At 72.0% G+C, this 56575-nt stretch carries 50 protein-coding genes (2 of these 50 only partly in view); 15 read left to right on the top strand and 35 right to left on the bottom strand.

The annotated features are described in order from the left end of the window. The 11 genes in view from mscL to ACFWWU_RS10250 are tightly spaced (at most 48 nt apart) and all read right to left on the bottom strand, a layout consistent with a single transcriptional unit that may run on beyond the window. A protein-coding gene (mscL, locus tag ACFWWU_RS10300; protein WP_384141824.1) for a large conductance mechanosensitive channel protein MscL crosses the window boundary here: on the bottom strand, positions 1-186 show its start. It extends 270 nt beyond the left edge of the window; 186 of the gene's 456 nt are visible here — the first part of the coding sequence; its start codon is at positions 184-186; the stop codon falls past the left edge of the window. Positions 187-234: 48 nt separating this feature from the next. Beyond that, on the bottom strand, positions 235-1761 hold the full coding sequence (locus ACFWWU_RS10295) for an NADH-quinone oxidoreductase subunit N (RefSeq protein WP_384141821.1): 1527 nt from the start codon (positions 1759-1761) through the stop codon (positions 235-237). Further along, entirely contained in the window at positions 1758-3311 is a 1554-nt protein-coding gene (locus ACFWWU_RS10290; protein WP_384141907.1) for a NuoM family protein, read from the bottom strand. The genes ACFWWU_RS10295 and ACFWWU_RS10290 overlap by 4 nt, the downstream gene beginning before the upstream one ends. Before the next feature lie 27 nt (positions 3312-3338). Further along, complete coding sequence (locus tag ACFWWU_RS10285; protein ID WP_384141818.1) at positions 3339-5345, bottom strand: NADH-quinone oxidoreductase subunit L; 2007 nt, start codon at positions 5343-5345, stop codon at positions 3339-3341. Next, positions 5342-5731 carry an NADH-quinone oxidoreductase subunit NuoK gene (gene nuoK / locus ACFWWU_RS10280; protein ID WP_384141816.1) on the bottom strand — a complete coding sequence of 130 codons (390 nt, stop codon included), beginning with the start codon at positions 5729-5731 and terminating at the stop codon, positions 5342-5344. Before nuoK (ACFWWU_RS10280) ends, ACFWWU_RS10285 begins: the two co-directional genes overlap by 4 nt. After that, positions 5731-6288 (bottom strand): NADH-quinone oxidoreductase subunit J, encoded by a 558-nt coding sequence (locus tag ACFWWU_RS10275; protein WP_384141813.1) that lies wholly within the window; start codon positions 6286-6288, stop codon positions 5731-5733. Before ACFWWU_RS10275 ends, nuoK (ACFWWU_RS10280) begins: the two co-directional genes overlap by 1 nt. Continuing rightward, on the bottom strand, positions 6285-6866 hold the full coding sequence (locus tag ACFWWU_RS10270; RefSeq protein WP_384141810.1) for a NuoI/complex I 23 kDa subunit family protein: 582 nt from the start codon (positions 6864-6866) through the stop codon (positions 6285-6287). The genes ACFWWU_RS10275 and ACFWWU_RS10270 overlap by 4 nt, the downstream gene beginning before the upstream one ends. After that, entirely contained in the window at positions 6866-7834 is a 969-nt protein-coding gene (locus ACFWWU_RS10265; protein WP_384141807.1) for an NADH-quinone oxidoreductase subunit H, read from the bottom strand. Before ACFWWU_RS10265 ends, ACFWWU_RS10270 begins: the two co-directional genes overlap by 1 nt. Next, the gene (locus tag ACFWWU_RS10260; RefSeq protein ID WP_384141804.1) at positions 7831-9441 is read right to left on the bottom strand and encodes an NADH-quinone oxidoreductase subunit C; all 1611 of its coding nucleotides are present in this window, start codon (positions 9439-9441) and stop codon (positions 7831-7833) included. Before ACFWWU_RS10260 ends, ACFWWU_RS10265 begins: the two co-directional genes overlap by 4 nt. Beyond that, positions 9438-10001 (bottom strand): NADH-quinone oxidoreductase subunit B, encoded by a 564-nt coding sequence (locus tag ACFWWU_RS10255; protein ID WP_384141801.1) that lies wholly within the window; start codon positions 9999-10001, stop codon positions 9438-9440. Before ACFWWU_RS10255 ends, ACFWWU_RS10260 begins: the two co-directional genes overlap by 4 nt. Beyond that, positions 9992-10420, bottom strand: a complete 429-nt coding sequence (locus ACFWWU_RS10250) for an NADH-quinone oxidoreductase subunit A (protein WP_189800433.1) — start codon at positions 10418-10420, stop codon at positions 9992-9994. Before ACFWWU_RS10250 ends, ACFWWU_RS10255 begins: the two co-directional genes overlap by 10 nt. Positions 10421-10624: 204 nt before the next feature. Here ACFWWU_RS10250 and ACFWWU_RS10245 point away from each other — a divergent pair, with 204 nt between their 5' ends. From ACFWWU_RS10245 to ACFWWU_RS10225, 5 genes are all read left to right on the top strand, one after another. Next, positions 10625-11809 (top strand): sensor histidine kinase, encoded by a 1185-nt coding sequence (locus ACFWWU_RS10245; RefSeq protein ID WP_384141796.1) that lies wholly within the window; start codon positions 10625-10627, stop codon positions 11807-11809. Positions 11810-11930: 121 nt separating this feature from the next. Beyond that, complete coding sequence (locus ACFWWU_RS10240) at positions 11931-13217, top strand: sensor histidine kinase (protein WP_384141793.1); 1287 nt, start codon at positions 11931-11933, stop codon at positions 13215-13217. 120 nt (positions 13218-13337) lie between these two features. After that, positions 13338-14009, top strand: a complete 672-nt coding sequence (locus ACFWWU_RS10235) for a response regulator transcription factor (RefSeq protein ID WP_057950495.1) — start codon at positions 13338-13340, stop codon at positions 14007-14009. A 358-nt stretch (positions 14010-14367) separates the two neighbouring features. Continuing rightward, the gene (locus ACFWWU_RS10230) at positions 14368-16305 is read left to right on the top strand and encodes a 2-oxoacid:acceptor oxidoreductase subunit alpha (RefSeq protein ID WP_384141790.1); all 1938 of its coding nucleotides are present in this window, start codon (positions 14368-14370) and stop codon (positions 16303-16305) included. Beyond that, on the top strand, positions 16298-17359 hold the full coding sequence (locus ACFWWU_RS10225; protein ID WP_384141787.1) for a 2-oxoacid:ferredoxin oxidoreductase subunit beta: 1062 nt from the start codon (positions 16298-16300) through the stop codon (positions 17357-17359). Before ACFWWU_RS10230 ends, ACFWWU_RS10225 begins: the two co-directional genes overlap by 8 nt. A 133-nt stretch (positions 17360-17492) precedes the next feature. On the opposite strand, the gene ACFWWU_RS10220 is transcribed toward ACFWWU_RS10225, so the two are convergent. From ACFWWU_RS10220 to ACFWWU_RS10205, 4 genes are all read right to left on the bottom strand, one after another. Beyond that, positions 17493-19721 carry a bifunctional serine/threonine-protein kinase/ABC transporter substrate-binding protein gene (locus tag ACFWWU_RS10220; RefSeq protein ID WP_384141785.1) on the bottom strand — a complete coding sequence of 743 codons (2229 nt, stop codon included), beginning with the start codon at positions 19719-19721 and terminating at the stop codon, positions 17493-17495. Between the two features lie 6 nt (positions 19722-19727). Further along, on the bottom strand, positions 19728-22013 hold the full coding sequence (locus ACFWWU_RS10215) for a bifunctional serine/threonine-protein kinase/ABC transporter substrate-binding protein (RefSeq protein ID WP_384141782.1): 2286 nt from the start codon (positions 22011-22013) through the stop codon (positions 19728-19730). Continuing rightward, positions 22010-22891 carry a hypothetical protein gene (locus tag ACFWWU_RS10210; RefSeq protein ID WP_384141779.1) on the bottom strand — a complete coding sequence of 294 codons (882 nt, stop codon included), beginning with the start codon at positions 22889-22891 and terminating at the stop codon, positions 22010-22012. Before ACFWWU_RS10210 ends, ACFWWU_RS10215 begins: the two co-directional genes overlap by 4 nt. Positions 22892-22954: 63 nt before the next feature. After that, a complete protein-coding gene (locus ACFWWU_RS10205) occupies positions 22955-23377 on the bottom strand; it encodes a winged helix-turn-helix transcriptional regulator (protein ID WP_384141776.1) in 423 nt (140 codons plus the stop codon). A gap of 97 nt (positions 23378-23474) precedes the next feature. On the opposite strand from ACFWWU_RS10205, the gene ACFWWU_RS10200 reads away from it, so the two are divergent. Beyond that, positions 23475-24341: an NmrA family NAD(P)-binding protein gene (locus ACFWWU_RS10200; protein ID WP_384141774.1), complete on the top strand. Its 867-nt coding sequence runs from the start codon at positions 23475-23477 to the stop codon at positions 24339-24341. A 167-nt stretch (positions 24342-24508) separates the two neighbouring features. Next, positions 24509-25432, top strand: a complete 924-nt coding sequence (rarD, locus tag ACFWWU_RS10195; RefSeq protein WP_384141903.1) for an EamA family transporter RarD — start codon at positions 24509-24511, stop codon at positions 25430-25432. 4 nt (positions 25433-25436) lie between these two features. Here rarD and ACFWWU_RS10190 read toward each other — a convergent pair whose 3' ends face one another. Next, positions 25437-25754, bottom strand: a complete 318-nt coding sequence (locus ACFWWU_RS10190) for a DUF6401 family natural product biosynthesis protein (protein WP_384141772.1) — start codon at positions 25752-25754, stop codon at positions 25437-25439. Positions 25755-25855: 101 nt separating this feature from the next. Between ACFWWU_RS10190 and ACFWWU_RS10185 the strand changes: the two genes are divergently transcribed. Continuing rightward, on the top strand, positions 25856-26293 hold the full coding sequence (locus ACFWWU_RS10185; RefSeq protein WP_384141769.1) for a winged helix-turn-helix transcriptional regulator: 438 nt from the start codon (positions 25856-25858) through the stop codon (positions 26291-26293). 143 nt (positions 26294-26436) lie between these two features. Next, complete coding sequence (locus ACFWWU_RS10180; protein WP_384141766.1) at positions 26437-27120, top strand: DUF4291 domain-containing protein; 684 nt, start codon at positions 26437-26439, stop codon at positions 27118-27120. Positions 27121-27168: 48 nt separating this feature from the next. On the opposite strand, the gene ACFWWU_RS10175 is transcribed toward ACFWWU_RS10180, so the two are convergent. Together ACFWWU_RS10175 and ACFWWU_RS10170 are read right to left on the bottom strand one after the other, a co-directional pair. Further along, on the bottom strand, positions 27169-27528 hold the full coding sequence (locus tag ACFWWU_RS10175) for an SRPBCC domain-containing protein (protein ID WP_384141763.1): 360 nt from the start codon (positions 27526-27528) through the stop codon (positions 27169-27171). Further along, a complete protein-coding gene (locus ACFWWU_RS10170) occupies positions 27528-28136 on the bottom strand; it encodes a CGNR zinc finger domain-containing protein (RefSeq protein ID WP_384141760.1) in 609 nt (202 codons plus the stop codon). The genes ACFWWU_RS10175 and ACFWWU_RS10170 overlap by 1 nt, the downstream gene beginning before the upstream one ends. A gap of 21 nt (positions 28137-28157) precedes the next feature. On the opposite strand from ACFWWU_RS10170, the gene ACFWWU_RS10165 reads away from it, so the two are divergent. After that, on the top strand, positions 28158-28625 hold the full coding sequence (locus ACFWWU_RS10165) for a VOC family protein (protein ID WP_384141757.1): 468 nt from the start codon (positions 28158-28160) through the stop codon (positions 28623-28625). A gap of 28 nt (positions 28626-28653) precedes the next feature. Here the strand turns inward: ACFWWU_RS10165 and ACFWWU_RS10160 are convergent, their stop codons facing one another. Then, entirely contained in the window at positions 28654-29151 is a 498-nt protein-coding gene (locus ACFWWU_RS10160; protein ID WP_384141754.1) for a DUF1203 domain-containing protein, read from the bottom strand. 1349 nt (positions 29152-30500) lie between these two features. Here ACFWWU_RS10160 and ACFWWU_RS10155 point away from each other — a divergent pair. Then, positions 30501-31802, top strand: a complete 1302-nt coding sequence (locus ACFWWU_RS10155) for a M28 family metallopeptidase (RefSeq protein ID WP_384141751.1) — start codon at positions 30501-30503, stop codon at positions 31800-31802. A gap of 73 nt (positions 31803-31875) precedes the next feature. On the opposite strand, the gene ACFWWU_RS10150 is transcribed toward ACFWWU_RS10155, so the two are convergent. Next, entirely contained in the window at positions 31876-33078 is a 1203-nt protein-coding gene (locus ACFWWU_RS10150) for an outer membrane lipoprotein carrier protein LolA (RefSeq protein ID WP_384141748.1), read from the bottom strand. 167 nt (positions 33079-33245) lie between these two features. Beyond that, positions 33246-34256, bottom strand: coding sequence for a polyprenyl synthetase family protein (locus ACFWWU_RS10145; RefSeq protein ID WP_384141745.1), 1011 nt, complete (start codon positions 34254-34256; stop codon positions 33246-33248). A gap of 166 nt (positions 34257-34422) precedes the next feature. Here ACFWWU_RS10145 and ACFWWU_RS10140 point away from each other — a divergent pair, with 166 nt between their 5' ends. After that, positions 34423-35928 (top strand): peptide MFS transporter, encoded by a 1506-nt coding sequence (locus tag ACFWWU_RS10140; protein ID WP_384141742.1) that lies wholly within the window; start codon positions 34423-34425, stop codon positions 35926-35928. Between the two features lie 20 nt (positions 35929-35948). After that, entirely contained in the window at positions 35949-37955 is a 2007-nt protein-coding gene (locus ACFWWU_RS10135) for a CocE/NonD family hydrolase (RefSeq protein WP_384141739.1), read from the top strand. 91 nt (positions 37956-38046) lie between these two features. Here ACFWWU_RS10135 and ACFWWU_RS10130 read toward each other — a convergent pair whose 3' ends face one another. After that, positions 38047-39426 carry an LPXTG cell wall anchor domain-containing protein gene (locus ACFWWU_RS10130; RefSeq protein WP_384141736.1) on the bottom strand — a complete coding sequence of 460 codons (1380 nt, stop codon included), beginning with the start codon at positions 39424-39426 and terminating at the stop codon, positions 38047-38049. Between the two features lie 290 nt (positions 39427-39716). Here ACFWWU_RS10130 and fahA point away from each other — a divergent pair, with 290 nt between their 5' ends. Then, positions 39717-40943, top strand: a complete 1227-nt coding sequence (gene fahA / locus ACFWWU_RS10125; protein WP_384141733.1) for a fumarylacetoacetase — start codon at positions 39717-39719, stop codon at positions 40941-40943. A 15-nt stretch (positions 40944-40958) separates the two neighbouring features. On the opposite strand, the gene ACFWWU_RS10120 is transcribed toward fahA, so the two are convergent. Both ACFWWU_RS10120 and ACFWWU_RS10115 read right to left on the bottom strand, forming a co-directional pair. Beyond that, complete coding sequence (locus ACFWWU_RS10120) at positions 40959-41780, bottom strand: carbohydrate-binding protein (RefSeq protein WP_384141730.1); 822 nt, start codon at positions 41778-41780, stop codon at positions 40959-40961. 46 nt (positions 41781-41826) lie between these two features. Further along, the gene (locus ACFWWU_RS10115) at positions 41827-42765 is read right to left on the bottom strand and encodes a helix-turn-helix domain-containing protein (RefSeq protein ID WP_384141727.1); all 939 of its coding nucleotides are present in this window, start codon (positions 42763-42765) and stop codon (positions 41827-41829) included. 198 nt (positions 42766-42963) lie between these two features. On the opposite strand from ACFWWU_RS10115, the gene ACFWWU_RS10110 reads away from it, so the two are divergent. Continuing rightward, on the top strand, positions 42964-43545 hold the full coding sequence (locus tag ACFWWU_RS10110; protein ID WP_384141724.1) for a hypothetical protein: 582 nt from the start codon (positions 42964-42966) through the stop codon (positions 43543-43545). Positions 43546-43614: 69 nt separating this feature from the next. Here the strand turns inward: ACFWWU_RS10110 and nuoN are convergent, their stop codons facing one another. The 11 genes in view from nuoN to ACFWWU_RS10055 are tightly spaced (at most 11 nt apart) and all read right to left on the bottom strand, a layout consistent with a single transcriptional unit that may run on beyond the window. Beyond that, positions 43615-45267 carry an NADH-quinone oxidoreductase subunit NuoN gene (gene nuoN, locus ACFWWU_RS10105; RefSeq protein WP_384141721.1) on the bottom strand — a complete coding sequence of 551 codons (1653 nt, stop codon included), beginning with the start codon at positions 45265-45267 and terminating at the stop codon, positions 43615-43617. Beyond that, the gene (locus tag ACFWWU_RS10100; RefSeq protein WP_384141718.1) at positions 45264-46859 is read right to left on the bottom strand and encodes an NADH-quinone oxidoreductase subunit M; all 1596 of its coding nucleotides are present in this window, start codon (positions 46857-46859) and stop codon (positions 45264-45266) included. Before ACFWWU_RS10100 ends, nuoN begins: the two co-directional genes overlap by 4 nt. Positions 46860-46864: 5 nt before the next feature. Next, positions 46865-48760, bottom strand: a complete 1896-nt coding sequence (nuoL, locus tag ACFWWU_RS10095) for an NADH-quinone oxidoreductase subunit L (protein ID WP_384141715.1) — start codon at positions 48758-48760, stop codon at positions 46865-46867. Between the two features lie 11 nt (positions 48761-48771). Next, positions 48772-49071, bottom strand: coding sequence for an NADH-quinone oxidoreductase subunit NuoK (gene nuoK / locus ACFWWU_RS10090; RefSeq protein ID WP_030214504.1), 300 nt, complete (start codon positions 49069-49071; stop codon positions 48772-48774). Further along, positions 49068-49895 (bottom strand): NADH-quinone oxidoreductase subunit J, encoded by an 828-nt coding sequence (locus ACFWWU_RS10085; protein ID WP_384141711.1) that lies wholly within the window; start codon positions 49893-49895, stop codon positions 49068-49070. The genes nuoK (ACFWWU_RS10090) and ACFWWU_RS10085 overlap by 4 nt, the downstream gene beginning before the upstream one ends. Continuing rightward, a complete protein-coding gene (gene nuoI, locus ACFWWU_RS10080) occupies positions 49892-50470 on the bottom strand; it encodes an NADH-quinone oxidoreductase subunit NuoI (protein ID WP_384141709.1) in 579 nt (192 codons plus the stop codon). The genes ACFWWU_RS10085 and nuoI overlap by 4 nt, the downstream gene beginning before the upstream one ends. Beyond that, positions 50463-51824: an NADH-quinone oxidoreductase subunit NuoH gene (gene nuoH, locus ACFWWU_RS10075; RefSeq protein WP_384141706.1), complete on the bottom strand. Its 1362-nt coding sequence runs from the start codon at positions 51822-51824 to the stop codon at positions 50463-50465. Before nuoH ends, nuoI begins: the two co-directional genes overlap by 8 nt. Beyond that, entirely contained in the window at positions 51821-54304 is a 2484-nt protein-coding gene (locus ACFWWU_RS10070) for an NADH-quinone oxidoreductase subunit G (RefSeq protein WP_384141704.1), read from the bottom strand. Before ACFWWU_RS10070 ends, nuoH begins: the two co-directional genes overlap by 4 nt. Continuing rightward, entirely contained in the window at positions 54301-55662 is a 1362-nt protein-coding gene (gene nuoF / locus ACFWWU_RS10065) for an NADH-quinone oxidoreductase subunit NuoF (protein ID WP_384141701.1), read from the bottom strand. The genes ACFWWU_RS10070 and nuoF overlap by 4 nt, the downstream gene beginning before the upstream one ends. Then, on the bottom strand, positions 55662-56402 hold the full coding sequence (gene nuoE / locus ACFWWU_RS10060; protein WP_384141698.1) for an NADH-quinone oxidoreductase subunit NuoE: 741 nt from the start codon (positions 56400-56402) through the stop codon (positions 55662-55664). The genes nuoF and nuoE overlap by 1 nt, the downstream gene beginning before the upstream one ends. Continuing rightward, positions 56399-56575: the 3' portion of an NADH-quinone oxidoreductase subunit D gene (locus ACFWWU_RS10055; RefSeq protein WP_384141695.1), read on the bottom strand. It continues 1146 nt past the right edge of the window; 177 of the gene's 1323 nt are visible here — the last part of the coding sequence; the start codon falls outside the window, past its right edge; it ends in the stop codon at positions 56399-56401. The genes nuoE and ACFWWU_RS10055 overlap by 4 nt, the downstream gene beginning before the upstream one ends.

The following is a 56575-nucleotide window of genomic DNA, read 5'->3' as shown; positions in this document are numbered from 1 at the left end:
CTTGCCGACGTGGAACTGCGCGTCGTTGAAGTTGCCGACGGAGCCGGTCGCGAGACCGATGAGCGGGGTGATGAAGGCCTTGCTGAAGCCGGTGACGACGGCCGTGAACGCCGTTCCGACTGCCAGGCCGATGGCCATCGAGATGACGTTCCCGCGAAGGATGAAGTCCTTGAATCCGTTCAGCACGGGGTGTTGCTCCTCGGTGTTTCTTTGTGGGGGGGGGCTCTATGGGGGTCAGAACAGCGCCGTCGCCGCGAAGCGGAGCGCGAACTGCGGGTAGCCCGACAGCACGACTCCGGCGGCGGCGGTCAGCGCGATCGCCAGGGTGACCGGCGCGGAGGCCTTGTGGGGGACGGGGGCCCCCGCCGGCGCGCGGAAGAGCAGTGCCGTCCAGCGCAGGTAGTAGTACAGCGCGATCACGACATTGAGACCCATCACCACGGCAAGCCAGCCGAGACCCGCGTCGACGGCCGACGAGAAGACGGTCACCTTGGCGAAGAGCCCGATGATACCCGGGGGCAAACCGGCCAGATTCAGGAGGAAGAACCCGAGCGTGAGGGCGGCGGCGGGGCTGGCCGCGTACAGGCCCCGGTAGTCCGCGATCCGGTTCCCGGGATGCGTACGGGCGACGAGGGCGACGACCGCGAAGGCGCCGAGGTTCACGACGGCGTACATCAGGGCGTACGCGACGGTGGCGCCGATCTGGTCGTCGCTGGAGTACGCGGCGGCGGCGATCGGCACGAGGAGGTAGCCGGCCTGAGCGACGGAGGACCAGGCGAGCAGCCGGACCGCGCTCCACGCGCGCGTCGGGACCTGGCGGAGGGCGGCGACGTTGCCGGCGGTCATGGTGAGCGCGGCGAGGACGGCGAGGGCGGGGCCCCAGACGTCCGCGTACGAGGGGAAGGCGACGACCGTCACCAGGATGAGCCCGGTGAAGCCGACGGCCTTGCCGACCACGGAGAGGTAGGCGGCGACGGGCAGCGGGGCGCCGACGTAGGTGTCGGGGACCCAGAAGTGGAAGGGGACGGCGGCCGTCTTGAAGGCGAAGCCGACGAGGGTGAGGGCCACGCCCGCCTCGGCGAGCGTCTGGAGCTGACCGGGCACGTCGTCGAGGCGCTGGGCGATCTCCGTGAGGTGGAGGGTGCCGGTCGCCGCGTACACGAAGCTGACGCCGAGGAGGGTGACGGCGGTCGCGGTGACGGAGGAGAGGAAGAACTTGAGCGCGGCCTCGCCGGACATGCGGTCGCCGCGCTTGAGGCCGACGAGCGCGAAGGCGGGCAGCGAGGCCACTTCGAGGGCGACGACGAGGGTCGCGAGGTCGCGGGAGGCGGGCAGCAGGGCCGCGCCGGCGGCCGAGGAGAGCAGCAGGAACCAGAACTCGCCGGCCGGGAGCTTCTCGCGGGTCGCGTCCAGGGAGAGGAGCGCGGTGAGGAGCGCGCCGCCGAGGACGAGCAGCTGGATGACGAGGGTGAAGTGGTCGGCGGTGTAGCTGCACGCGGCCGCGTGCCCCTGGGCCTGGGCCTCTGCGGTGAGGCAGAACGTGGAGCGGTCGCCGGCCCGCAGGGGGACGAGGAGGGCGAGGGCGGCTGTGAGGCCGCCGATCGCGGTCCAGCCGAGGAGCCGCTTGTGCTCCGGGGGGACGAAGAGGTCGGCGACGAGGACGACGAGGGCGACCACGGCCGCGAGGGTGGGGGGCGCGATCGTGAGCCAGTCGACGGACTGGACGAGCGACTCGCTGGCGAACGTCGCCACTGGGGTCATCGGGTGCCTCCGGCGAGGAGCTTCTGGACGGCCGGGTCGGTGAGGCCGAGGAGGACGGCGGGCCAGAGTCCGGCGAGGACGGTGAGGGCGACGAGCGGGGTCCAGGCGGCGAACTCATACCCCTGGACGTCGGCGATCGCCGTCTCCCCGGCGGGCCGGGGCCCGCCCATGCAGACGCGGCGGACGACGAGGAGGAGATAGGCGGCGGTGAGGAGGGTGCCGAAGGCGCCGATCGCCATGAAGGTGAGGAAGGCGGGGCGGCTGAGGCCCGGGGCCGGGTCGAAGGCGCCGAAGAGGGCCAGCATCTCGCCCCAGAAGCCGGCGAGGCCGGGGAGTCCGAGCGAGGCGACGGCGGCGAAGGCGAGGAGGGCGCCGAGGCGCGGGGCGCGGCCGTAGAGGGCGGCTCCGGTCGCGCCGGCGAGGGTGTCGAGGTCGGCGGTGCCGTACCGGTCCTTGAGGGCACCGACCAGGAAGAAGAGGAGGCCGGTGACGAGGCCGTGGGCGATGTTGGCGAAGAGGGCGCCGTTGACCCCGGTGGGGGTCATGGTGGCGATGCCGAGGAGGACGAAGCCCATGTGGCCGACGGAGGAGTACGCGATGAGTCGCTTGAGGTCGCCCTTGGCGCCGGGGCGCACGAGGGCGAGGCAGGCGAGCGATCCGTAGATGATCCCGGCGACGGCGAAGGCGGCGAGGTAGGGCGCGAAGGTCCGCATGCCGTCGGGGGCGATCGGCAGGAGGATCCGGACGAAGCCGTACGTGCCCATCTTGAGCAGGACGCCGGCGAGGAGGACGGAGCCGACGGTCGGGGCGGCGGTGTGGGCGTCCGGGAGCCAGCTGTGCAGCGGCCACATCGGGGTCTTCACGGCAAGCCCGAGACCGATCGCGAGAACGGCGGTGACCTGCACGGACGTGGTCAGTCCACGGCCGTTGTCAGTGGCGAGTGCCACCATGTCGAACGTGCCCGCCTGCACGCCGATGAGGAGCAGGCCGAGCAGCATGACGACGGAGCCGAGCAGCGTGTAGAGGATGAACTTCCAGGCGGCGGCCTGCCTTCCCTCGCCGCCCCAGCGGGCGATGAGGAAGTACATCGGGATGAGGACCATCTCGAAGGCCAGGAAGAACAGGACGAGGTCGAGGACGGCGAAGGTGGCGAGGGTGCCGGACTCCAGGACCAGGAGGAGTGCGACGAAGGCCTTGGGGGAAGGTCCGCCGGGCATCTTGAAGTAGCTGTACAGCGCGCAGAGGAAGGTCAGCAGCGCGGTCAGGACCAGGAGGGGGAGGGAAATGCCGTCGATGCCGAGGTGGATGCGCACGTCGAGTGCGGGGATCCACGTGATGTCGGTCGTGGCCTGCATCCTCGACGGCTGGTCGTGGTCGAAGCCGAGCGCGAGGACGATCGCGGCCAGCAGGATGACGCCGGTGACGGTGACGCCGTGGCGGAGCACGGCCTGGTCCGGGGACTTCCCCTTCAGCCCGGGCGGGGCCGGGAGGAGGGCGGCGGCGGCGCCGATGAGCGGGCCGACGACGGTCGACGCGAGAAGGAACTGCATCACGGATTCGCTGATATCGATCACGGCTCACGCTCCGGCGACGGCGTTGGCGAGGGCGACTGCGGCGATCACCAGGACGACGGAGCCGGCGAGCAGGGCGCTCAGGTAGGTCTGGACGTTGCCGGTCTGGGCGCGGCGGACGAGCCAGCCGAGACCCTTGGCGGAGTTGCCCACGGCGCTGACGTACGTGTCGACGACCTCGCGGTCCAGGAAGCGGACCAGGGAGGCGGCGGCGAGGACGGGGCGGACGAAGGCGGCCCGGTAGACGGCGTCCAGGTGGAAGCCGTCGGCGGCGGGGGCGTGCAGCGGGCCGAGGAGGGCGCGGCCGGGGTCGGCCGGGTCCGCGGCGGGGTGCGGCAGGTGCAGCGCCTCGGCCTCGACCAGGCCGGCGTCGGCGTCGGGGTGGGCCACGTGCGGGGCGGGGGGCTGTACGGCGGCGGTGCCGGCCGCCGTCCGCGCGGCCGTCGTCGCGGTGAGGGTCCGCCAGACCGCGTACGTGATCACGGCTCCGGCGGCGGCGAGGCCCGTGCCCAGGACGGCCGTGGTGACCGTCGGGGTGAGGGCGTCACCGTCGAACCAGTCGTCGACGTAGGTGACGGTCAGCCCGAAGCCCAGGGAGGGGATCGCGAGGACCCACAGGACGGTCGTCATGGTGAGCGGCTGGCGGCCGTGGTCGGGGGCCTCGGCGCCCCGGCCGCGGAAGGTCCGCAGCCACAGGCGGAGCGCGTAGGCCGCGGTGAGGAGGGCGGTGAGCAGCCCGGCGACGAGGACGGTCCAGCCGGCCCCGGCGGGGGCGCCGGTCCGGTCCCCGAGCGCGGTGTGCTCGGCGGCCACGAGGACGGCTTCCTTGGAGAAGAAGCCGGCGAAGGGCGGGATCGCGGCGAGCGCGAGGAGGGCGACGGTCATCGTCCAGTACGCGTCGGGGATGCGCTTCGCGAGGCCGCTCATGCGGGACATGGCGGTGAGCGAGTTCGTCCCGGCGGCGTGGATGACCGCGCCGGCGGCGAGGAAGAGCAGCGCCTTGAAGGCGGCGTGCGAGAGGAGGTGGAAGACGGCGGCCCCGCGGTCGCCGACGGCGAGGGCGCCGGCCATGTAGCCGAGCTGGCCGATCGTCGAGTAGGCGAGGACCCGCTTGATGTCGTCCTGGGCGAGTGCGGCCAGTGCCGAGCCGACCATCGTGATCGCGGCCATCACGGCGAGCACGGTCATGGCCGCCGCGGATTGGGCGAAGACGGGGAGCAGCCGGGCCGTGAAGTAGATGCCGGCGGCGACCATCGTCGCCGCGTGGATGAGCGCGGAGACGGGGGTGGGGCCGGCCATCGCGTCCGGGAGCCAGGTGTGCAGCGGGAACTGCGCGGACTTGCCGGCCACGCCCGCGAGCAGCAGCAGCGCGATCAGGGTCGGGTGGTCGATGCCGCCGTTCTCGACGGCGCGGAGGACGTCGGCGATCCGGAAGCTGTCGGCGTCGGCGGCGAGTGCGAAGAGACCGATGAGGAAGGGGACGTCACCGAGCTTGGTGACGAGGAAGGCCTTGAGGGAGGCGGCCCGCGCCTCGGGGGTCTCCCAGTAGTGGCCGACGAGGAAGTACGAGCAGATGCCCATGATCTCCCAGCCGACCAGCAGCACCATCAGGTCGCCGGAGTAGACGACGAGGAGCATCGCGGAGGTGAAGAGGGAGACGAGCGCGGCGTACGAGGGGTAGCGGGCGTCGTCGCGGAGGTAGCCCGTCGAGTAGATCTGCACGCAGGTCGCGACCACGCCGACGAGGACGGCGACGAGGGCGGCGAAGCCGTCGATGGAGAGGCTCAGGTAGATGGGGACGGAGCCGGTCGGCGTGAGCTCCGTGGCCGCGCTGATCACCTCGCCGCCGCCCTGGCGGGCGGCCACGAGGACGGCGAGGACGGCCGCGGCGAGCGTCGGGAGCACGGCGAGCGGGCGGACGAAGCCGGGCGCGGTGCGGCCGAGCAGGAGTCCGGCGACGGAGCCGAGGAAGGGCAGGAGGGGGACGAGGACGGCGAGGGTCGTGGTGGTCACGCGGTGGCCTCGGCCTTCTCGCCGTGGGGCGTGTCGTCTGCGGACGCGTCGGCGCCGGGTGCGCTGTCCGGGGAGTCCGGGCCCTCCGCCGTGTCGCGGAGGCGGTCGACGTCCGCGGTGCCGCGGTTGCGGTGGACCATCAGGACGATCGCGAGACCGATCCCGATCTCCGCGGCGGCGACGGCGATGGTGAAGAGGGTGAGCGCCTGCCCGGCGTGCAGGGTGTCGCGGAACCAGACGTCGAAGGCGACCAGGTTGAGGTTGACGGCGTTGAGCATGAGCTCGACGGACATCAGGACCAGGATCGCGTTGCGGCGTGCGAGGACTCCGTACACGCCGACACAGAAGAGGAGGGCGGCGAGGACCGCGGGATAGGCGAGGTGCATCAGCGCTCCTGCTCCTTCTTGCGGGAGAGGACGATCGCGCCGACCAGCGCGGCCAGGAGGAGCACCGAGAGGGCCTCGAAGGGCAGCACCCAGTGCTTGAAGAGGGTGGCCCCGGTGACCTCGGTGGAGCCCTGGACGGCCCCGTCGAGGTCGATCCAGGTCGTACGGAACGCGTCGACGACGACCCAGACGAGCGCCACGGCGGCGACGAGCGCGACGCCGAGGGCGACCGGGCGATTGCCGGAGTCGGAGTCCGGAGAGCGGCCGATGGGGGCCTTGGTGAGCATGAGGCCGAAGAGGAGGAGGACGACGACGGAGCCGACGTAGATCAGGACCTGGACCCAGGCGATGAACTCGGCGGTCAGGAGCAGGTACTCGACGGCGAGCCCGCCGAGCGCCACGACCAGCCAGAGGGCGGCGTGGACGAGCTGCCGCGTGGTGACGGTGACGACGGCGGCGCCGAGGGTGACGAGGCCGACGAGGAGGAAGGCGATCTCGACGCCGGAGGGCGAGAGGAAGCCGTGGGCCTCCTCGGCCGCTTGTGCTGCCAGGATCACTGCTGCCCCTCCTGGGCCTGGGCCTCGGCGGCTGCCGCTGCCGCCTTTTCGGCCGCTGCCTTCTCCGCCGCCTTCTCGGCCGCCTTGCGGGCCGCGGCGATCTCCTTCGGTTCCTCCGCCTTCGGGTCGAGCGCGGGCGGCTCGGGGACCGTCCACATCCACTCGCGGAGCTTGTCGCGCTCGTGGGTGAGTTCGTGGATGTCGGTCTCCGCGTACTCGAACTCGGGCGACCAGAAGAGCGCGTCGAAAGGACACACCTCGATGCAGATGCCGCAGTACATGCAGAGCGAGAAGTCGATGGCGAAGCGGTCGAGGACGTTCCGGCTGCGCTCGCGGCCGCCGGGGGCGGCGGCCGGCACCGTCTCCTTGTGGGAGTCGATGTAGATGCACCAGTCGGGGCACTCGCGGGCGCAGAGCATGCAGACCGTGCAGTTCTCCTCGAACAGCCCGATGACCCCGCGGGTGCGGGGCGGCAGCTCGGGCTGGACGTCCGGGTACTGCGCGGTGACGGTCTTCCTCGTCATCGTGCGGAGCGTGACGGCGAGGCCCTTGGCGAGGCCGGAGCCGGGGATGGGCATTACTGGATCGCCACCTTCACGATGCCGGTGAGCGCGATCTGCGCGAGGGCGAGCGGGACGAGCGTCGTCCAGGCCAGCTTCTGGAGCTGGTCCTCGCGCAGGCGCGGGTAGGTCACCCGGAGCCAGATCACGACGAAGGCGAGGACGGCGGTCTTGAGGAGGGTCCAGACCCAGCCGAGGCCGTCGGCGCCGAAGGGCCCGTGCCAGCCGCCGAGGAAGAGGACGGTGGTGAGACCGCAGAGGACGACGATGCCCGCGTACTCGGCGAGCAGGAAGAGCGCGAAGCGGAGGCCGGTGTACTCGGTGTACGCGCCGAAGATGATCTCCGAGTCGGCGACGGGCATGTCGAACGGGGGCCGCTGGAGCTCGGCGAGACCGGCCACGAAGAAGACGATCGCGCCGACGATCTGCCAGGGCAGCCACCACCACTCGAAGGCGTTCAGGATGCCGGGGAGGGAGACGGTGCCGGCGGCCATCGCGACGGACGCGGCGGCGAGCAGCATCGGGAGCTCGTAGGCGAGCAGCTGGGCGGCGGTACGGAGGCCGCCGAGCAGGGAGAACTTGTTGGCGGACGCCCAGCCGGCCATGAGGCTGCCGAGCACGCCGACGCCCATCACGGCCAGGACGAAGAAGATGCCCGCGTCGACGACCTGGCCGACGGCCCCCTCGCTCGGCCCGATCGGGATCGCGACGAGGACGAGGAGGTACGGGAGGAGGGCGACGGCCGGCGCGAGCTGGAAGATCCGGCGGTCGGCGTCCTTGGGGACCACGTCCTCCTTCTGCGCGAACTTCACGCCGTCGGCGACGAGCTGGGCCCAGCCGTGGAAGCCACCGGCGTACATGGGGCCGAGGCGGCCCTGCATGTGGGCCATGACCTTGTGCTCGGTCTGCCCGACGACGAGGGGCAGGACGAGGAACACGGCGAAGACGATCAGGAGCCGGACGGCGACGTCGAGTGCGTCGTTCACGCGGGGTCGCCTCCGGCGGGGTCGGTGGGTTCGGTGGGTGCGGACTCGTCCCGCCCTGCGGGCGGCCCGCTCTCGGAGACCTCGGCCGGCTCCGCCGCCGGGGTGGCCGGGGTGGCGGGGGTGGCCGAGGTGGCCGGGGTGGCCGGGGTGGCGGGCTTCCGCCCTGCGGGCGGCCCGTCTTCGGGGGCCTCGGCCGGGGTGTCCGGAGTCGGGGTCGCTTCCTCGGCCTGGGTGGCCGGAGCCTCGGGCTCGGCCGGTACGCCTGCCTCGGTCGGCTCCGCCGCCGGGGTGGCCGGGGCGGGCTGGGTCTCGGGCTCCGCCGGCTTCCTGTCGAAGGCCGGGCGAGCGTGGTGCCAGGGAGCGTCCGAACTGCGCGTGCGAGGGGTCGCCGAGGCCGGGCCGTCCGCCGTCGCGTCCTGCTCCGGGGCCGCCTGGCTCGCCGAACCGTCGGCCGCCGTACGCGCGCGGCGCGCCGGGCGCGTCGCAGGCGTTGCCGAGGCCGGGCCGTCCGATGCCGTGTCCGCCGCCGTAGGCGCCGCCGGGGGCTGGGCCTCCGGCGAAGTGGCTGCTTCCGGGGTCGGCTGGCTCGCCGAGCCCTCCGTCACCGAGCGGGAGCGGCGAGCGGGGCGCGTCGCAGGCGCGGCCGAGGCCGGGCGGTCCGCCGCCGCGTCCGCCGCCGTAGGCGCCGCCGGGGGCTGGGCCTCCGGCGAAGTGGCTGCTTCCGGGGTCGACTGGCTCGCCGAGCCCTCCGTCACCGAGCGGGAGCGGCGGGCGGGGCGTGCCGCCGGGGCGGCTTCCTGGGTCTCCGGCGAAGCGGCTGCTTCCGGTGCCGACTGGCTCGCCGAGCCCTCCGTCACCGAGCGGGAGCGACGCGGGGGGCGTGCCGCCGGGGCCGGTTCCTGGGCCTCTGGCGCGGATGTCGGCTCCGGGGGCGGCTGGGTGGCCGAGCCCTCCGTGACCGAGCGGGCGCGGCGGGCCGGGCGGTCGCCCGCCGTGGCTCGGGCCGGGCGGGCCGGGGCCGGCGGGAGCTGGCCCTTGAGGGGGCCCCACTCGTTGGGGTCCGGCACGCCCGGCGGGAGCATCTGGCGGCGCTTCGGGCCTCCGCCGTCGTGGGACTCGCCCGGCTCCTTCGCGCCCGGCCACGCCTTCGCGACCCGGGCCGCGAGGACGAAGTCCTTGCGGAGGGGGTGGCCCTCGAAGTTCTCGGGGAGGAGCAGCGGGACGAGGTGGGGGTGGCCGGTGAAGTCCACGCCGAACATCTCGTGGGTCTCGCGCTCGTGCCAGCCCGCGCCCGCGTACACCCCGATCGCCGTCGGGAGGGCCGGGGCCGCGTGCGGGACCGTCGTACGGACGAGGAGACGACGAGGCGGGTGGCCGGCCCTGAGGGCGGCCACGTGCGCGCAGACCCGGAAGCCCGTGCCCGGCTCGTCGACCGCGCTCAGCCAGTCGAAGTAGGTGCAGCCCAGCTCGTCGCGGGCCGTGGTGAGCGCCGCGATCCAGGCGCCCGGCGGGACGTCGACCGTCAGCAGGTCGTACGCCTGCTCCGCCGTCGCCTCCTCGCCGAAGATCTCCGTGACCGCGTCGGGGAGGGAGTCGTACGCGCTCATGCCGTGCCTCCCGGTGGGGGCGTCAGCGGGCTCGTCAGTTCCGGGACCGAGGCGGTCGTCGCGTACCGCTCCGCCAGGCTCTCGCGCGCGATCTTCTCCTGGAGCTTGAGGATGCCCTGGAGGAGCGCTTCGGGGCGGGGCGGGCAGCCCGGCACGTACACGTCGACCGGGATGATCTGGTCGACGCCCTTGGTGACCGAGTACGAGTCCCAGTAGGGGCCGCCGCAGTTGGAGCAGGCGCCGAAGGAGATCACGTACTTCGGCTCGGGCATCTGCTCGTACAGGCGCTTCACGGCCGGGGCCATCTTGTCCGTCACCGTGCCGGAGACGATCATCAGGTCCGCCTGGCGCGGTCCCGGCGCGAACGGGATCACGCCGAGCCGGATGAAGTCGTGACGGGCCATCGACGCGGCGATGAACTCGATCGCGCAGCAGGCGAGGCCGAAGTTGAAGACCCACAGGCTGTAGCGGCGGCCCCAGTTCAGGACCACCTTCATCGGCTCGGGCGCCAGGCGGGCGAGCGGCCCCAGCTTCGGAGCGGGCAGCGGTGTTACGTCCATGACAGGACGCCCTTCTTGTACGCGTAGAGCAGCCCCACGGCCAGGAAGCCGAGGAAGACGAACATCTCGACCAGGGTCGTGGCGCCGTAGCCGGGCGCCGCGAAGACCGTCGCCCAGGGGAAGAGGAAGATCGAGTCGACGGCGAAGATGACGTAGAGGAAGGCGTACACGTAGTAGCGGACCTGGGTGTGCGCCCAGCCCTCCCCTACGGGGTCGACACCGCACTCGTAGGTGAGGAGTTTCTCGGGTGTCGGCACGACGGGCCTGAGCAGTCGCCCGGCGCCGAACGCCACGGCGACGAACAGCACGCCGACGACGGCGAGCAGCCCGACGACGGAGTACGTCTGGAAGTAGTCCGCCGCGTCGGCCGCGACAACGGTCGGTTCCCGCACGTCCGCCCCTCGGTCTCGGTGTCTCATGGGTCACTTCTGTACGGACGCGAGTCTAGGCCCTGCTAAAGGGACCGTAAGCAGTCCCCGCGTAGTCCCCACCGGGATCCTGGCGGGATTCCGGTGGGGATCCCGGTGGGGATCCCGGTGGGGATCCCGGTGGGGATATCCCTACTGCCGCTCACCCACCTCCCCCATGGCGTCGCACGCTCCCCGACCGGCAGTCTGGGGACCATGAGCGCCGATCATGAATCCCCCGGTAAATCCCCCGGTCCCGCCGTCGACCCGCGTCCGCCCGTGCGGTCGGCCTACGGGAAGGAGACCTGGAAGGAGATCGCCTTCCTCCTCTCCAACCTCTTCACGGCCCTGGCCGGTTTCGTCTACGCGGTCGTGACCGTCCTGCTCGGCGTGGGCCTCTCCGTCACGGTGATCGGGCTGCCGCTGCTCGCCCTCGGTCTGGGCGGCGCGCGCTGGATCGGCCGGTCGGAGCGGGCGCGGGCCCGCTCGCTGCTCGGCGTGCGGGTCGCGGAGCCGTCCCGGATGCCGCCGCGCCGCGGCTTCTTCGCCTGGCTGTGGTCCTCGCTGAAGGACCCGGTGGCCTGGCGGACCCAGTTGTACGGGCTGATCCGGCTGCCCTGGGGCATCGTGACGTTCACGGTCGCCCTGGTCTCGCTCCTGGTCCTCTGGCCCGTCCTGCCCTTCATCGCCCGGGGTCTGGCGAACGCCGACCGGGGCATGGTCCGCGGTCTGCTCTCGCCCTCCGACGAGCTGGAGCGGCGGATCGCCGAGCTGGAGACGGACCGGGGCGTGGTCGTGGACACCGCCGCGGCCGACCTGCGGCGCATCGAGCGCGATCTGCACGACGGCGCGCAGGCCCGGCTCGTCGCCCTCGCGATGGGGCTCGGTCTCGCGAAGGAGAAGCTCCTGGAGGACCCGGAGGGGGCCGCGGCGATGGTCGACGAGGCCCACGGCGAGGTGAAGCTCGCGCTCCAGGAGCTGCGGGACCTGGCCCGGGGCATCCACCCGGCGGTCCTCACGGACCGGGGGCTCAGCGCCGCGCTCTCCTCGGTGTCCGCGCGCTGCACGGTGCCGGTGAAGGTGTCGGTGGACCTGGCGGAGCGGCCGGCCGAGGCGATCGAGGGCATCGCGTACTTCACGGTCTCGGAGCTCCTCCAGAACGTCTCCAAGCACGCCCGGGCCCGGTCCGCGTCCGTGGAGGTGTGGCGGTCGGAGGACCGGCTGATGCTCCAGGTGCGCGACGACGGCGCCGGCGGGGCGCGGCTCGACGGCGGGACGGGGCTCGCGGGGCTGACGGAGCGGCTCGGGGCGGTGGACGGCCTCCTCGTGGTCGACTCCCCGGAGGGCGGTCCGACGACGGTCACGGCGGAGCTGCCATGGCGCTCCCGCCCCTCCGCGTAGGCGCCGGGTAGGGAAAACCCCCCGCCGGAGACGCCCACTCCCCTCATGGTCCGGGGCGCGGCGAAACGGAACCCTGGAACACGTACCGCCCCATCCCCTTGAGCAGAGAAGGACGACCGCGATGGCCTCCCCCCGACTCCCCGCCGCGATCCGCGCGCCGTTCGAGGCCCGCACCTGGCGTGCGCTCGGCTACGTGCTGATCGGGCTGCCGCTCAGCGTCATCTGGTTCTCGCTCTCCGTCGCCTTCGTCTCGGCCGGCGCCGGGCTGCTCATCACCTTCCTCGGGGTGCCGATCCTGGCCGGGGCGCTGGCGATGTGCCGCGGCTTCGGCGCGGTCGAGCGGGCCCGGGCGCGGGCGCTGCTCGACCTCGACGTGAAGGCGCCGGAGCCGGTGCGCGGCAAGACCGGCGGGGCGTTCTCCTGGATGGGCGCGATGCTGAAGAGCGGGGCGTCGTGGCGCCACCTGCTGTACGCGCTGCTGCACATGCCGTGGGCGGTCTTCGGCTTCTCGGTGTCGGTGGCGCTGTGGGCCTGGGGCTGGAGCCTCTTCACCTACCCGCTGTGGCAGTGGGTCTTCCCCGCGTGGATCGGGCAGGACGGCATCCAGCTGTACGGGGACGCCACCCACCAGATGTACCTCGACAACGGCTTCGAGGTCGCCGTGACCAGCCTGATCGGCCTGGTGTTCGTCCTGATCGGGCCGTGGGTGCTGCGCGGGATCGTCGCCGTCGACCGGTTCCTCGTCGCGGGGTTGCTCGGCCCGTCGCGGCTGGCCTCCCGTGTGACGGAGCTGGAGTCGGACCGGGGCGTGGTCGTGGACACGGCCGCCGCCGACCTGCGGCGCATCGAGCGGGACCTGCACGACGGTCCGCAGGCCCGGCTCGCCTCGCTCGCCATGGATCTGGGGCTCGCGAAGGAGAAGCTGGCGGAGGACCCGAAGGCGGCGGCGACGATGGTCGACGAGGCGCACGGCGAGGTGAAGGTCGCCCTCCAGGAGCTGCGGGCCCTGGCCCGGGGCATCCACCCGGCCGTCCTGACCGACCGGGGCCTGGACGCGGCGCTGTCGTCGGTGGCCTCCCGGTGCTCGGTGCCGGTGTCGGTGGACGTGGACCTGCCGGCCCGGCCGGTCGCGGCGATCGAGGGCATCGCGTACTTCGCGGTCTCGGAGCTCCTGCGGAACGTCACGGAGCACTCGCGGGCCCGGCGCGCCTGGGTGGACGTGTGGCGGGCGGGCGACCGGCTGATGCTCCAGGTGCGGGACGACGGTGTCGGCGGCGCGGAGGCGGCGGCGGGCCGGAGCCTGGCGGGGCTCTCCGAGCGGGTCGGGGCGGTGGACGGCGTACTGGCGGTGGACTCGCCCGCCGGCGGTCCGACGACGGTCACGGCGGAGCTTCCCTGGCGTGCGTAGCCGTGCTCACTCCGTCTCGGCCCGCCTCGGGGTCCTCCCCCGGGGCGGGCCGCTTCCTGCGATGCTGGGGGCGACATTGACCTTCAGGACAGGGGGCTGCGGGACGTGGTGGTACAAGAGGTGACGGACCGGGTACGGGTGGTCATCGCGGAGGATTCGGTGCTGCTCCGCGAGGGGCTGACCCGGCTGCTGACCGACCGGGGGCACGACGTCGTCGCCGGGGTGGGTGACGGCGAGGCGCTGGTGAAGCTGGTCGCCGGGCTCGCGGACGAGGGCGCGCTGCCGGACGTGGTGGTCGCGGACGTGCGGATGCCGCCGACGCACACGGACGAGGGCGTACGGGCGGCGGTGCGGCTGCGCAAGGAGTACCCGGGCCTCGGCGTCCTGGTCCTGTCGCAGTACGTGGAGGAGCAGTACGCCACCGAGCTCCTGGCCGGTTCGAGCCGGGGCGTGGGCTATCTGCTGAAGGACCGGGTCGCGGAGGTCCGCGAGTTCGTGGACGCGGTCGTCCGGGTCGCCGGGGGCGGTACGGCCCTGGATCCCGAGGTGGTGCAGCAGCTGCTGGGCCGGTCCCGTCAACAGGACGTGCTGGCGAACCTGACCCCGCGCGAGCGGGAGGTCCTCGGCCTTATGGCGGAGGGGCGGACGAACTCGGCGATCGCGCGGCAGCTGGTGGTGAGCGACGGCGCGGTGGAGAAGCACATCAGCAATATCTTCCTGAAGCTGGGCCTCTCCCCGAGTGACGGTGATCATCGGCGGGTACTGGCGGTGTTGACGTATCTGAAGTCCTGAAAATCTGACACTCTGTCAGAATCCAGCGCGACCGTGCGTGACCGAGTGCGGCCGAGTGTGACTGGAGCGAGGCCGGAGCGACATCGGGGAGGCTGCCGACCGTCCGACAACCGGAGGGTCCTAGATCCAATGGATGAGGCGTAACGCGACCTTCCGGAACAATCCGGGTGGCGACAGAACGTGACAATTCAGGGCAAGCGGGCGTCTCACAAAGAGGTCCGGCATGCGAGAAGTCCCGGGAGAGCCCCCCTTACCGTCGTAGGGTGGGCCACGGGACGACCGGTGATCAGCCGGCGTCTCCCGAGCCTTCTCCCGCCTCCGGCGGAGAGTCCCCTTGCCACGAGGGAGGTCCAGTTCAGTGACCAGCCAGGTCAGTAGCGAGGCCGGTGAGGCCCTGCTCGGGGAGCAGCGCAGCGCCCCGGCGACGGCCCACCACGGCACCGAGAAGGAAGTGCGCCGGCTGGACCGGGTGATCATCCGCTTCGCGGGCGACTCCGGTGACGGCATGCAGCTCACGGGTGACCGCTTCACCTCGGAGACGGCGTCCTTCGGGAACGACCTCTCCACGCTGCCGAACTTCCCGGCCGAGATCCGCGCACCCGCCGGAACGCTGCCGGGCGTCTCGTCCTTCCAGCTGCACTTCGCCGACCACGACATCCTGACCCCGGGCGACGCCCCGAACGTGCTGGTCGCGATGAACCCGGCCGCGCTCAAGGCCAACATCGGCGACGTGCCGCGCGGCGGCGAGATCATCGTCAACACCGACGAGTTCGCCAAGCGCGCCATGGCCAAGGTCGGCTACGCGACCTCGCCCCTGGAGGACGGGTCGCTGGACGGCTACCGGGTCCACCCGGTGCCGCTGACCACGCTGACCATCGAGGCCCTCAAGGAGTTCGGCCTGTCCCGGAAGGAGGCCGAGCGGAGCAAGAACATGTTCGCGCTCGGGCTGCTCTCCTGGATGTACCACCGGCCGACCGAGGGCACCGAGACCTTCCTGCGCCAGAAGTTCGCGAAGAAGCCGCAGATCGCCGAGGCCAACGTGGCCGCCTTCCGGGCCGGCTGGAACTTCGGCGAGACCACCGAGGACTTCGCCGTCTCCTACGAGGTCGCCCCGGCGACCCGGGCCTTCCCCACCGGCACGTACCGGAACATCTCGGGGAACCTGGCCCTCTCGTACGGCCTGGTCGCCGCCTCCCGCCAGGCGGACCTGCCGCTCTACCTCGGCTCGTACCCGATCACCCCGGCCTCGGACATCCTCCACGAGCTGTCGAAGCACAAGAACTTCGGCGTGCGCACCTTCCAGGCGGAGGACGAGATCGCCGGCATCGGCGCCGCGCTCGGCGCGGCCTTCGGCGGCGCGCTCGGCGTGACGACCACGTCCGGCCCCGGTGTGGCGCTGAAGTCGGAGACGATCGGCCTCGCGGTCTCCCTGGAGCTGCCGCTGCTGATCGTCGACATCCAGCGCGGCGGCCCGTCCACCGGTCTGCCCACCAAGACCGAGCAGGCCGACCTCCTCCAGGCCATGTACGGCCGCAACGGCGAGGCCCCGGTGCCGGTGGTGGCCCCGAAGACGCCCGCCGACTGCTTCGACGCGGCGATCGAGGCGGCGCGGATCGCCCTCACGTACCGCACGCCCGTCTTCCTGCTCTCCGACGGCTACCTCGCCAACGGCTCCGAGCCCTGGCGCGTCCCGGACGTCGACGAGCTCCCCGACCTGCGGACGCGGTTCGCGACCGGGCCGAACCACACGCTCGACGACGGCACCGAGGTCTTCTGGCCGTACAAGCGCGACCCCGGGACCCTGGCCCGCCCCTGGGCCGTGCCCGGCACTCCCGGCCTCGAACACCGCATCGGCGGCATCGAGAAGCAGGACGGCACCGGCAACATCTCGTACGACCCCGCCAACCACGAGTTCATGGTCCGCACCCGCCAGGCCAAGATCGACGGCATCGACGTCCCCGACATCGAGGTCGACGACCCGGACGGCGCGAGCACCCTCGTCCTCGGCTGGGGCTCCACCTACGGGCCGATCACCGCCGCCGTCCGCCGCCTCCGGGTCGCGGGCCGGCCCATCGCCCAGGCCCACCTGCGCCACCTCAACCCCTTCCCGAAGAACCTCGGGGAGGTGCTGAAGCGGTACGAGAAGGTCGTCGTCCCCGAGATGAACCTCGGCCAGCTCGCCACCCTCGTCCGGGCGAAGTACCTCGTCGACGCCCGCAGCCACACCCAGGTCAACGGCATGCCGTTCAAGGCCGAGCAGCTGGCCGCCGTTCTCAAGGAGGCCATCGATGCCTGAGCACACGGAGCTCCTGCTCAACCTGGTCCCCAAGGCCGAGGCCGTCCAGACGATGAAGGACTTCAAGTCCGACCAGGAGGTCAGATGGTGCCCCGGCTGCGGTGACTACGCCGTCCTCGCCGCCGTCCAGGGCTTCATGCCCGAACTCGGCCTGGCGAAGGAGAACATCGTCTTCGTCTCCGGCATCGGCTGCTCCTCCCGCTTCCCGTACTACATGAACACGTACGGGATGCACTCCATCCACGGCCGCGCCCCGGCGATCGCCACCGGCCTCGCCACCTCCCGCCGCGACCTGTCCGTCTGGGTCGTCACGGGCGACGGCGACGCGCTCTCCATCGGCGGCAACCACCTCATCCACGCGCTCCGCCGCAACGTCAACCTGAAGATCCTGCTCTTCAACAACCGGATCTACGGGCTGACCAAGGGCCAGTACTCGCCCACCTCCGAGGTCGGCAAGATCACCAAGTCGACGCCGATGGGCTCGCTCGACGCACCCTTCAACCCGGTGTCGCTCGCGCTCGGCGCGGAGGCCTCCTTCGTGGCCCGTACGGTCGACTCCGACCGCAAGCACCTCACCGAGGTGCTGCGGCAGGCCGCCGACCACAACGGCACGGCGCTGGTCGAGATCTACCAGAACTGCAACATCTTCAACGACGGCGCCTTCGAGGTCCTCAAGGACAAGGACCAGGCCAAGGAGGCCGTCATCCGGCTGGAGCACGGGCAGCCGATCCGCTTCGGCGCCGAGCTCGACAAGGGCGTCGTCCGCGACCAGGCCACCGGCGACCTCCAGGTCGTCACGGTCACTCCGGAGAACGAGTCGCGGATCCTCGTCCACGACGCCCACGCGGCCACCCCCACCACCGCCTTCGCGCTCTCGCGGCTCGCGGACCCGGACACCCTCCACCAGACGCCCATCGGGGTGTTCCGGTCGGTGGAGCGCCCGGTCTACGACACGCTGATGGCGGAGCAGCTGGAGTCGGCCGTGGAGCAGCAGGGCAAGGGCGACCTGGGCCGGCTCCTCACCGGCAGCGACACCTGGACGGTGGCGGGGTAGTTCCCGACCCGTCCGCCCGCGCGAGAAAGGGGCCCGTTCCGTACGAACGTACGGAACGGGCCCCTCCTCATGTCCCGCTCTCCGACGGACCGGGCCCCTCTCACGTCCCGTTCTCCGACGGACCGGGCCCCTCTCACGCCCCGTTCCGCGCCGCTTTCTGCGCCGCCTCGTCGAACCGCCCGAGGAAGACGGGCTCTCCGTCCTTCACCTGCCACAGGAAGAGCCCCAGGAGGGCCGTGGCCTTGTCGTTCCTGTTCTTGGCGGAGTACAGCTTGGCCAGCCCCTCGTAGACGTCCCGCACCAGCTTGTTCGCGACGGCGGAGGCCTTCGACTCGGCGCCGTCCCCGACCGCCGTGCGCAGCGCCTGCGCGATCCAGTTGACGGCGTCGTACGCCTCCGTGGCGTACCGGTCGACGGGCGTCGTCCCGGCCAGTCCCCAGCGCTTCCGGTACGCGGCGGCGAACGCCTTCGCCGCCGGGATCTCGTCGGGGTCGACGTAGCCCGTGCCGAAGTACCAGCCCTCGGCCGCCGGACCCGCGAGGCTGAGGAACTCCGGCTGGAGCACGTACTCGACGCTGCCGCAGGGGCCCTCGTACCCCTGGTCGCGCAGGGCCTTGGCGCACAGCGCGGCCCGGCGCGGCGAGTCGCCCGCGTACAGCACGCCCTGCGGGTCGGTCGCGAGGGCGGCCCGCACGGCGGCCCCGAAGTCCTCGCTGTCCGCCTCGACGGGGTGCGCGGTCACCACCCCGCCCCGGTCCATCGACGGCGGGGTGGCCTTCATGCTCTTGACGGCGAACCAGCTGTACCGCCCGGCGGCGCGGTCCTCGACGACGGCGGTCCGGACGACCTTGCGCTCGGTGAGGTAGCGCCCGAAGGGCACGATCATCACGTCGGGGGAAGGACGCGACTCGAAGTACGTCTGCCTCAGGGTCTGCCCCTTCACCGTCTCGCCGGTCGGGATCGCGGCGAGGACGCTCACCAACGAGACGGACCGGTCGACCAGTTCGGCTCCCGTGGCGAGGGCGGTCGGGGCGGTCGCCGGGCCGAGGACGCCGACCAGCCCCTCGTCCTTGAGGAGGGTGCGGGCACCGGCCTTGGCGCGCTGTGGGTCCCCGCCGTCGTCCACGACCCGGAGGACCAGGTCGAAGGGGCGGTCCCGGCGGGCGTTGAAGGTCTCCACAGCCACCCGGGCCCCGTGCTCCTGGGCCCGGCCGTCGGTCTTGGACGGGCCGCTGAGGTCGGTGAGCAGACCGAGCGTGTACGCGGCGAGCGGGGCGCCGGTGCCTCCCCCTCCCCCGCCCGTACTCGTCCCCGCGATCGTGCCCGCCCCCGTGCCCGCCGGTGCGCGGCTCAGGAGCCAGGCGGTCAGGCCGCCCGCGCCCGCGACGGCCGCCGCCGAGCCGCCGACCAGCAGCCTGCGCCGCGAAACCCCCTTCGGGGGCTCGGAGTTCACCAGCATCGTCGGTTCGGGGACGGGCAGGGCGAGGACCCGTGAGGAGCGCTGGGCGATCAGCGCGGGCAGGCCGGGCGGCAGCCAGTCGCCCGCCGGGCCCTCGGCCTCCCCCAGGGCCGCCCGCACCTCGGCCGCCGTGGGCCGGTCCGCCGGATCCTTGGCCAGACACGCTCTGACCAGGGGCAGGAGCGTGTCCGGTACGTCGTCGAGGGCGGGCTCCTCGTGGACGGTGCGGTAGACGACGGCCGCCACCCCGCCCGTACCGAAGGGGCGCTCTCCCGTGAGCGCGTACGCGAGGACGCAGCCGAGCGAGAAGACGTCGCTGGCGGGGCCGACCTCGCCGGCCCCGGCGGCGCGGGCCTGCTCGGGGGCGAGGAAGCCGGGGGTGCCGATCATCGCGTCCGTGGCGGTCAGCGCGGTCGCCCCGGCGGAGCGGGCGATGCCGAAGTCGATGAGCCGCGGCCCGTCGAGGGCGAGGAGGACGTTGCCCGGCTTGACGTCCCGGTGGACGAGCCCGGCGGCGTGCATGTCGGCGAGCGCGGCGGCGAGCCGGGCTCCCAGGGCGCGGACGGTCGGCTCGGGCAGGGCTCCGTGCAGGCCGACGGCCTCGGCGAGCGACGGCCCCGGCACGTACTCGGTCGCCAGCCAGGGCTCCCGGGCCTCCGGGTCCGCTCCGAGGACGCGGACGACCCAGCGCCCCGTGATGCGCTCGGCGGCGCGGGCCTCGCGGCGGAACCGCTCCCGGAAACCGGGGTCGGCGGCGTGCTCGGAGCGGATGAGCTTGAGCGCGGCGAGCGCCCCGCCGCCGGAGCGGGCGAGGTAGACGACGCCCATGCCGCCGGCGCCGAGGCGGCCGAGGAGCCGGTAGCCGGCGATCGACGACGGGTCGGCCTTGCGGAGAGGCTTCACGGTCGGTCAGGCCTTCTGCTTCGCCTTGTTCGGGGGGACGAGGGGTGCGGCGCCGATCAGCTTGAAGGCGCCGTTCTGCACCGCGTGCACAAAGGTCCCGCCGTTGAGGTCGCCGTTCTTGTCGAAGGTGTAACCGCCCATGACACCGGTGTACTTCTGCTTCCGCAGCGCCGCCCAGAGACCCTTGCGGGCCGGGCTCCCGCCCGCCTTGGCACGCCGAGCGAGCTCTTCCAGGGTCATGGTGACGACGTCGTACGACTCCCCCGTGTAGTACGTGGGGGCCGCGCCGAACCGCTTGCGGTGGGCCGCGACGAAACCGGCGGCCTCCTTGCGGGGGACGGAGTCGAGCACGGGGGCACCGAAGAACCAGCCCTCGGCGTCGGCGCCGGCCTCCTTCAGGAACGCCGGCCCGAAGGCCCGCTGCCCGGCGAACCGCGGCCCGGTGAAACCGAGTTCGCCGAGGGCGCGGGCGGCGAGGACGGCGCTGCTCCGGACTCCGCAGTGGACGTACGCGTCCATGCCGGCGTCGATCATCTCGCCGAGGATCGCGCGGTAGTCCCGCGCACGGGCCGGGACCACGCGGAACCGGGGCGCGAGACCGGCCTGCCCGAAGCCGAACTGGACGCCCCGGACGAGCTGCCAGCTGTACTGGTCGTCGGTGCGCTCCTGGAGGACTCCCGGGGTGCGGATGGCGGACAGGAGCGTGACGGAGTAGGCGAGGTGCATCCCGGCGTAGACGTGGTGGGGGATCGCCCGCAGCACCGTGGCGTTCGGCGTGCTCTCCGTGTCCCGGACCGTGAGCAGGTTGTACCCGGCCGAGACGGTGAGCAGGGGTAGACCGGCCTCCTCGAAGGCGGGCAGGGCGACCTGGGCGGTGTCGTCGGAGGTGGCGCCGAGCACGGCGAGCACGCCCGGGTCGGTGGTGAGCCTGCGGGCCGCTTCCAGGGCCTTGGCCGGATCTCCCCGGTCGTCGGAGACCGCGAGTTCGAGCGTGTACGGCTTGTCCTTGCGGGCGTTGAACTGCTCGACGGCGAGGCGCGCGCCGCGCTCCTGGGCCAGGCCGATCTCCTTGGCGGGGCCGGAGAGGTCGGCGAGGACGCCGATCTTCCAGGTGGTGCGCGGCGGGGCGGGCTTCTTGCCGTTGTTCTTTCCGCCGTCGCCGTCGCCGTCGTCGCCCGTCAGGGCCGACCAGGCGGCGGCGGAGCCGCCGGCCACGGCGAGGACGGCGGCGCCGGAGGCGAGGAGCAGGAAGCCCCGCCGGCTGCGCTTCGGCTCGTCCGCCGGTCCCGTGCCGGGCGCGGTGACGTCGATCTCGGGGAGGGCGAGCATCCGGGCGGAGCGCTCGGCGATGGTCCGGACGACGGGCGCGGGCAGCCAGTCGGCGCCGTCGCCCGGGGTGTCCTCGGTGAGCCGGACGCCGATCTCCGCGGCGGCGGGCCGGGCGGCCGGATCCTTGGCGAGGCAGGAACGGACGAGGTCGAGCAGCCCGTCGGGTACGCCGGTGAGGTCGGGTTCGTCGTGGACGGTCCGGTACATCAGGGCGTCGACGGCGCCGGTGCCGAAGGGCGGGCGGCCGGTCGCCGCGTACGCGAGGAGGCAGCCGAGGGCGAAGACGTCGGCGGCGGGGCCGATGGCCTCGGTACGGGCCTCGGCCTGCTCGGGGGCGAGGAAGCCGGGGGTGCCGACGACCATGTCGGTGGCGGTGAGCGCGGTCTCGCCGGTGGCCCGGGCGATGCCGAAGTCGATGAGGCGGGGGCCGTCGACGGCGAGGAGGACGTTCCCGGGCTTGACGTCCCGGTGGACGAGCCCGGCCGCGTGGACGGCGGCGAGGGCGCGGGCGACGGCCCACCCGAGGAGGCGGACGCTCCGCTCGGGCAGCGCGCCGTGCGCGGTGACGGCCTCGCCGAGGGACGGGCCGGCGACGAAGGCGGTCGCCATCCACGGTTCGGGGGCGTCCGGGTCGGCGCCGGTGACGGGCACGGCCCAGGGGCTGGACACCCGGCGGGCGGCCTCGACCTCGCGGCGGAAGCGGGCCCGGAAGTCGGGCTGGTCGGCCTGGTCGGCGTGGGTGACCTTGACGGCGGCGAGCTCGCCGTTCGCCGTGCGGCCCAGGTAGACGACGCCCATGCCGCCCGCGCCGAGGCGGCCCAGGAGGCGGTAGCCGGCGATCACCGACGGGTCGGAGGGCAGCAGCGGCTGGAGGGCACCGGGCTCGGGCCGAGGGGCGCGCTGGGGCTGGGGCTCGGGCTCGCGCTCGGGCTGAGGCTCGGGCTGAGGGGTCGTGGGGCTCATGACTGGACCTCCAGCTCGTCCTGGGCGCGTTCGAGCATCGTGACGAGGGCCTGGACCTGGGCGGGGACGGTGCCGACCGTCGTGGCGGTGTCCTGCTCGCTGTAGCCGGGCGCGCCCTTGACGACGGTGGCGACGGTGACCTGGCCGATCCGCGACTGGTACCAGCCGTAGAACTGGTCCCCCTTCACGGCGTCGTTGCGGTAGGTCCCACGCTCTCCGAGGGCGTCGTCGGCGGTGAAGTTGCCGCCGACGCCGAAGGGGTTGCCGAGGGAGATGAGGTCCGAGATGCGCTCACCGTCGCGCAGTTTCTGGTCGGGGCAGCGGAGTGCCTCCTCCAGGGTCCCGGCCATCTCCCAGTCGGCGTCGGCCTCGGTGCGGTGCACGGTGACCGTGGCGGCGACCCGGAGGGTCCCGAGGGCGCCGTCGGCGGGGATCTCGCTGTAGGCGGTGACGCTGGAGAGGACGGTGGAGGGCCGGGTGCCCGTCTCCCAGGAGCAGTTGGCGCCGAGGACGGGCCAGTAGTCCGGGTCGCTGAGGTGCGGGGTGCGCTTCACGTAGTCCGGGCCCCAGGCGTCGGGCCCGCCGACGACGGCGAGCGCGATCCGCCGGGCGTCCGCCTCGGTCTTCGGCGCGCGCTTCGGGTCGGGGACGAAGTCGAGCGCGGTGGGCGCCGGGGCGGCCGCGGTCGGAGCGGCCGTGGTGGGGGCGGCGCTGGTCGGGGCCGCCGACGTGCGCGTACTCCCCTTGCCGTCGGGCTTCTTCCCGTCGTCACCGCCGCTGGTGCAGCCGGTGGCGATCAGCCCGCCGAGCAGTAAGCCACAGCAGGCACGCAGCAGTCTTTGATCCCCGTACGCCACAAGTCCCCCACGGTCCCTCACGGTTTCCCCACGAACGTGAGCAGATCGTACGGCCTGGAAGGTCAACTCGCGCCGGATACCACGTCATTGAGACGCAGCGGCGACACTCTCGCGACGTGCCTCGTCGTACCGCGCCCGGGCCTTCTCGACCTCCGCGACCCGCCGGTCGGTCCAGCGGGCGAGCTCCGCGACCTGGCGGGCGGCCTCCTCGCCCATGACGGTGAGGCTGTAGTCGACGCGGGGCGGGATGACGGGCTTGGCGTCGCGGTGGACGAAGCCGTCGCGCTCCAGGGTCTGGAGCGTCTGCGTCAGCATCTTCTCGCTGACGCCGCCGACCCGGCGCCGCAGCTCGCTGAAGCGGTACGAGCGCTCGCGCAGCGCGATGAGGATCAGGACGCCCCAGCGGCTGGTGACGTGTTCCATGACGAGCCGGGCCGGGCACATGGCGCCGACGACGTCCGTCAGCAGGCTCTTCGGTTCCTCACGCACTTTCCCACTTACTTCCATACCAGTACCTTACTTCAAAGTGGGTACTTACGAAAGGAAAGTGCCCGACGTACGGTGAGGGCATCGCCCACCGCACCCCACGGGAAAAGGAAGCACCATGAGCATCGTCGTCACCGGAGCCACCGGCCGGCTCGGCCGTCTCGTCATCGACGCCCTCCTCGCCACCGTCCCCGCCGCGTCCGTCGCCGCCGTCGTCCGGAACAAGGAGAAGGCGGCCGACCTCGCGGAGCGCGGCGTCGAGCTGCGGATCGCGGACTACAGCCGGCCGGAGACCCTGGCGGAGGCCTTCGAGGCCGGCGACCGGGTGCTCCTCGTCTCGGGCAGCGAGGTCGGACAGCGCATCGCGCAGCACGCCGCCGTGATCGCCGCGGCCAAGGCCGCGGGCGTCGCCCAGCTCGCGTACACGGGCGTCCTCGGCGGCCCGGAGGCCGACTTCGACCTGGCCGACGAGCACAAGGAGACCGAGCGGCTGATCCTCGCCTCCGGCCTGCCGTACACCTTCCTCCGCAACGGCTGGTACACCGAGAACTACACCGCGAACCTCGCCCCCGTCCTGGCCCACGGCGCCGTCGTCTCCAACGCCGGCGAGGGCCGGATCGCCTCCGCCACCCGCGCCGACTACGCCGCCGCCGCGGCCGCCGTCCTGACCGGCCCGGCCGAGGAGCACGTCAACCAGGCATACGAGTTGAGCGGCGACACCGCCTGGTCGCTCGCCGAGTACGCCGCCGAGGTCGCCGCCCAGTCCGGCCGGGAGATCACGTACAGCAACGTCCCCGCCGAGGCGCACCTCGCGATCCTCACCGGCGCCGGGGTCCCGGAGTCCTTCGCCGCGATCCTGGTCGACGTCGACCGGGCCGTCGAGCACGGCGCGCTCGCCCTGCGGACCGGCGACCTGGCCCGGCTGATCGGCCGCCCCACCACCCCGATCGCCGTGACGATCAAGGAAGCGCTCGACGCCTCCTGAACGAGGAGCCCGGTTGTCATGACCGTATGGCAATACGGGCATGACAACCCGCCCCGTGCGGCGCTACCTTCGACAGGACAGCGTGGCGCGCGGCAGGAGGTCCGGTGGAGACGAAGACGGAGAACGAAGGACGAGCAGGATTGCTCTACGGGATCGGCGCCTACGCCATGTGGGGGCTGGTCCCGCTCTTCTGGCCGCTCCTCAAGCCCGCCGGAGCCGTCGAGATCCTCGCCCACCGGATGGTCTGGTCACTCGCCTTCGTCGGCATCGCGCTGCTCGCGCTCCGCCGCTGGAACTGGATACCGGAGCTCGCACGCAGCCCGCGCAAGCTGGCCCTGATCACCGTCGCCGCCGCCGTCATCAGCGTGAACTGGGGCCTCTACATCTGGTCGGTCAACACCGGCCACGTCGTCGAGGCCTCCCTCGGCTACTTCATCAACCCGCTCGTCACGATCGCGCTCGGCGTCCTCGTCCTCAAGGAGCGGCTGCGCCCGGCCCAGTGGGCGGCGGTCGGCGTCGGCTTCGCGGCCGTCCTCGTCCTCGCGATCGGGTACGGGCAGCCGCCGTGGATCTCGCTCACCCTCGCCTTCTCCTTCGCGATCTACGGCCTGGTGAAGAAGAAGCTCAACCTCGGCGGCCTGGAGTCGCTCGCCGCCGAGACCGCCGTCCAGTTCCTGCCGGCCCTCGGCTACCTGGTCTGGATCGGCACCCAGGGCACCCTGACCTTCGGCTCCGAGGGCGCCGGACACGCGGCCCTGCTCGCCGCCACCGGCATCGTCACGGCGGTGCCGCTGGTCTGCTTCGGCGCGGCCGCCATCCGCGTACCGCTGTCGACGCTCGGACTCCTCCAGTACCTGGCGCCGACCTTCCAGTTCCTGCTCGGGATCCTCTACTTCCACGAGGCGATGCCGCCGGAGCGGTGGGCGGGCTTCTCGCTCGTCTGGCTCGCCCTGACGCTCCTCACCTGGGACGCGCTGCGCACGGCCCGCCGCAGCCGGGCCGCGATGGCCGCCGCGTCGGCGGAGGCGGTGGCTTCGATCGAGGCGGCGGCGCAAGCCGCTCCCGCTCCCACGGTCCACCCGGGGCGCTGACGCCTCACGCGTCCAGGAGGTCGTGCTCCCGGATCAGCCGACAGACCGCCGTCAGCCGCAGGGTCACGAAGTCGTGGCCCGCGGGCTCGGTCCACTCGGCCTCGGAGAGCCCGTCGGTAAACCCGAGGACGTAGTCGGCGAGCTCCTCCCGCCGCACGGTCCGGCCCTCCGGCCCCCGCTGGGCCGGGACGAGCGCGTCGCACACGGCGGCGGCATGCTGGTCGACGGCGGCCGCGAGGCCCGGCTCGGCGGCGACCTCCGCGAGCCGGGGCAGGTACGCGACGGCGACTTCGGTCAACGGGCAGCCGGGGGAATCGCTCATCACTCCACATTAGGCGCGGATCGGGGCGTTCAGACCGTGCCGTTGGTCGCAGGTCGGTTCCCTCTTGTAACCGACCCGGTACTGCGTCAGGATCGGGTGTCATGGATGACAGCGCCATGAAGTCCCCGAGCCACTGCGCGGGAAGCTACGGAAGCGACGGGGACCCCGACCCCTTCCAGTGGGACACCCGCGAGGACTGCGAAGTCCGCCAGATCCTCGACCGCGTCGCCGACAAGTGGTCCCTCCTCGTCATCGCCCTCCTCGACCGGCGCGTCCTGCGCTTCACGGAGCTCAAGCGCGAGATCGACGGCGTCAGCCAGCGCATGCTGACCGTGACCCTGCGCCAGCTGGAGCGCGACGGCCTGGTGAAGCGCACCGTCCACCCGGTGGTCCCGCCCCGCGTCGAGTACGAGCTCACGCCCCTGGGCGGGACCCTGCACACGACGATCCGCTCCCTCGTGACCTGGACCGAGCAGCACCAGAACGAGGTCGCGGCGGCGCGCGAGGAGTACGACGCGAAGGAGACGGCGCTCGCCTGAGGGCCGCCCGGGGGCAGGGGCGGCCCGGGAGCAGGGGCGGCCCGAGGCAGAGGCCGTGCCGAGGCGGGAGCCGACGGCCGAGGCGGGAGCCGGCCCGGATATCCGGTGGCCCCGCCCCCGGGACTTCGCGCACCCTGACGTCCATGGAAGAACCGAAGTACCGGATCCGGGCGCTCCACACCCCGGACACCGTCACCGTCTACCAGGCGTACACGCCGGGGATCGGCCTGCCCGCCGCCCGCGACGGTCGATTCCCGGCCACATGGAAGCGGGACCGGATGACGTGGATCAAGCCGTCGTTCCTGTGGATGATGTACCGCTGCGGCTGGGGCGCGAAGGAGGGCCAGGAGACGGTCCTCGCCGTGGAGATCACCCGCGAGGGCTTCGAGTGGGCCCTGCGGAACGCCTGCCTCTCGCACTACGTGCGCGGATTCCACCCCGACCAGGCCTCCTGGAAGCGGCAGTTGGGGCAGGCCCCGGCCCGGGTCCAGTGGGACCCGGAGCGCGACCTGCACCTGCGGCCGCTCCCGTACCGCTCGCTCCAGCTCGGCCTGTCGGGCGAGGCCTCCCGCCGGTACGCGGACGAGTGGACGGTCTCCGTCACCGACGTGACCCCGCTCGCCCACGACGTCCACGCGCTGGTCCGCGCGGGCGACCTTTCCACCGCCCGCGGCCTGCTGCCCCGTGAGGAGCCGTACCCGGAACCCGAGGGACTGCTGGACCACCTCCGCGTCCAGGAGCCGGCAGAACCGGCGGAACCTGCCGACGAGACCGACAAGACCGGCGAGACCGAGAAGCCGAAGTCGCCGGTCCCGAGCACCCCGTAGAGCCGCAGCCACCGCCGCACGAGCCGCCCGGTGACCCGGGCGCCCGCCTCACTCCCCCAGCGTCCGCACGATCTCGGCCATCACGCCTTTCCAGTGGGCGCGTCGACGCTCACGCTCCTCGGCGCTCGCCATGCGCTCCTGGTGGAAGCGGAGGACGGTCCGGCCGTCGCCCGCCGGGGAGACCGCGACCTGGAGGACGGTCTCGCCGTACGACAGGCGGACGCGGTCCCGGGGCCGGAGGCTGCGGAGGGCGGGGTCGCCCTCGGCGGGGAGCGCGGCTCCGGGCCCGAGCCAGAGGCTCAGCCCTTCGGGGCTCACGAGGAAGTCCCAGACGGCCGCGACGGGCAGGGGCAGGGTCTTGGAGACGCCGATCTCCCAGCCGGCGTCCCGCGTCAGTCCCACTGGCATCACACTTCTCCCTCCGACGGGGTACGGGCACGGTGCGCCCGGACCTTGTGGCGGTTGCCGCACCGGTCCATCGAGCACCAACGGCGGCGCCCGGGACGCGAGGTGTCGGCGAAGACGAGGGCGCAGTCGTCGGCGCCGCAGACGCGGACCCGGTCGGCGTACGGCCCGGTGAAGAGCTCGACCGCGTCCCGGGCGACCGTGGCGAGGAGCCGGGCCCCGGTGGCTCCCGGCGCCCACGCGCGCGAGCCGTCGGCGGCGATCAGGGCGACGAGCGGCGGCCCGGCGGCTGCGGCGTTGACCACCGCGAGCTCCCCGGGATCGGGGGCGGCGCCCCGGGCCCGCGCCAGGGCGAGGCCCCAGAGCGCGTCCCGCACCTCCCGGACGGCCGCCAGTTCGGCGTCCGTGACCGTCACGTCGAGTCCGGGGGTGAGGCTGCAGTCCCGCACCCAGGCGAGCAGCCCCTCGACCCGGTCGAGGACTTCGTACTGCGCGGCGACCGGCCCGGGTCCACCGGTGAGCAGCAGCTCCAGGCAGAGGGCCCCGGCATCGAAGCGGAACACCTGCCCGTCACGGTGCCGAAGGGTCATTCCGGTGGCGCCCAGGGTCATGTAACCAGTATAACCAGTTACATGAAGCCCATCCATTGGAAGCTTGTCCTCGACGCCGCCGACCCGCACGCGCAGGCCGTCTTCTGGGCCGCCGCCCTCGGCTATGCGGAGGAGGACCACGACGCCCTCATCCGGCGCCTCCTCGACCTCGGGGCCGCCCAGCCCGAGTCGACCGTGACCGTCCACGAGGGCACGGACCACGAGCGCCTCGGCTGGCGCGACCTCGCCGCCGTCCGCCACCCGGACGACCCCCACGACCCGGCGACGGGCGGCGGGCTCGGCCGGCGCCTCCTCATCCAGCGCGTCCCCGAACCCAAGACCGTCAAGAACCGGCTCCACCTCGACCTCCACCCGGACCCGGGCACCCGCGACGCCGAGGTCGCCCGCCTGGCGGCGCTCGGCGCGACGGTGCTGCGCCGGGTGGACGAACCGTCCGGGTCCTGGACGGTCATGGCCGACCCGGAGGGCAACGAGTTCTGCGTGCAGTGAGGACGGGGCTACCGGTCAGGGCCGGGCGTCAGGGCCTCCGCACCTCGAAGTGGAAGCAGCCGTACTCCACGGCGCGGACGTGCACGAGGACGACGGCCGGGTCGGCGAAGGCCGCCTCGAAGGCCTGGTCGAAGCCTTCGCCGGGGGCCTCGGGCAGCTCAAGGAGCCGCCCGCCCGCGATCCGGCCTTCCGCGTCGTACCGCCGGACGGTCCGCAGCGCCCCGGCCCGCTCGAAGGGGTACGCCTCCGAGGGCCCGGGGCCCCCGCACTCCTCGGCGTGCACGAAGACGGGCCCCTGCTCGTCGTACGCCCCCGGCTTCGCCCCGTTCTCGTCGGCCCAGCGCCGCAGCGGGGCGTACGACACGAGCGCGATCCGCTCCCCGACGACGGAGAGCCGCAGACAGCAGCGCAGGGGACTCCCGCCCTCGACGTCGACGAACGGCACACAGGGCAGCCCGGCGTCGTCGGTGACACGCAACCGGGCGAGGGCGGCGGGCGAGATGGCGCGTGCGAGGTAGATGCTCATGGGCCCAGCGTCACGCGGCACCACGAAGGCCGCTGGCGGAATTCGGACGGGGCGCTGGGGGCGGGGCGGGGCGGGGCGGGGCGGGCGGGGCGGGCGGGGCGGGCGGGGCGGGCGGGGCGGGCGGGGCGGGCGGGGTACTGGGGGCGAGGGGTTCTTACGAGCTTCTGGTGGGACCGCCCTCTTTCCGAGAGTCGCACCTTCCGCCACCGCGTCAAGGGCGCCTACGGCGTCGCTGCGCGATGGCCTGCGGCCACCCTTGACCCGGCGACGGAAGCCGCGCAAAAACTCTCGGAGGGCGGTCCGGGGGCCGGGGTCACGCCAGGGGTCCGGGCAGTGTCGGGGGTCGGAGGGCGCCTGGCAGGCCGGTGGGGTGGGGCTCGGTTAGTGGCTTGGCCGGGTGGGTCCCCTGGGGTTGGTCGGGGGTGCGCGGTCGTTGAATGGGGCAGCCGGGCTCGGCTAAGCGTCGAACGCCCGTCCCTCGGCCGGGATTCAAGCCCCGCTGATCACTCCCGGTGGGGGAAAGACCCACCGGTGAGGCGAGGCGATGCGAGACATTGCTACAGATCGATCGCAGACCAGGGGCGAAACACCCCGACTTTCCGACCCCAGCGGGGGGCTACTCGTAGTAACTGCGCGCCAGGCATGTCTCCACCCGCCGGGAGTGACCAGCGGGGCCTGAATCCCAACTGCCCACCGGCCGCGACCCGCCAAGCCAAGCCGGGCCGCCCCATTCAACGACCGCGCACCCCAAACCCACCCCAGCGGACCCACCCACCCCCGCCGCTAACCAAGCCCCACCCCACCGGCCTGCCACCCGCTTACGCGGCCTGAGCGATGCCCGGGCCCCCGCGTGGCCACGCCCCCGGCCGCCCTCCGAGAGGTCTTTCGCTCCTGGAGCCGCCGGGTCAAGGGTGGCCGCAGGCCATCGCGAAGCGACGCGACGAAGGAGCGCCCTTGACGCGGCGGCGGAAGGCGCGACTCTCGGAAAGAGGGCGGCCCCACCAGAAGCCCAAGGGAAACGCCCACCCCGAGCGCCTGGCCCGGACCCACCAGACACCCCCACCCCAGCACCCCTCCCCGGCCCTGCCGGAAACGCCAATCCCAGCACCCCTCCCCAGCCCCGCCGGAAGCGCCAATCCCCGGCGTCCCGACCGAAGTTCGCTCAGCGAACGCACCTGACCGGTTTCCGCTCTTGACGCGGAGTCAAACTCTCGCTGAACATTCAGCACGCGCAGCAGAACAACTGAACACCGCACATGCACTCGCACAGCTCCAGCGCCTCGTGGCACCCAAGCCCGAGGCGTCTCGCACGTTCCGTCCCATCCCCGTTCGGAATCCGGAGCCCCCACATGAACATCTCCGTGCCCAGACGCGTCACCGCGATCGCCGCTCTCGCGGCCCTCGCGCTCGCCGGTCTCACCGGTACCGCCGGCGCCGAGTCGCAGGCGGTCGCCGCCGCGCCCGACATCCCGCTGGCCAACGTCAAGCAGCACTTGACGGACTTCCAGTCGATCGCCACCGCCAACGGCGGCAACCGCGCCCACGGCCGTACCGGCTACAAGGCGTCCATCGACTTCGTGAAGGCCAAGCTCGACGCCGCCGGATACACCACCACCATCCAGCAGTTCACCTCCAGCGGCGCCACCGGCTACAACCTCATCGCCGACTGGCCGGGCGGCGACCCGAACCAGGTCCTGATGGCCGGTGCGCACCTCGACTCGGTCAGCTCCGGCGCCGGCATCAACGACAACGGCTCCGGCTCCGCCGCCGTCCTGGAGACGGCCCTCGCGGTCGCCCGCTCCGGGTACCAGCCCTCCAAGCACCTGCGCTTCGGCTGGTGGGGCGCGGAGGAGCTCGGTCTCGTCGGCTCGAAGTACTACGTCAGCCAGCTGCCGACCGCCGAGCGCGCGAAGGTCTCCGGCTACCTCAACTTCGACATGATCGGTTCGCCCAACCCGGGTTACTTCGTCTACGACGACGACCCGGCCATCGAGCAGACCTTCAAGAGCTACTTCGCGGGTCTCGGCGTCCCCACCGAGATCGAGACCGAGGGTGACGGCCGCTCGGACCACGCCTCGTTCAAGAACGTCGGCATACCCGTCGGCGGTCTCTTCACTGGCGCGAGCCGGGTCAAGACCAGTGCCCAGGTGTCGAAGTGGGGCGGTACGGCCACGGCCTTCGACCGCTGCTACCACTCGTCGTGCGACAACACGTCGAACATCAACGACACCGCCCTCGACCGCAACAGCGACGCGGTGGCGCACGCGATCTGGGCGCTGTCCGGCACCAGCACCCCGCCCACCGGCACGGTCTTCGAGAACGCGGCCGACGTCTCCGTCCCGGACAACGGCGCCGCGGTCACCTCGACGGTCAACGTCACCGGCGTCGCCGGCAACGCCCCGAGCAGTCTCGCCGTCGGCGTGAACATCGTCCACACCTACCGCGGTGACCTCGTCGTCGACCTCGTCGCCCCGGACGGCTCGGTCTACAGCCTGAGCAACCGGTCCGGCGGCAGCGCCGACAACATCGTCCAGACCTTCACCGTGAACGCCTCCTCCGAGGTCGCGAACGGTGCCTGGAAGCTCCGCGTCCAGGACAAGGCCTCGGCCGACACCGGCTACATCAGCAACTTCAAGCTGACCTTCCCGTAGGGCAGGACGCAAGAAGCTCCCGGGTGGGTCGGTGACCATCGCCCCCGACCCGCCCGGGGTCCCAACCTGACGGTTACTTACTGGCGTTGGCCGCGTTCACCAGCGCGTCCTGCGTCACCGCGCCGACGTAGACCTTGCCGTCGTCGGTGAGCAGCGCGTTCACCAGCTTCGTCTTGAAGACGGTGCCCGAGCCGAACTTCCCGGTGACCTTGTCGCCGAAGGAGTCCAGGAGACCCTGGATCTCCTTCGGCGCCTCGTCCGTCTTCGGGGCCGGGGCGCCGGAGTCGAGCTTCGCGATCGCCGTCCAGCCCTCGCCGATGACGTTCAGGCCGCCGTCCTTCCCGAGGTCGCCGAAGCCGCGGAGGCCGCCGAGCTCGCCGCCGAACTCCTTCTCGAAGTCCTTCCCGAAGTCCTCGGGCTTCTCCGATCCCGCGCCCTTCTCAGCGGCGCCCTCCGTGACCTTCGCGCCCTCGGGGACCTTGAAGTCGAAGTCCGAGGCGGCCGGCTTGCCGAAGTCGACCTTCGTGAAGCCCGCGTCGACGACCGGCTTGCCGCCCTCAACCGAGGCGAGGGTGAACTTGAGCGGGGTGCCGGTCGCCGCGTCCACGGCGATCTTGATCGACTCGACCGTCGAGCCGGACTGCTTCGGCTTGATCATCAGCTGGTACGCGTCCCGGCCGGCGACCTTGGCCGTGCCCGAGACGGTGATCGACGTGGTGTCACCGGCCGCCTTCAGGACCTCGTCGGCGAGCTCCTTGGGCGTGGTCGGAAGCTCCTGCGGCGTCGAGGGCTTCTCCCCCTTCTCCCCCGCGCCCTCGGGAGCCGTCTCGTGGAAGACCTCCTTGGACTTGCTGTCGTACGCCCAGACGTCGTCGCCGTTGTGGATCAGGCTGTACTCGTCGGAGCCGTCGAGCAGCGTCAGCTTCTGGCGGTCGGGGCCGTCGGCGGCCACGCGCAGGGTGTGCGTGCCGGAGACGAGCTCGGTGAGCTTCTCCGTGGGGTCCGCCGAGGAGGAGCCGCCGCCCCCGCCGGCCAGCGCGCCGAGGTCGGCCAGGCCGCCGAGGGGCAGGCCGAGGTCGGTGGAGATCCTGAACGTGCCGGACAGGGTCTGGGTGTCCGAGGCGGCGATCTTCTCGATGAGCTGCTGGGCCGTGATCTCCGGGAGGTCCGGGTCACCGGACGCCGCCAGTGCCGGGACGAGCCCGATGGTCGCCGCGGCCACTCCTGCCACCGCGACCGGGACGATGAACCGGCTCGCCTTACGGGTGTCTGCCATGGTCTCCGCTTCCTCCGTGCTGCGCCCTAGTGGTCGATGACTCCATCAGACCAAATCGGGGGCACGGAAGCGTCAGCCCCCGGGATCAACCTGGCGTACTGCTTCGGGATGACCTCACCCTGAGATTCCCTCACCCGCCCGGTTGATCCTCGGCGCCCGCCGGGCCCTCAGCCCGCGCGGTGGACCACCGCGTCGCACATCTCCTGGAGCGCCGCCTTCGCGTATCCGTCGGGCAGCGGCGCCAGCATGGCGCGCGCCTCCTCCGCGTACCGCACGGTGTCCCGCCGGGCCTGCTCCAGGGCCGGGTGGACACGGAGCCGCCGCAGGACCTCGGCGTGCCGGTCGTCGTCCGTCAGGTCGCTGTCGACGAGGGCGACGAGCTCGACGTCCTCGGGGCGGCCGTGGGCGGCCGCCGCGGCCCGCAGGCGGAGGACGGGCAGGGTCGGGATGCCCTCGCGGAGGTCGATGCCGGGGGTCTTGCCGGACTCGTGGGAGTCGGAGGCGATGTCGAGGACGTCGTCGGCGAGCTGGAAGGCGACGCCGAGCCGCTCCCCGTACTGGGTGAGGATGTCGACGACGCTCTCGTCGGCGCCGGACATCATCGCGCCGAAGCGGCAGGAGACGGCGACGAGCGAGCCGGTCTTGCCGCCGAGGACGTCGAGGTAGTGCTCGACGGGGTCGCGGCCGTCGGTCGGTCCCGCGGTCTCCAGGATCTGGCCGGTCACGAGCCGTTCGAACGCCTCGGACTGGATCCGTACGGCCTCCGGGCCGAGGTCCGCGAGCGTGTGCGAGGCGCGGGCGAAGAGGAAGTCACCCGTGAGGACGGCGATCGAGTTGCCCCAGCGGGTGTTCGCGCTCGGCACTCCGCGCCGGACGTCGGCCTCGTCCATGACGTCGTCGTGGTAGAGCGTGGCCAGGTGGGTGAGCTCGACGACCACGGCGGAGGGCACGACGCCCGGCGCGTAGGGGTCGCCGAACTGGGCGGCGAGCATCACGAGCAGGGGGCGGAACCGCTTGCCACCGGCCAGGACGAGGTGCTGCGCGGCCTCCGTGATGAAGGGGACATCGCTCTTGGTGGCGTCCAGGAGGCCTGCCTCCACGGCCGCCAACCCGGTCTGGACATCGGCCTCAAGAGCCTGGTCCCGCACGCTAAGACCGAACGGCCCGACGACGGTCACGAGGGGGTCTCCTGTCTGCTGACGCCTGCTGACGATCACATGGATTGTCGATGTGTCGCTCGATTCACTCAAGCCAGCGTATCCGGTCACCTTTCGATCACCGTGGGCGCCTTCCCGTCACCCCCGGTATGTTCGGGATCAGCTCATACGACCAGGAGTAGCCGCTTTGTCCCGAACAACGATCGATACGGATCCGAACGGCGAGCAGCCGCCCCCGGAGGACGACCACGCGTTCCTCGGCCATCCCCGGGGCCTGCTGACCCTCTCGGGCCTGGAGGTCTGGGAGCGGTTCTCGTTCCTCGGCATGCAGGCGATCCTCGTCCTCTACTTCGCCGCGAGCGTCTCCGACGGCGGCCTCGGCATGGCCTCCGGCACCGCCGCCTCGGTCTCCGCCGCCTACGGCACGCTCGTCTACCTCGTCTCGGTGGCCGGCGGCTGGCTCGCCGACCGCATCCTCGGCTCGTACCGCGCCGTCCTCTGGGGCGGCATCCTCATCGCCTGCGGCCACTACGCGATGGCCGTGCCGACCGCCGCCATGACCTGGGTGGGCCTCGGCCTGATCAGCGCCGGCACCGGCCTCCTGAAGCCGAACGTGGCCACGATGGTCGGCAAGCTGTACCGCACGGACGACGACCGCCGCGACGCCGGTTTCGCGCTCTACTACATGGCGATCAACATCGGCGCCTTCGCCGGCCCGCTGATCACCGGCTGGCTCGCCGACCACAAGGGCTACCACTGGGGCTTCTCGGCCGCCGCGCTCGGCATGACCTTCGGCCTGATCCAGTACGTGGCGGGCCGCCGTCACCTGGCCGGGCGCAAGCACGCCGCCGAGTTCGCGCTCGCCCCGGACGCCATGCGCCGGGCCGTCCGGACGATGGCCGTCGGGGCTGTCGTGACGGCCCTCGTCGCCGTGGCGCTCGCCCTCACGGGCTGGCTGACCATGGACCGGTTCGTGGACCTGCTGACCCTGATCTCGGTCATCGCGCCCGTCGTCTACTTCTGGGTGATGTTCAAGAGCCCCCGGGTCACGGCCGAGGAGCGCGGTCGCCTCAAGCCGTACATCGTGCTGTTCCTGGCCTCGGTGGCGTTCAACTTCATCCTCTTCCAGGCGTACTCGACGATGATCCTGCTCGCCTCCACCAACGCGCGCACGACCATCCTCGGCTTCGACTTCCCCGCCGGCTGGTACGCCTCCGCCCTCGGCGCCTTCGAGGTCCTCCTCGCCCCCGTCGTGGCCGCCGTCTGGGCCCGGATGGGCCACAGGCAGCCGCACGCCTCCAACAAGATCGCCTTCGGCGTGATCCTCGGCGGCCTCTCCTTCCTCCTGATGGTCCTGCCGACCTCCGGGCACGCCGACGACACGTACCAGATGGCCGCCTGGTGGATCGTCGGCTCGTACCTGCTGCTCGGCCTCGGCGACGTCCTCCTGGAGACCTCCGGGATGTCCGCCACGAGCAAGCTCGCCCCGAAGGCCTTCTCCAGCCAGACGATGTCCCTGTGGTTCCTGTCGCTCGCGCTCGCCAACGGCATCCAGGCCCAGACCGTGAAGCTCTACGACGACGTCTCCAAGCCCGTGTACTTCGGCGTGAACGGCGCCGTCGCCGTCGCGGTCGGCCTCGTCGTGATCGCCCTGGCGCCCTGGCTGCGCCGCACCATGCACCCCGTCCACTGAGGCCACCCCGAGGGGACCTGATGCCGAAGCCGAAGATCCGTACCGACTTCCCGTACGAGACCCGCCACGAGGACATCCGCATCCCCCTCCCGGACGGCACGCGGCTGTACGCCCGGATCTGGCGCCCGGTCACCGCCGAGCCCGTACCGGCCCTCCTGGAGTACCTGCCGTACCGCCTCAGCGACTGGACCGCGCCCCGCGACTGGCAGCGCCATCCCTGGTACGCGGGCCACGGCTACGCCTCCGTACGGGTCGACGTCCGTGGCCACGGCAACAGCGAGGGCCTCCCCGGCGACGAGTACGACGCCGTCGAGCTCGCCGACGGCGTGGCCGTCGTGAACTGGCTCGCCGAGCAGCCCTGGTGCACGGGCAAGGTCGGCATGTTCGGCATCTCCTGGGGCGGCTTCAACTCGCTCCAGATCGCCGCCCTCGCCCCCGAACCCCTCAAGGCGATCGTCACCGTCTGCTCCACCGACGACCGGTACGACAACGACGTCCACTACATGGGCGGCTCGGTCCTCGGCGTCGACATGCACGCCTGGGCGGCCACCATGCTGGCCTTCGTCTGCCGGCCGCCCGACCCGCGGTACGCGGGCGAGGAGTGGCGCGAGCGGTGGCTGAAGCGCCTGGAGGCCGTGGACCCGCTCATCCACACCTGGCTCGCCCACCAGACCCGCGACGCGTACTGGCGGCACGGCAGCGTCTGCGAGGACTACTCCGCCATCGGGGCCGCCGTCCTCGCCGTGGGCGGCTGGCACGACCCGTACCGGGACACCGTCCTGCGGCTCGCCCAGCACCTCCCCCAGGACCGGGTGCGCGGCATCATCGGCCCCTGGTCCCACCAGTACCCGGACCGCGGCCTGCCGCCGGGACCCGCCATCGGCTTCCTCCAGGAGACCCTGCGCTGGTGGGACCACCACCTCAAGGGCGTCGAGAACGACGTGATGGCCGAGCCGCTGCTGCGCACCTGGATCAGCGAGTCGCACCCGCCGGCCACCGTGTACGAGGAGCTGCCGGGCCGCTGGGTCACCGACCCCGCCTGGCCCTCCCCGAACGTCACCCCCGTCACGTACGGCTTCCAGGGCGCCCCCCTCGTGGTCGACTCCCCGCAGCAGACCGGCATCGACGCCGGCCGGTTCTTCCCCTTCGGCAACGACGCCGACCTGCCGCCGGACCAGCGCGACGAGGACGCCCACTCGGCCTGCTTCGACTTCGCCGTCCCCGAGGACGGCGGCCCCATCGAGATCCTCGGCCGTCCGTCCGTCAGCCTCGCCCTGCGCGCGGACGCCCCCACCGGCCAGGCCGTCGCCCGACTCTGCGACATCGCCCCCGACGGCTCCTCCACGCTCGTCACACGCGGCGCGCTGAACTTCTCCGCCCGCTACGGCCGCGACCGGGCCGTGGAGGCGCAGGTCGGCGAGTGGGAGAGCTTCGTCTTCGAGCTGAACGGCATCGGGCACACCTTCCCGCCCGGCCACCGGGTGCGGCTCGCGGTCTCCTCCGCGTACTGGCCGTGGATCTGGCCGCAGCCGGACGCGAAGGGCTTCACGCTCGACCCGGCGGGCTCCTCCCTCACGCTGCCGGTACGCCGCCACACGGACGACGCCGTCGAGTGGGAGGAGCCGGAGCAGTCCGAGCCGCTGGGCGTCGCCTACCCGCGCACCCTGGAGGAGCCGCGCCCGGAGCGGGTCGTGGTGCGGGACGTGGCGAAGGGCGAATGGAAGCTGGAGGTCGACCCGAAGTACGGGGGTACGCGGGTGTACCCGGACGGCCTGGAGTTCACCGAGGACGCGGTGGAGACGTACACGATCGACGAGGGCGACCCGCTGTCCGCGCGGACCCGCTCGGAGTGGTCGATCCGGCTGCACCGGCCCGAGCTGGCCTGGGACGTCACGGTCGACACGCGCTCGGAGATCTCCTGCGACGCGGACGCCTTCCACACCGCGAACGAGGTGGTGTGCAAGGAGGGCGGCGAGGTCGTCTTCCACCGCACGTGGGAGAAGAGCATCCCGCGCACGGCGGGCTGAGGAACGCGCGAAGGCGCCCGTACCCGGCTGGGGGTACGGGCGCCTTCGCCGCGCCTTACGGGCTCGCCTACGGGCTCGCCTACGGGCTCGCTTACGCGTTCGCGCCGGCCTTGCGGCGGCGGGCGAAGACGAGCGCGCCGGCGCCGAGGGCGACGGCCCCGGCGGCGGCGAGGCCGAGCGGCAGGGTGTCGTTCGCACCGGTGGCGGCGAGGGTGCCGTTCACGGGGGTGCGGGACGAGCCGCCCTGCTGGGTGGTGTTCGTGTTCCCGCCGGTGGTGACGGTCGGCGCCGGGGTGGGCGTCGCGGTCGTCTCCGTCGGCGCCGGGGTGGTCGTCTCCGTCGGCTCCGGCTTCGGCTTGTCGGTCTTGGCCGCGAGGATGTCGAACTCGGTCCGCGCGAACTGCTCGCCGCCGCCGCAGTCACCGTCGTTCTTCTCGTACGCGCCGAAGCTGAAGGCCGCGCCCTTGCCCGCGGGGGCGTCGGCGGCGACCGTGAGGCGGAGCTTCACGTCGTAGTGGCCGCCCTTGACAAGCTTGCCGACCTCGATGGAGTCGTCGAACTCCTCGGTGAACGGGGTCCACTCCAGGTTGTCGGCGGAGGACCACTCGACGGGGATGATCCGCTTGGCGAAGTGCGTCTCGTCGTCGATGAGCTCACCGGGCGCGGGGAGACGCATTGCGTCGACGTAGGCATGGACGCCCTCCAGGGTCTCCTCGGTGGGGTTGCTCACACGCAGCGAGAAGATCGCGGGCTCGCCGGCGGTGACCGTCTTCGGGCCATTGAGCGCGACCTTGAGGGAGGAGTCCTTCTCCAGCACCTCCTCCTCGCAGATCTCGCCGCCCTCGAACTCCTCCAGGGCGTCCTCGGCGTCGGCGAGATCCTGCTCGGCCACCACGATGTCGGCGTCGATGAGGCTGACCTTCCGCGCGAGGGCGACCCGCGCGTCGTCCACGGCGGTGTTCGCGTTCTTCAGGCGGAGGTCGGCGGCGGTTTTGGTGGCGACGGCGGCCTCGGCGGCGGTCTTCGCGGTGGTGACGGCCTGCTCGGCCGTCGCGATCTCCTCCGGCGTGGCGGTGCTGCCGGTCTCCTTCAGCTTCGCCAGGGCCTCCTCGGCGGTGACGAGCGCCGCGTCGGCGGTGGCCTTCGCGGTCTTCGCGGCCTCGACGGCGGCCTTGGCCGCGGTCTGCTCGGTCTTCAGGGCCTCGTCGATCTTGTTGTCCCTGACGTCCTGAACGGCCGCCTTGCGCTTGGCCTTGAGGTCCTCGAGCTTGGCCTCCGCGGCCTCGACGGCGGCGAGGAGCTTCTCGTACTCGGCGAAGTCATCGTCGTCCGAGTCCTCGTGCGAGGCGGGCTTCTGGGTCGACGCGGGCGACGGCTTGGTGTCGGCGAACGCGGGCGCGGCGGAGAGGAACACGACCGGGGTGGTCACAGCGGCGGCCACGGCGGTCGCGAGGATGCGACGAATCTTCACAGTGCGGGACCTTTTTCCTGGTCAGGGAGGGGTGAAAGAAAAGCGGGGCGCGCGCCTGCGGCAACTACACGCGGCGCGATACCACCGTGATCGTAGGGCTCGGAACGCCCCTGCGGGAGACCGCTTTTCGCGGCCCGGGGCGGGGTGCATCACGCACCGAGCACACAAACCGCGCGAAGACGGACAGTTGCCCACGGAGGCCGCACTTTCTGTGTGATCCATGTCATCAGCGCCCGGCGGCGGGCCCCGTAACGTGTCCCCCACACACGTGGAAAGCGAGGCACGCACAGATGTCCGAGCACAGCCCGCTCGACCTGGCCGAGGGCGATCCCTTCGGCCCGCACAACCTCCCGTACGGCGTCTTCTCGACCGCCGACGAGCCCGGGCGGCGCCGGCTCGGCGTCCGGATCGGCGGACACGTGCTGGACGCGGGCGCCGCTGCGCACGCGCTCGGCTCGCCCTACGCGGCGCTGCTCGCCCAGCCGAGCCTGAACTCGCTGCTCGCGGCCGGGCGGACCGCCTGGCGCGACGTGCGCCGGGCGCTCACGGCCTGGGTGACGGTGCCGGCGCACCGGGCGGACATCGAGCCGCTGCTGTACCCGCTGGACGGGGTGACGCTGCACCTGCCGTACGAGGTCGCGGACTACGTCGACTTCTACGCGAGCGAGCACCACGCGACGAACGTGGGCCGGATCTTCCGCCCGGACGGCGACGCCCTCACCCCCAACTGGAAGCACCTGCCGATCGGTTACCACGGTCGCGCGGGCACGGTCGTGGTCTCCGGCACCGATGTCGTACGCCCCTCCGGGCAGCGCAAGGCGCCGACGGACGCGGCCCCGGTCTTCGGTCCCTCCGTGAAGCTGGACATCGAGGCGGAGGTCGGCTTCCTCGTCGGCACCCCGTCGGAGCTGGGCCGGCCGGTCGCGCTCGGCGACTTCCAGGAGCACGTCTTCGGTCTGTCGCTGCTCAACGACTGGTCGGCGCGGGACATCCAGGCGTGGGAGTACGTGCCGCTCGGCCCGTTCCTCGGCAAGTCGTTCCAGACGTCGGTCGCGGCGTGGGTGACGCCTCTGGAGGCGCTGGACGCCGCCCGGACGGCCCCGCCCGCGCGGGACTTCCCGCTGCTTCCGTACCTGGACGACGCGGCCGCGGAGGAGCCGGGCGGCTTCGACGTGCGGATCACGGTGGAGATCAACGGCGAGGCCGTGGCCGAGCCGCCGTTCTCCACCATGTACTGGACGGCGGCCCAGCAGCTCGCCCACATGACGGTGAACGGCGCCTCGCTGCGCACGGGTGACCTGTACGGCTCCGGGACGGTCTCCGGGCCCGAGGCGGGCCAGCGCGGCTCGCTGCTCGAACTCACCTGGAACGGCCGGGACGCGCTCGAACTGGCCGGTGGCAAGCGGACGTTCCTGGAGGACGGCGACGAGGTCGTGCTCACGGCCTGGGCACCGGGCCCGGACGGCACGCGGGTGGGTCTCGGCGAGGTCCGGGGCCGGATCGCTCCTTCCGTCTGAGCCGTACGACGGCCGTCAGCGCACCCGCCACAGCGCGGGGACGTTCGGCGGCTCCCAGCCGGCCTGGGCCGTGTGTGCTTGGAGGCACGCGTAGCCCGGGCCGCCGTACGTGACGGCGTCCCCGGCCCGGTAGGCGGTCCCGGCGGCCCAGGTCCCGCCGGGGGCTCCCGTGGACGTCGGCGTCGGGCTCGGGCCGGGGCCCTGCGGCACGTTCAGGACGAAGTCGAAGGCGGCCTCCCGGGCTCCGCCCGCGTCCCGGACGGTCATGAGCAGCCGCGGGTCGAAGATGCTGTCGGTGTTGTTGCGGGGTTCGTTCGGGAAGTACAGCTGCGTGGTGAGCACGGGCCGGCCGGGGGCCTGGAGCTTGACGTGGAGGTGCCGGGTGCGGCCCGGGTAGAGGCCGGGCACGATCGTAGTGAGCGCGAAGGCGCCCCGCGAGTCGGTGAACTGGTGGCCGCGGAAGCGGAATCCGGTGTTGTCGTAGGTGCCGTTGGTGTCGGCCTGCCAGAAGTCGAGCAGGACGCCCGCTATCGGCCGGCAGGCGAGTCCGAAGACGTAGCCGCTGACGGTGAGCCGGATACCGGGGGTGCCGGGCTCCGCCAGGCTGGTGCGCAGCGGTGAGTGCGGCTTGAAGTACGGGCCCTCGGTCTGCGGCAGGGTCGGGTCGTCGCCGTCGTCGCACTCCGGGGTGAGCGCGGGTGCCGCCTCGCCGGCGGTGAGGGTACGGGCGAGCGCCGGGACGCCCATGAGCACCGCGGGTGCCGCCATGCCGGCGGCGAGCGCGGCGCGCAGCACCGCCTTGCGGGTGACGTGCCCGGTACTGGTTTCGTGGTCCATGCCTGCTCCTCCTGCGGGGGCGGGGGTGGCGGGGATGGCAACGAACCTAGGGGCGCGGGCCGTTGACTTCGAGGGACGGAACGCGGCGGTCGTGGTGTTTTCGGAAGTCCCCCGGGCTGCGGCCGGTCTCGCGGCGGAAGAAGCGGCAGAAGTACGCGGGATCGTCGAAGCCGATCCGGGCCGAGATCTGGCGGATCGTCAATTCGGTGCCGACGAGAAGTCGTTGTGCCTCGCGTGTGCGGGCCTCGCGGAGCAGGGCGCCGGGGGTGCGGCCGGTGGCGGCCCGTACGGCCTCGGTGAGGTAGCCGGGGGTGACCCCGATCCGCTCGGCGCACTCCCGTACGGACCGGTGGTCCGCCGCGGCAGGGGTGATCAGGCGGGCGAACTCGGCGGCGACGGCACCGAATCGGCCGGCCGGCGCCCCGGCCGTACGCGCCGCCTCGGGCCCCGGGAGTCGCGCCGTCCGGACGAGGAGGACGCGCAGCAGGGACCGCAGGACCGTCGCGAAGCCGGTGGCGCCGTGCCCGTACTCCTCGGCGAGTTCGGCCATCAGCCCGGTGGTGCGGGCGTGGGCGGGCCCGTCGAGGGTGAACCAGGGGCGCTCGCCGAGGCGGCGCAGCAGGTCCCGGTCGCCGGGGTGGTCGAGGAGGAAGTCCTCGGTGAAGAGGACGACGGTGCCGTCCAGGCCGCGCGCGTCCTCCCAGTGGTGGACCTGCCCGGGCACGATCACGGCCAGGTGGGGCGGGTGGAGCTGCCAGCGGGCCAGGTCGACGACGTGGGCGCCGGTCCCTGCCGTCACATGGACGATCTCGTAGAAGGTGTGGCGGTGCGGGAAGGCGGCCCTCGACAGGGGCCCGACGGCGTCGAAGCTTCCGGCGGCGAAGGGCACGTCGTCGGGCAGGCGCAGCTCCAGGCGGTGGACGGGCGGGTCGCCCGCCCGGGGGGCGGCGCAGGGAGTCCCTGGTAAGACGGTCGAGCCGCGCATCGTGACGCTTCCTCCCGGGTGAGTGGTACAGACCATTCGGGGTGGTTTCCACGATGACACGGGCACCTCCAATGGGTCACCCCCGCGTGCGACACCCCTGCCGGGAAGCCGATGCTGCTGGAGGCAGTGGGAACAGGGGGGAGCCCGCGCCCGTCAGGCGCCCCGCACGGCGCGCCCCCACCCGAGGAGCACACCTACATGTCCGCTCTACCCCGTCGCCTCATGGCCGCGCTCGCCCTGGCCGCCGTCGGATCGCTGACCCTGGGAGCGGCACCGGCCGTCTCCGCCGCCCCGGCCGATCCGGCCGTGTCCGCCGGGAAGCCGGTCCCCGACTTCCCCCATCCGGACCTGAAGAAGGCCTACGACGCCACGGTGCGGTACAAGTCGGAGCAGAAGGCCATCGACGACGGCTTCCAGCGCACCGACATGTGCATGGTGGACGAGAGCCCGGAGAAGCTCGGCGGCATGGGCTACCACTACGTCAACCCGGCGAACATCGGCTCGACCGACCCGACGAAGCCCGCCGCGGTGCTGTACGAGAAGAACCACGAGACCGGCAAGCGCGAACTCGTCGCGGTCGAGTGGGTCGTCCCCAACACGGGGCAGCCCCGGCCGCGTCTCTTCGGCCACGGCTTCGACGGACCGGCCGTGATCCCTCCGGTCGGTGACGTCTACACCCTGCACGCGTGGCTCTACAAGAAGAACCCGGCGGGCCTCCTCACGCCGTACAACCCGCGGGTGCACTGTGTCTGTCCGGAGGACGCGCCGATGTCGTCGTAGGCACGCGCACGAGAGGGCCCGGTCCCGCCGTGGTGGCGGGGCCGGGCCCTCGGCGTCGTGCGGGAACCGCTACCGGACGAAGACGCTCGCCTGGTTCGCCAGGTCCAGGAAGTACTGCGGCGCGAGGCCGAGCACCAGCGTGACCACGACGCCCGCCGTGATGGCGAGCGTCGTCAGGGCCGAGGGCACGGCGACCGTGGGGCCGTCCGCCTTCGGCTCGCTGAAGAACATCAGCACGATCACCCGGATGTAGAAGAACGCGGCGATCGCCGAGGAGAGCACGCCGACCACGACGAGCGCGCCCGCGCCGCCGTCCGCCGCCGCCTTGAACACCGCGAACTTGCCGGAGAAGCCGGAGGTCAGCGGAATGCCGGCGAAGGCGAGCAGGAAGACCGCGAAGACCGCCGCGACGAGCGGCGAACGGCGCCCGAGCCCGGCCCACTTGGAGAGGTGGGTGGCCTCGCCGCCCGCGTCCCGGACCAGGGTGACGACGGCGAACGCGCCGATCGTCACGAAGGAGTACGCCCCCAGGTAGAAGAGGACGGACGAGATCCCGCTCGGCGTGGCCGCGATGACACCCGCGAGCAGGAAGCCCGCGTGCGCGATCGACGAGTACGCCAGGAGCCGCTTGATGTCGGTCTGGGTGATGGCGACGATCGCGCCGCCCAGCATGGTGACGATCGCGACGCCCCACATGACCGGCCGCCAGTCCCAGGTGAGGCCCGGCAGCACCACGTACAGCAGGCGGAGCAGCGCGCCGAACGCGGCGACCTTGGTCGCGGCGGCCATGAAGCCGGTGACCGGGGTCGGGGCGCCCTGGTAGACGTCCGGGGTCCACATGTGGAACGGCACGGCGCCGACCTTGAAGAGGAGCCCCGTGAGGACCATGGCGAAGCCGATGAGCAGCAGGACGTCGTTGCCCATGGTGTCGGCGAGCGCCGGGTCGACGGAGACGACGGCGCCGTCGACGACCCGGGCGATCGTCGCGTACGAGACGGAGCCCGCGTAGCCGTAGAGCAGGGCGATCCCGAAGAGCAGGAACGCCGAGGAGAAGGCGCCGAGGAGGAAGTACTTGACGGCCGCCTCCTGCGACATCAGCCGCTTGCGGCGGGCGACGGCGCAGAGCAGGTACAGCGGGAGGGAGAAGACCTCCAGGGCGACGAAGAGCGTCAGGAGGTCGTTGGCCGCCGGGAAGACGAGCATGCCGGCGATCGCGAAGAGCGCGAGCGGGAAGACCTCGGTGGTGGTGAAGCCGGCCTTGACGGCCGCCTTCTCCTGCTCGCTGCCGGGAACAGCGGCGGCCTCGGCGGCGAAGGAGTCGACCTTGTGGCCGTGGTCGGCCGGGTCGAGCCTGCGCTCGGCGAAGGTGAAGATCGCGACGATCGAGGCGAGGAGAATGGTGCCCTGGAGGAACAGGGCGGGCCCGTCGACGGCGATGGCGCCCATGGCCGCGATCTGGGCCTTGGTGGTGCCGTAACCGCCGGCCGCCAGGGCGACGACGGCGGCGAAGGACGCGGCGAGGGCGAGGACCGAGAGGAAGACCTGGGCGACGTACCGGCCCTTGCGGGGCACGAAGGCCTCGACGAGGACGCTGACGATCGCGGCGCCGATCACGATGAGTACGGGCGAGAGCTGCGCGTACTCGATGTGGGGGGCCGGGATCTTGCTCAGCGGCTCGACCGCCGCCGTCGTCCACAGGCTGTGGACAGCCGTTGCACTCACTGGGCGGCCTCCTCATCGTGGACGAACGCAGCCGGCACGGTGGGCTGGGGGTCCTTCTGCTGGACGTCGGACATGGTGTGCTGCACCGCCGGGTTGACGACGTCCGTCAGCGGCTTCGGGAAGACCCCGAGGAAGATCAGGACGGCGATCAGCGGGACGACCACCGCCAGTTCGCGCACCCGCAGGTCCGGCAGCGTGCGCACCTCCTCCTTCACCGGCCCGGTCATCGTCCGCTGGTACAGGACGAGGACGTAGAGAGCGGCGAGGACGATGCCGGTGGTGGCGATGATGCCGGCCACCGGGTAGCGCGCGTAGGTGCCGACCAGGACGAGGAACTCGCTGACGAACGGCGCGAGTCCGGGCAGCGACAGGGTCGCGAGACCGCCGATCAGGAAGGTGCCGGCGAGCACCGGGGCGACCTTCTGCACTCCGCCGTAGTCGGCGATGAGCCGCGAGCCGCGCCGGGAGATCAGGAAGCCGGCGACGAGCATCAGCGCGGCCGTCGAGATGCCGTGGTTGACCATGTAGAGCGTGGCACCGGACTGCGCCTGGCTGGTCATCGCGAAGATGCCCAGGACGATGAAGCCGAAGTGCGAGATCGACGCGTAGGCGACCAGCCGCTTGATGTCCCGCTGGCCGACCGCGACCAGCGCCCCGTACACGATGCTGATGAGCGCGAGGACGATGATCGCCGGAGTGGCCCACTTCGAGGCCTCGGGGAAGAGCCCGAGGCAGAAGCGGAGCATCGCGAAGGTGCCGACCTTGTCGACGACGGCGGTGATGAGGACGGCGACCGGGGCGGTCGCCTCCCCCATCGCGTTCGGCAGCCAGGTGTGCAGCGGCCAGAGCGGCGCCTTCACCGCGAAGGCGAAGAAGAAGCCGAGGAAGAGCAGCCGCTCGGTGTTGGTCGCCATGTCGAGGGACCCGTTGGCGCGCGCCTCGGCGATCTCGGTGAGCGAGAAGTTCCCCGCGACCACGTAGAGCCCGATGACCGCAGCCAGCATGATGAGGCCGCCGACCAGGTTGTAGAGCAGGAACTTGACCGCCGCGTACGAGCGCTGGGCCGCCGCGTTCTCGTCGGAGCCCGAGTGCGCCCGGTCGCCGAAGCCGCCGATGAGGAAGTACATCGGGATGAGCATGGCTTCGAAGAGGACGTAGAAGAGGAAGACGTCGGTGGCCTCGAAGGAGAGGATCACCATCGCCTCGACCATGAGGATCAGGGCGAAGAAGCCCTGGGTCGGGCGCCAGCGCGGGGACTTCGTCTCCAGGGGGTCGGCGTCGTGCCAGCCCGCCAGGATGATGAAGGGGATCAGCAGGGCGGTGAGCGCGATGAGCGCCACCCCGATGCCGTCGACGCCGAGTTCGTACCGGACCCCGAAGTCCTTGATCCAGGAGTGGGACTCGGTCAGCTGGTACCGCTCGCCGCCGGGCTCGAACCGTACGAAGACGACGGCGGCGAGCACGAGCGTGGCGAGCGAGACGAGCAGCGCCAGCCACTTGGCGGCGGTGCGACGGGCGGCGGGGACGGCGGCGGTGAGGATCGCACCGAGCGCCGGCACCGCTGCCGTCAGCGTAAGGAGCGGGAAGGACATGGGAGTTACACCGCCCTCATCAGCAGGGTCGCGGCGATCAGCACCGCAGTACCTCCGAACATGGAGACCGCGTACGTGCGGGCGTAGCCGTTCTGGAGCTTGCGCAGCCGGCCGGAGAGCCCGCCGACGGTGGCCGCGGTGCCGTTGACGACGCCGTCGACCAGGGAGTGGTCGACGTAGACGAGCGAGCGGGTGAGGTGCGTGCCCCCGGTGACGAAGACGGCGTGGTTGAAGTCGTCCTGGAGCAGGTCGCGGCGGGCGGCCCGGGTGAGGAGCGAGCCGCGCGGGGCGACCACCGGGACGGGCCTGCGCCCGTACTGGAGGTAGGCGAGGCCGACGCCGATCACCATGACGGCGACGGTGGCGGTGGTGACGGCGGCGGCGCTGATCGGCGGGTGGCCGTGGGCGTAGCCGGTGACGGGCTCCAGCCAGCTCACGAACCGGTCGCCGATGCTGAAGAACCCACCCGCGAAGACCGACCCGAAGGCCAGCAGGATCATCGGGATCGTCATGGACCTGGGCGACTCGTGCGGGTGCGGCTCGTGGCCTTCGGCATCCGCCTGCCAGCGCTTCTCGCCGAAGAAGGTCATCAGCATCACGCGGGTCATGTAGTACGCGGTGATGGCCGCGCCGAGCAGGGTGACCGCGCCGAGGATCCAGCCCTCGGTGCCGCCCTTCGCGAAGGCCGCCTCGATGATCTTGTCCTTGGAGAAGAAGCCGGACAGGCCGGGGAAGCCGATGATCGCGAGGTAGCCGAGGCCGAAGGTGACGAAGGTGACCGGCATGTACTTCCGCAGGCCGCCGTACTTCCGCATGTCGACCTCGTCGTTCATGCCGTGCATGACCGAACCGGCACCGAGGAAGAGCCCGGCCTTGAAGAAGCCGTGGGTCACCAGGTGCATGATCGCGAAGACGTAGCCGATGGGGCCGAGGCCGGCCGCCAGGATCATGTAGCCGATCTGCGACATCGTCGAACCGGCGAGGGCCTTCTTGATGTCGTCCTTGGCGCAACCGACGATCGCACCGAAGAGGAGCGTGACCGCGCCGACGACGGTGACGACGAGCTGCGCGTCCGGCGCCGCGTTGAAGATGTCGGCGGAGCGGACGATCAGGTAGACGCCGGCGGTCACCATCGTGGCCGCGTGGATGAGGGCCGAGACCGGGGTCGGGCCCTCCATCGCGTCCCCGAGCCAGGACTGCAGCGGCACCTGGGCCGACTTGCCGCAGGCCGCGAGGAGCAGCATCAGACCGATCGCGGTCGCCGTGCCCTCGGAGACCTGGTCGGTCGCCGCCAGGACCGGCCCGAAGGCGAAGGTCCCGAAGGTGGTGAACATGATCATGATGGCGATCGACAGGCCCATGTCGCCGACCCGGTTGACCAGGAAGGCCTTCTTCGCGGCGGTCGCCGCGGTGGGCTTGTGCTGCCAGAAGCCGATCAGGAGGTACGAGGCGAGGCCGACGCCCTCCCAGCCGAAGTACAGCAGCAGGTAGTTGTCGGCGAGGACGAGCAGGAGCATCGCCGCGACGAACAGGTTGAGGTAGCCGAAGAAGCGGCGGCGGCGCTCGTCGTGCTCCATGTAGCCGATGGAGTACACGTGGATGAGCGTGCCGACCCCGCTGATCAGCAGGACGAAGGTCATCGACAGCTGGTCGAGCTGGAAGGCGATGTCCGCCTGGAAGCCCTCGACCGGGATCCAGGTGAACAGCCGCTGGTGCATCGCCCGGTCGTCGGCGCTCTTGCCCAGCATGTCGGCGAAGAGCGCCAGGCCGATGACGAAGGAGACGGCCGCGAGCAGGGTGCCGAGCCAGTGCCCGGTCTTGTCGAGCCGCCGTCCGCCGCACAGCAGGACGGCCGCGCCGAGCAGAGGTGCCCCGACGAGCAGCGCAATGAGATTTTCCACGGGTCAGCCCCTCACAGCTTCATCAGGCTGGCGTCGTCGACCGAGGCCGAGTGGCGGGCACGGAAGACGGACACGATGATCGCGAGCCCGACGACGACCTCCGCGGCGGCGACGACCATCGTGAAGAACGCGATGATCTGGCCGTCGAGGTTGCCGTGCATGCGGGAGAAGGCGACGAACGCGAGGTTGCAGGCGTTGAGCATCAGCTCGACGCACATGAAGACCACGATCGCGTTGCGCCGGATCAGGACCCCGGCCGCACCGATGGTGAACAGCAGGGCCGCGAGATACAGGTAGTTGACGGGGTTCACCGGGTGGCCTCCTCTTCGTCCCGGTCCCGGCCGAGCCGCTCCTCGGAGCGCTGCTCCAGGGCCTTGAGGTCGGCCAGCGCCTCGCTGGACACGTCCCGGATCTGGCCCCGCTTGCGCAGGGTCTGCATGACGGTGAGCTCCGACGGGGAGCCGTCGGGGAGCAGACCGGCGACGTCCACGGCGTTGTGCCGGGCGTAGACGCCGGGCGCGGGCAGCGGCGGCACGTGCGTGCCCTCGCGTACGCGCTGCTCGGAGAGTTCGCGCTGGGTGGCGGCGCGCTGGGTGCGCTCGCGGTGGGTGAGCACCATCGCGCCGACGGCCGCCGTGATGAGGAGCGCGCCGGTCATCTCGAAGGCGAAGACGTACTTGGTGAAGATGAGGGCGGCGAGGCCCTCGACGTTCCCGCCGTACGCGGAGTTGGCCGCGCCGAGGCCGTTGAACTCGGTGAGCGAGGCCTGGCCGATGCCGGCGATCAGCAGGAGGCCGAAGCCGAGGCCGCAGGCCGCGGCCCACCAGCGCTGCCCCTTGATGGTCTCCTTCAGGGAGTCCGCGGCCGTGACGCCGACCAGCATGACGATGAAGAGGAAGAGCATCATGATCGCGCCGGTGTAGACGACGATCTGGACGATGCCGAGGAAGTACGCGCCGTTGGCGAGGTAGAAGACCGCCAGAATGATCATCGTGCCGGCCAGCGACAGCGCGCTGTGCATGGCCTTCCTCATCAGGATCGTGGCGAGGCCGCCGACGACGGCGACGGTGCCGAGGACCCAGAACTGGAAGGCCTCACCGGACGACGTGGCGTAGGCCGCGAGGTTCGCGCTCATGCGTCCGCCCCCTCCGGCTCGCCCTTCTCGCCCTTGGAGACGGCGACCTGCTGGACGGTCCCGGGCGCGACCTCGGTCACGAGGCCCCGGTAGTAGTCCTGTTCGGTCATCCCCGGGAAGATCGCGTGCGGGGTGTCGACCATGGTGTCCTCAAGACCCGCGAGGAGCTGCTCCTTGGTGTAGATCAGGTTCTCGCGGGAGGAGTCGGCCAGTTCGAACTCGTTGGTCATCGTCAGCGCGCGCGTGGGGCAGGCCTCGATGCACAGCCCGCACAGAATGCAGCGGGCGTAGTTGATCTGGTAGACGCGGCCGTACCGCTCGCCGGGCGAGTAGCGCTCCTCGTCGGTGTTGTCCGCGCCCTCGACGTAGATGGCGTCGGCGGGACAGGCCCAGGCGCACAGTTCGCAGCCGACGCACTTCTCCAGGCCGTCGGGGTGACGGTTGAGCTGGTGCCGGCCGTGGAAGCGGGGCGCCGTCGTCTTCGGCTGCTCCGGGTACTGCTCGGTCAGCCGCTTCTTGAACATGGCCTTGAAGGTCACGCCGAAGCCGGCCACCGGATTCTCGAAGTCAGACACCGTCCGTCTCCTTTCGCTCACTCGCAGTAGCAGTATCGGAGGCGCCACTGACAACGAGGTCCCCGTCGTGGCGTGGCCTGCGCCGGGGCACGGGCGGCAGGGACTGTCCGGGCTTGGGCGGTACGGGGAAGCCGCCGGCCATGGGGTCGAAGGGCCGCGCGTCCTCGGGGGCCTTCGCCTCGGCCTTCGCCTTCCTGTCGCGGAACGTGTCGAAGACGATGGAGAGCAGCAGCAGTCCGAGGACGGCACCGGCCACGTACAGGACGATGTTGCCGAACGCGATGTTCTCGTTCCGCAGGGCCCGGACGGTGGCGACGAGCATCAGCCAGACCACGGAGACCGGGATGAGGACCTTCCACCCGAGCTTCATCAGCTGGTCGTAGCGGACGCGCGGCAGCGTGCCGCGGAGCCAGATGAAGAAGAAGAGGAGCAGCTGCACCTTGAGGACGAACCAGAGCATCGGCCACCAGCCGTGGTTCGCGCCCTCCCAGAAGGTGGAGACGGGGTACGGGGCCCGCCAGCCGCCCAGGAAGAGCGTCACCGACACGGCCGAGACCGTCACCATGTTCACGTACTCGGCGAGCATGAACATCGCGAACTTGATGGACGAGTACTCGGTGTTGAAGCCGCCGACGAGGTCGCCCTCGGACTCCGGCATGTCGAACGGGGCGCGGTTGGTCTCGCCGACCATCGTGACGATGTAGATGATGAACGAGACCGGCAGCAGGATGACGAACCAGCGGTCCGCCTGCGCCTCGACGATCGCCGAGGTCGACATCGACCCGGAGTAGAGGAAGACGGAGGCGAAGGCCGCGCCCATGGCGATCTCGTACGAGATCATCTGCGCGCAGGACCGCAGGCCGCCGAGGAGCGGGTACGTGGAGCCGGAGGACCAGCCCGCGAGGACGATGCCGTAGATGCCGACGGAGGCGACCGCGAGGACGTACAGCATCGCGATCGGCAGGTCGGTGAGCTGCATCGCCGTGCGGTGGCCGAAGATCGACACCTCGTTGCCGGCGGGCCCGAAGGGGATCACGGCGATCGCCATGAACGCCGGGATGGCGGCGATGATCGGGGCGAGGACGTAGACGACCTTGTCGGCCTTCTTGACGATCACGTCCTCTTTCAGCATCAGCTTGATGCCGTCCGCGAGGGACTGGAGCATGCCCCAGGGGCCGTGCCGGTTGGGGCCGACGCGCAGCTGCATCCAGGCGACGACCTTGCGCTCCCACACGATGGAGAAGAGCACGGTCACCATCAGGAAGGCGAAGCAGAAGACGGCCTTGATCGCGACGAGCCACCAGGGGTCCGTGCCGAACATGGACAGGTCTTCGGCGGCGAGGACGGTGTTCATGCCTGGACCTCCGTCGTGGTGGCCGCGCCGATGCGAACCAGGTCGCCGGGGTGCGCTCCGGTGTCGGAGTAGACGCCGGAGCCGGTCGAGTTCAGCGGGAGCCAGACCACACGGTCGGGCATCTCGGTGATCTGGAGCGGGAAGGTGACCGAGCCGGCCGGGCCGGTGACCTCCAGGGTGTCGCCGTCCTTGACGCCGGTGTCGGCGGCGGTGGCGGCGGAGAGCCGGGCGACCGCCGCGTGGCGGGTGCCGGCCAGGGCGGTGTCGCCCTCCTGGAGGCGGCCGAGGTCGAGGAGGAGGCGGTGTCCGGCGAGGACGGCCTCGCCGTCGCCGGGCCGGGGCGCCGCCTGGCCGGGCTCGGTGGGCTCGGAGGCCCGATCCTCGGTCCAGCGGCCGAGCCGGTCGATCTCCCGTCGTACGGACCGCAGGTCGGGCAGGGCCAGGTGGGCGTCCATGGCGTCGGCGAGCATGTGGAGCACACGCGCGTCGGCCGGGGCGAGCGGCCTGGTCATCTGCTCGGGCTTGAGCGCGGCCTCGAAGAGGCGTGCCCTGCCCTCCCAGTTGAGGAAGGTGCCGGGCTTCTCGGCGACGGCGGCGACCGGCAGGACGACGTCGGCGCGCTCGGTGACCTCGCCGGGCCGCAGCTCCAGGGAGACCACGAACGCCGCGTCGAGTGCCTCACGCGCGCGTGCCGGGTCGGGCAGGTCGACGACGTCGACGCCGGCGACGAGCAGGGCGCCGAGTTCGCCGGTGGCGGCGGCCTCCACGATCTGGCCGGTGTCGCGGCCGTAGCGGTGCGGGAGTTCGCGGACGCCCCAGGCGGCGGCGACCTCCTCCCGCGCGCGCGGGTCGGTCGCGGGCCGGCCGCCGGGCAGCAGGGTCGGGATCGCGCCCGCCTCCACCGCTCCGCGCTCGCCGGAACGGCGCGGGATCCAGACGAGCCGGGCGCCGGTGGCGGCCGACGCGCGCAGGGCGGCGGTGAGCGCGCCGGGCACGCCCGCGAGGCGCTCGCCGACGGCGATGACGGCGCCTTCCCGGCGGAGGGCCTCGGCGGCGGCGAGCCCGTCGCCTTCGAGGGTGACCCGGGAGGTGAGCGCGTCGAGCCACTCGGTCTCGGTGCCGGGGGCGGCGGACAGCAGGGTGCCGCCCGCCTTCTCCAGGCCGCGGGTCGCGTGGGAGGCGATCGCGTACGTCTTCTGCCCGTGCTTGCGCCAGGCCTTGCGGAGCCGCAGGAAGACGCCGGGGGCCTCCTCCTCGGACTCCAGGCCGACGAGGAGGACGGCCGGGGCCGCTTCGAGCGAGGTGTACGTGACACCCGTACCGTCCAGGTCCCGTCCCCGCCCCGCGACGGCGGAGGCCAGGAAGTCGGCCTCCTCGCCGGAGTGGACCCGGGCCCGGAAGTCGACGTCGTTGGTGTCGAGGGCGACCCGGGCGAACTTGGCGTACGCGTAGGAGTCCTCGACGGTCAGCCGGCCGCCGGCGAGGACGCCGGTGCGGCCGCGGACGAGTCCGCGGGCGGCGGCCTCCAGGGCCTCGGGCCAGGACGCCGCTTCGAGCTCACCGGTCTCGTGGTTGCGGACGAGGGGGGTGGCGAGCCGGTCACGCTGCTGCGCGTACCGGAAGGCGAAGCGGCCCTTGTCGCAGATCCACTCCTCGTTGACCTCGGGGTCCTCGGCGGCGAGCTTGCGCATGACCTTGCCGCGCCGGTGGTCGGTGCGGGTGGCGCAACCGCCCGCGCACTGCTCGCAGACCGACGGCGAGGAGACCAGGTCGAAGGGGCGGGAGCGGAAGCGGTAGGCGGCCGAGGTGAGGGCGCCGACCGGGCAGATCTGGATGGTGTTGCCGGAGAAGTACGACTCGAAGGGGTCGCCCTCGCCGGTGCCGACCTGCTGGAGCGCGCCGCGCTCGAGCAGCTCGATCATCGGGTCGCCCGCGACCTGGTTGGAGAAGCGGGTGCAGCGGGCGCACAGGACGCAGCGCTCGCGGTCGAGGAGCACCTGGGTGGAGATCGCTACGGGCTTCTCGTAGGTCCGCTTGACGCCGTCGAAGCGGGACTCGGACTGGCCGTGGGACATGGCCTGGTTCTGCAGGGGGCACTCGCCGCCCTTGTCGCAGACCGGGCAGTCCAGCGGGTGGTTGATGAGCAGCAGCTCCATCACCCCGTGCTGGGCCTTCTCGGCGACCGGGCTGGTCAGCTGCGACTTGACCACCATGCCGTCGGTGCAGGTGATGGTGCAGGACGCCATGGGCTTGCGCTGGCCCTCGACCTCGACGATGCACTGGCGGCAGGCGCCGGCGGGGTCGAGGAGCGGGTGGTCGCAGAAGCGCGGGATCTCGATGCCGAGCTGTTCGGCGGCGCGGATGACCAGCGTCCCCTTGGGGACGGAGATCTCGATGCCGTCGATGGTCAGCGTGACGAGGTCCTGGGGCGGGAGCGCCGCCTCGCCGCCCCCGGAGGGGGCAGACGTGGTGACTGTCATGCGTTCACCTCCGTGTTGTCTGCGCGCCGGTCGGCCCAGACGGTCGACCTGGCGGGGTCGAAGGGGCAGCCCTTGCCCGTGATGTGCTGCTCGTACTCCGCGCGGAAGTACTTGAGCGAGGAGAAGATCGGCGAGGCGGCGCCGTCGCCGAGGGCGCAGAACGACTTGCCGTTGATGTTGTCGGCGATGTCGTTGAGCTTGTCGAGGTCGGCAAGGGTGCCGGCCCCGTTCTCGATGGCCCGGAGCAACTGGACGAGCCAGTAGGTGCCTTCGCGGCAGGGGGTGCACTTGCCGCAGGACTCGTGCGCGTAGAACTCGGTCCAGCGGGTGACGGCCCGGACGACGCAGGTCGTCTCGTCGAAGCACTGGAGGGCCTTGGTGCCGAGCATGGATCCGGCGGCGCCGACGCCCTCGTAGTCGAGGGGCACGTCGAGGTGCTCCTCGGTGAACATGGGCGTGGACGAGCCGCCGGGGGTCCAGAACTTGAGGCGGTGGCCGGGTCGCATGCCGCCGCTCATGTCGAGGAGCTGGCGCAGGGTGATGCCGAGGGGGGCCTCGTACTGGCCGGGTGAGGCGACGTGCCCGCTGAGCGAGTAGAGCGTGAAGCCCGGGGACTTCTCGCTGCCCATCGAGGTGAACCATTCCTTGCCGCGGTTGAGGATCGCGGGAACGGACGCGATGGACTCGACGTTGTTCACGACAGTGGGGCAGGCGTACAGACCGGCGACCGCCGGGAAGGGCGGCCGCAGCCGGGGCTGACCGCGGCGCCCTTCGAGCGAGTCGAGGAGGGCGGTCTCCTCGCCGCAGATGTACGCGCCGGCGCCGGCGTGCACGGTGAGTTCGAGGTCGAGTCCGCTGCCGAGGACGTTCGTGCCGAGGTAGCCGGCGGCGTAGGCCTCGCGGACGGCCTCGTGGAGGCGGCGGAGCACGGGGACGACCTCGCCGCGCAGGTAGATGAAGGCGTGGTTCGAGCGGATCGCGTAGCAGGCGATCACGATGCCCTCGATGAGGGAGTGCGGGTTGGCGAAGAGGAGCGGGATGTCCTTGCAGGTGCCGGGCTCGGACTCGTCGGCGTTGACGACGAGGTAGTGCGGCTTGCCGTCGCCCTGCGGGATGAACTGCCACTTCATGCCGGTGGGGAAGCCGGCGCCGCCGCGACCGCGGAGCCCGGATTCCTTGACGTACGCGATGAGGTCGTCGGGGCTCATCGCGAGGGCCCGCTTGAGGCCCTGGTATCCCTCGTGCCGCTCGTAGGTCTCCAGGGTCCAGGAGTTGGGCTGGTCCCAGAAGGCGGAGAGGACCGGGGCGAGAAGCTTCTCGGGGCTGTTGTTGTTGTCGATCTCGGCCGCCAAGGTCATCACTTCCCCTCCTGACGGGTTGCCTCACCGCGCGGGTGAACGATTCGGTGGTGCGGGGCCTCGCCCTTGGAAAGCCGCAGGCCGACGAGGGAGGCGGGGCCCGCGCCGCCGGTGGCCTCGACGGCGCCGGGGCGCTCGTCGGGGAAGCCGGCGAGGATGCGGGCGGTCTCCTTGAAGGTGCAGAGGGGGGCGCCGCGGGTGGGTTCGACGGTCCGGCCGGCCCGCAGGTCGTCCACCATCTTCTTGGCGGACTCCGGGGTCTGGTTGTCGAAGAACTCCCAGTTGACCATCACGACGGGTGCGAAGTCGCAGGCCGCGTTGCACTCGATGTGTTCGAGGGTGATCTTGCCGTCGTCGGTCGTCTCGTCGTTGCCGACGCCGAGGTGGGCCTTGAGCTCGTCGAAGATGGCGTCGCCGCCCATGACCGCGCAGAGCGTGTTCGTACAGACGCCGACCTGGTAGTCGCCGGAGGGCTTGCGCCGGTACATCGTGTAGAAGGTGGCGACGGCGGTGACCTCGGCGGTGGTCAGGCCGAGGAGTTCGGCGCAGAACCGCATGCCGGTACGGGTCACGTGACCCTCCTCCGACTGCACGAGGTGCAGCATCGGCAGGAGTGCGGAGCGGGAGTCCGGGTAGCGGGCGATGATCGCCGTCGCGTCCTCGGTCAGGCGCGCGTGGACCTCGGCCGGGTACGCGGGGGCGGGGAGCTGGGGCATCCCCAGGCTGACGTTCTCCGTCATCGGTCGACGCCTCCCATCACGGGGTCGATGGAGGCGACGGCGACGATGACGTCGGCGACCTGGCCGCCCTCGCACATCGCGGCCATGGCCTGGAGGTTGGTGAAGGACGGGTCGCGGAAGTGGACCCGGAAGGGGCGGGTGCCGCCGTCGGAGACGACGTGCACGCCGAGCTC

This window comes from Streptomyces sp. NPDC058650, assembly GCF_042717315.1.
GTDB lineage: Bacteria > Actinomycetota > Actinomycetes > Streptomycetales > Streptomycetaceae > Streptomyces.
This window is presented reverse-complemented; position numbering and strand designations above follow the sequence as displayed.

Bases quoted from the DNA above. Each gene is read 5' to 3' on its own strand.
- ACFWWU_RS10295 (WP_384141821.1), bottom strand. From the start codon at position 1,761: ATGACCCCAGTGGCGACGTTCGCCAGCGAGTCGCTCGTCCAGTCCGTC.
- ACFWWU_RS10290 (WP_384141907.1), bottom strand. From the start codon at position 3,311: ATGCAGTTCCTTCTCGCGTCGACCGTCGTCGGCCCGCTCATCGGCGCC.
- nuoK (WP_384141816.1), bottom strand. From the start codon at position 5,731: ATGCACCTCGCCTATCCCGCGGTCCTCGCCGCCCTCCTCTTCTGTGTC.
- ACFWWU_RS10270 (WP_384141810.1), bottom strand. From the start codon at position 6,866: ATGCCCATCCCCGGCTCCGGCCTCGCCAAGGGCCTCGCCGTCACGCTC.
- ACFWWU_RS10260 (WP_384141804.1), bottom strand. From the start codon at position 9,441: ATGAGCGCGTACGACTCCCTCCCCGACGCGGTCACGGAGATCTTCGGC.
- ACFWWU_RS10255 (WP_384141801.1), bottom strand. From the start codon at position 10,001: ATGGACGTAACACCGCTGCCCGCTCCGAAGCTGGGGCCGCTCGCCCGC.
- ACFWWU_RS10250 (WP_189800433.1), bottom strand. From the start codon at position 10,420: ATGAGACACCGAGACCGAGGGGCGGACGTGCGGGAACCGACCGTTGTC.
- ACFWWU_RS10245 (WP_384141796.1), top strand. From the start codon at position 10,625: ATGAGCGCCGATCATGAATCCCCCGGTAAATCCCCCGGTCCCGCCGTC.
- ACFWWU_RS10240 (WP_384141793.1), top strand. From the start codon at position 11,931: ATGGCCTCCCCCCGACTCCCCGCCGCGATCCGCGCGCCGTTCGAGGCC.
- ACFWWU_RS10225 (WP_384141787.1), top strand. From the start codon at position 16,298: ATGCCTGAGCACACGGAGCTCCTGCTCAACCTGGTCCCCAAGGCCGAG.
- ACFWWU_RS10215 (WP_384141782.1), bottom strand. From the start codon at position 22,013: ATGAGCCCCACGACCCCTCAGCCCGAGCCTCAGCCCGAGCGCGAGCCC.
- ACFWWU_RS10205 (WP_384141776.1), bottom strand. From the start codon at position 23,377: ATGGAAGTAAGTGGGAAAGTGCGTGAGGAACCGAAGAGCCTGCTGACG.
- ACFWWU_RS10200 (WP_384141774.1), top strand. From the start codon at position 23,475: ATGAGCATCGTCGTCACCGGAGCCACCGGCCGGCTCGGCCGTCTCGTC.
- rarD (WP_384141903.1), top strand. From the start codon at position 24,509: ATGTGGGGGCTGGTCCCGCTCTTCTGGCCGCTCCTCAAGCCCGCCGGA.
- ACFWWU_RS10190 (WP_384141772.1), bottom strand. From the start codon at position 25,754: ATGAGCGATTCCCCCGGCTGCCCGTTGACCGAAGTCGCCGTCGCGTAC.
- ACFWWU_RS10185 (WP_384141769.1), top strand. From the start codon at position 25,856: ATGGATGACAGCGCCATGAAGTCCCCGAGCCACTGCGCGGGAAGCTAC.
- ACFWWU_RS10180 (WP_384141766.1), top strand. From the start codon at position 26,437: ATGGAAGAACCGAAGTACCGGATCCGGGCGCTCCACACCCCGGACACC.
- ACFWWU_RS10175 (WP_384141763.1), bottom strand. From the start codon at position 27,528: ATGCCAGTGGGACTGACGCGGGACGCCGGCTGGGAGATCGGCGTCTCC.
- ACFWWU_RS10170 (WP_384141760.1), bottom strand. From the start codon at position 28,136: ATGACCCTGGGCGCCACCGGAATGACCCTTCGGCACCGTGACGGGCAG.
- ACFWWU_RS10165 (WP_384141757.1), top strand. From the start codon at position 28,158: ATGAAGCCCATCCATTGGAAGCTTGTCCTCGACGCCGCCGACCCGCAC.
- ACFWWU_RS10160 (WP_384141754.1), bottom strand. From the start codon at position 29,151: ATGAGCATCTACCTCGCACGCGCCATCTCGCCCGCCGCCCTCGCCCGG.
- ACFWWU_RS10155 (WP_384141751.1), top strand. From the start codon at position 30,501: ATGAACATCTCCGTGCCCAGACGCGTCACCGCGATCGCCGCTCTCGCG.
- ACFWWU_RS10150 (WP_384141748.1), bottom strand. From the start codon at position 33,078: ATGGCAGACACCCGTAAGGCGAGCCGGTTCATCGTCCCGGTCGCGGTG.
- ACFWWU_RS10135 (WP_384141739.1), top strand. From the start codon at position 35,949: ATGCCGAAGCCGAAGATCCGTACCGACTTCCCGTACGAGACCCGCCAC.
- fahA (WP_384141733.1), top strand. From the start codon at position 39,717: ATGTCCGAGCACAGCCCGCTCGACCTGGCCGAGGGCGATCCCTTCGGC.
- ACFWWU_RS10120 (WP_384141730.1), bottom strand. From the start codon at position 41,780: ATGGACCACGAAACCAGTACCGGGCACGTCACCCGCAAGGCGGTGCTG.
- ACFWWU_RS10115 (WP_384141727.1), bottom strand. From the start codon at position 42,765: ATGCGCGGCTCGACCGTCTTACCAGGGACTCCCTGCGCCGCCCCCCGG.
- ACFWWU_RS10110 (WP_384141724.1), top strand. From the start codon at position 42,964: ATGTCCGCTCTACCCCGTCGCCTCATGGCCGCGCTCGCCCTGGCCGCC.
- ACFWWU_RS10100 (WP_384141718.1), bottom strand. From the start codon at position 46,859: ATGTCCTTCCCGCTCCTTACGCTGACGGCAGCGGTGCCGGCGCTCGGT.
- ACFWWU_RS10085 (WP_384141711.1), bottom strand. From the start codon at position 49,895: ATGAGCGCGAACCTCGCGGCCTACGCCACGTCGTCCGGTGAGGCCTTC.
- nuoH (WP_384141706.1), bottom strand. From the start codon at position 51,824: ATGAACACCGTCCTCGCCGCCGAAGACCTGTCCATGTTCGGCACGGAC.
- ACFWWU_RS10070 (WP_384141704.1), bottom strand. From the start codon at position 54,304: ATGACAGTCACCACGTCTGCCCCCTCCGGGGGCGGCGAGGCGGCGCTC.
- nuoF (WP_384141701.1), bottom strand. From the start codon at position 55,662: ATGACCTTGGCGGCCGAGATCGACAACAACAACAGCCCCGAGAAGCTT.
- nuoE (WP_384141698.1), bottom strand. From the start codon at position 56,402: ATGACGGAGAACGTCAGCCTGGGGATGCCCCAGCTCCCCGCCCCCGCG.